We start from the raw sequence: 55,495 nt of genomic DNA, 5'->3' as shown, positions 1-55,495 counted from the left end.
AACCCGCCAAGAAACACCACCGCCGGCCCCATGCCATCCGTCAGATGATAGGCAATCTTGCGCCCCGCGGGCGTGATCAGATAATCGGGCATGGCGGGGCCTTTCAGGTCATGGCACCGCGACTGGCGGGCTGTTAGCCGCCGACATAGACCGCTTTGCGCGGACGGTAAAAGATTTTCTGATCATGCAACCGGCCCAGCAATTCCTCGCCCATGCGCTGGTCTTGTTCGATCACGCGGATCGATTCCAGATGGGCGGGGTTTTCCTCGGTCAGGGCAAGGCGCATCCGTGACAATTCCCGTCCGCGCGCGCGCAGAGCCTCTTCGATCAGATCGACATCGGCGATGCTCAGATCGAATGTGCGGTTGTAGCTTGGCATGATCCACCCCTTTGCGCGTGTTTCGTATCGGAAACTGATGTCGGTTTTACTGCGCAAGGCGTCGCAGTCAACGTATATCTGTGCATACAAATCATGCAGCGGATTCAATCGGCTTGACGATCCGGCGATGCGGCGGCATCTAGGCCGCATACATAACCCGCAACCGGGCGTTCCGTGGGCGCCAAACCGACGAGGAGCTTGCCGATGGCACAGATTTCCCTGACATTTCCCGATGGCAACAGCCGCCAGTATGACGCAGGCGTAACCGCCGGTGACGTTGCCAGCGACATTTCCCCATCGCTGCGCAAAAAGGCGATTTCCGCCACCGTGAACGGCGCGCATTGGGACCTGCAATGGCCCATTCAAGCAGACGCGCAGATCGCCATCAACACGATGAAGGACGAAGCGCCAGCATTGGAACTCGTCCGCCACGATCTGGCCCATATCATGGCCCGCGCGGTACAGGACATCTGGCCCGACACGCAGGTGACAATCGGCCCCGTGATCAAGGACGGCTGGTATTACGATTTCGACCGCAAGGAACCTTTCACCCCCGAAGACCTTGGCTTGATCGAGAAAAAGATGAAGGAGATCATCAACAAACGCGATGATGTCCGCACCGAGATCTGGGACCGCGCCCGCGCCGTGCAATATTACACCGACCGGGGCGAGCCTTATAAGGTCGAACTGATCGACAGCATCCCCGGCAATGAACCTTTGCGCATGTATTGGCATGGCGACTGGCAGGATCTGTGCCGTGGCCCGCATTTGCAGAACACCGGCCAGGTACCCGCCGATGCGTTCAAACTGATGAGCATCGCCGGTGCCTATTGGCGCGGCGACAGCACCCGTCCGATGCTGCAACGCATCTACGGGACGGCCTTTACCAATAAAGACGCGCTGAAAGACCACCTGCACCGTCTGGAAGAAGCCGCCAAGCGCGACCACCGCAAGCTGGGCCGCGAAATGAACCTGTTTCACATGCAGGAAGAAGCCCCCGGTCAGGTGTTCTGGCACCCCGATGGTTGGACGATCTATACCGAATTGCAGGATTACATGCGCCGCCGCCAGCGCGCGGGCGGCTATGTCGAGGTGAACACACCCCAGGTCGTGGACCGCAAGCTGTGGGAAAAATCCGGCCATTGGGACAAGTATCAGGAAAACATGTTCATCGTCGAAGTGGACGAGGAACATGCCCGCGAAAAAGCGGTCAACGCCCTGAAACCGATGAACTGCCCCTGCCATGTGCAGATTTTCAACCAAGGTCTGAAATCCTACCGCGACCTGCCGTTGCGGATGGCCGAATTCGGGTCTTGTGCGCGCTATGAACCATCTGGTGCGCTGCATGGCATCATGCGGGTGCGCGGCTTTACGCAGGATGACGGGCATATTTTCTGCCGCGAAGACCAGATCGAACCGGAAACAGCGCGTTTCATCGCGTTTTTGTCGCGGGTCTATGCCGATCTGGGATTCAACGACTGGACCATCAAACTGTCCACCCGCCCCGAACAACGGATCGGGTCCGATGCGACATGGGATATGATGGAAAAGGCCTTGGGCGATGCCTGCCGCGCGGCCGGTTACGATTTCGAATTGTTGGAAGGGGAAGGCGCGTTTTACGGGCCAAAGCTGGAATTCACGCTGACAGATGCGATTGGCCGGAACTGGCAATGCGGCACCTTGCAGGTGGATGCCAACCTGCCCGAACGGCTGGATGCGGAATATATCGGGACGGATGGCGAAAAGCACCGGCCCGTCATGCTGCACCGCGCGACCTTGGGCAGTTTCGAGCGTTTCATCGGTATCCTGATCGAAGAACATGCCGGCAAGCTGCCGTTCTGGCTGGCCCCGCGTCAGGTGGTGGTGGCGACCATCGTGTCGGACGCCGATGTTTACGCGCGCGACCTGGTGGCGGCACTGACCGCTGCCGGTGTCCGGGCCGAGGCTGACACCCGCAACGAAAAGATCAATTACAAGGTGCGCGAACATTCGGTCGGCAAGGTGCCTGTAATCCTCGCCGTCGGTGCGCGCGAGGTCGAGGAACGCACCGCAACAGCACGTCAGCTGGGCGAAAACCAGACCCGCGTGGTGACGATGGACGAGATCGTGGCGGAACTGAGACTGCGCGCCACGCCGCCTGATCTGGTCTAATCAGGCGCGCAAGTACTTCGCCTGCACGTCCGGTTTCCAGCCGATGGTCCAGCCGCCGTCGGTGGCGATCACAGGGCGTTTCATCAGCGTCGGATAGGCGGCCAGCAGGGCGGCTGTGTCTTGCGCGCGGGCGTCCTCGGACAAGCCGCGCCATGTGGTCGAGGCGCGGTTGATCGCAGTATCGCCAAAGGCCGCAACGATGGCCTGAATGTCATCGGCATCCAGCCCGTCCGCGCGCACATCGATCACCTGCGGCGTGATGCCTTGCGCATGCAGCGCGGCCAGCGCCTTGCGGCAGGTATCGCAGGATTTCAGTCCGAAGAACCGCATTGTCAACTCCTGTTTGGCTGCGACGTCGTGTCAATTGCGTTTTTTATAAAACACCGGAGTCTTGGGATTACAAGGCAAAGGGAAGACCGCTTGTCGCGGAGCCCGGGTGCTGGCGACAAAAGGAGAGGACGACATGCCAAGCGGCACAGTGAAATGGTTCAACACGACCAAGGGGTTCGGCTTTATCGCCCCCGATGATGGCGGCAACGACATCTTTGTTCATATCTCGGCGGTGGAACAATCGGGGATGACGGGGTTGGCGGACAACCAGAAAATCACCTTTGATCTGGTCGAAGGGCGCGACGGGCGCAAGATGGCCGGCAATCTGGCCAAGGCCGATTAACCCAGCCAGACCGCCTGTGCGGTGGCGTCCCAACCTAGCGTCCAGCGGGTGCCATCCGTGATGATGGGGCGGGCCATCAGGGCGGGCTGGGCGTCCAGCTGCGCATCTGTTTCTGATTCCCGCAGCCAAGCGTTAAGGTTGCGGTAAGCCTGCGATTTGCGGTCGATCAGATTGTCACCGAATTCCGCGATCAGCGGCGCCCAGTCAGCGGCGCTCAACGGGTCGGCGCGGATGTCGCGCAAGGTCACGCCCTGATCGTCAAGCGCCCGGAGCGCTGCCTTGCAATCCGAACATGTGGGCAGGCCGTAAAGGATCATCGCGCTTCCAGTTTGTTAACCATGCCGCGCGATATTGCGCCGCATGTCCTGTTATCGCCGCCCCCGCCTGCCCGGTGCAACATTGTTCTTCACCGTCGCTCTGGCGGACCGCACGAGCGACCTGCTGGTGCGCGAGGTCGCTGCGCTGCGGTGGGCAGTGATGCGCACGCGGGCGGAACGGCCGTTTCGTGTGGACGCTTGGGTCGTGCTGCCGGATCACATGCATTGCATCTGGACCCTGCCCGCAGGGGATGCGGATTATTCCACCCGGATGGGCGCGATCAAGGGGCGGTTTTCGCAGGCGGTCCGTAGGTCGGGGTTCACCCCGACACCCCACCCCTTCAATCCTCACGGCGTCATTGCGGGCCGTGTACGGGTCGGGGAGAACCCCGACCTACGGGCCGAAGCCCCCATTTGGCAAAAACGGTTCTGGGAACACCACATCCGCGACGATGCCGACTTCGCGGCGCATATGGAATATTGCCGGATCAACCCCGTCAAACACGGGCTGGTCGATAACCCGCAGGATTGGCCCCTCTCCTCCTTCACCCGTAGGGCGGGGTTCACCCCGCCAGCGCCGGATGGGGAGTGAGAGCGCGGGTGGGTCGGTATAAAGTACGAACTACGGTGACTAGGGTCAGGACCCATTAAATGCCTTGATGCTGGTTTGTCGTCATGATTCACGACCACCAATGATTTGGGGGTACGATGAGCAATCTTTACTGGCTGACAGAAGATCAGATGGTGCGGCTACGGTCGTATTTCCCAAAGAGCCGAGGTAAGCCGCGCGTCGATGACAGGCATGTTTTGAGCGGCATTATCTTCATCAATCGCAATGGGTTACGCTGGTGTGATGCGCCCGTTGCGTATGGGCCACCCAAGACGCTTTATAATCGCTGGAAACGTTGGAGCGATGCAGGTGTATTCGCTCGGATAATGACAGGCTTGGCAGCGGAGGCACCCGACAATAAGACCATCTCGATCGACGCGACTTACCTCAAAGCACACCGCACGGCCTCAAGCCTGCGGCTTAAAAAGGGGGGCGTGGACGCCTAATCGGTGAGACAAAGGGCGGCATGAACACAAAATTGCATGCTGTCACTGACACCAGCGGCCGCCCAATCCGTTTCTTCATCACGGCTGGTCAGGTCAGCGATTATACCGGTGCCATGGCTTTGCTCAGCAGTCTACCGGATGCTGAATGGCTATTGGCGGATCGGGGTTATGATGCAGATTGGTTCCGGGAAGCCTTAGCAGACAGAGGGACTCGTCCCTGCATCCCAGGTCGAAAGTCACGCAACAAGGTCGTCAGATACGACAAGCGTCGCTACAAACGCCGGAACCGCATCGAGCGCATGTTCGGCAGGCTCAAAGATTGGAGACGCGTCTCAAACCGCTATGATCGTTGCCCCAAGGTCTTCCTATCGGCAATCGCTCTCGCCGCAACCGTCATATTCTGGTTATGAGTCCTGACCCTAACTCACCCAATCACTCCCATAAACTCCCGCCATTCGCCCTTGCTCATGCCGGAGGTATCCTGCGTCACCTCTTCCCCTTTCAGCATACGTTTCACGCAGTCAATCGCCTTGCCGGAGAGTGTGGCCCCGCCCATCCGGTAATCCTCGAAGGCGCCATAGGCGGCGGGCACCCAATCGGCGACGACCTTGCAGATTTCTTCGGCATAGACGCGGATCTCGTATTGCGCGTGGCTGTCGGCGCGCAGGCGCAGGAAGTGGAACAGGTTGTGCAGATCAACCTTCCAGTACCATTGGGTATAGATATTGGCGGGCAGGTTCATCCGCGCCAGTTCGCGCGCCAGCCCCTGCTGGCCCTCGTCGCTGATCATCTCGGCGTAATGGTCGTAACAGCGCGCGGCGTCGTCTTTCAGATAGGCCAGCACGCGCGCGGCCTCATCCCCTGACAAGGCCTCACCGCGGCCCTGGTTGTTGATCACCGATTGCGCAGCCAGATGTTCCGGCGCGGGGATATAAAATTCGCGGTCAAGGATCGAATAGCGCGCGGAATATTCGTTCACGTTGGCTGTCCGGTGCCGGATCCATTGCCGCGCGACAAAGACGGGCAGTTTGACATGTAGCTTGATCTCGCACATCTCGAACGGGGTCGAATGCCAGTGCCGCATCAGATAGCGGATCAGACCTTCGTCGTTCTGCACCGATTTGGTGCCGCGGCCATAGCTGACCCGCGCCGCCTGACAGATCGCGGCGTCATCGCCCATATAATCGATCACGCGGATGAACCCGTGGTCCAGCACGTCATAGGCATTGTAAAGATGCGCCTCCATCCCCGGGGCTGTCGCGCGCAGGGTCGGTTGCGGTTGGGCGCGCAAAGTATCGATTTCGGCCTGCTGGTCGGGGGTGATGGGCATTGCGGTCTCCGGTCTGGGGGATGAGTCTGCCCGCAGTATAGGCAAAGCCATGTGGTGGCAAAACCTCTTGCGGCGTGAAAACGACGCAGACGGCACTGGAGGCGTGTTGACAGACCCGAAGCGGGGCAAGATATCCTATCCAAGGATAGAGTTTTTTAGACGTTAGATAGTATGAGTATAATGTTTTACGCGGCGGCCCTTGCGGTCGCACCTGCCGGTGTCCGGAACGGTTGCGAAAGATGATGCATCTGTGGTTGCGCCACGGGCAGGCGTTATCCGAGCCAGTGGTGACTTTCATCACACGGAAACTGACGGGCCTTGTGCTGGCGGTTTGCGTGACCGGATCGGCGATCAGCGCGCAAACTTCGATCGATCTATCCCTGCAGGAGGCCCGCGATCTTGCCAGACAGGCGCTTTTTGCGGGCGACAGCGCCTTGGCGCTCGATCTTGCGCGTGCGGTGCTGGCGCAGGAGCCCGATGACCGCGCGGCATGGATCCTTGTTGCCGCCGCCGCCCCGCAGCAAGGCGACACCGCCACTGGCCGCAGGGCGGGTGCGCGGGCCTTTGCCCTGTCACAGACCGATGAACACCGCTATGAGGCCGCGCGCCTGACAGCATTGGCCGCCGCCGAAGAAGACAGGTTCATCCTTGCGACCTATTGGCTGCGCCGTGCGCTGATCGTGGCCCCCAATGACGCAGAACGCGCCCAGACCAGGGCCGATGGCAGCGTTATCCGCCGCCTGAACCCGTGGTCCTTTGATCTATCGGCATCGCTGGTGCCGTCTTCTAACGTGAACGGCGGGGCTGCGGGCGGTGTCGCCGCTGCACCGGGCACGCCGACAGGCTCGCTGTCAGATGATGCACAGGCGCTGGCGGGGTGGCGGGGTGCGCTGGGTCTTGGGGCGACTTACCGGCTGCAGGAAAGCCCGACCAGCCGCATCCTGATCGGGACCCAATATCAAGGCGCGCGCATCCGGATCACCGAGGCTGTCAACGTGCCGGACGAGGCGCTGGCAACCGATAAAATCACCTTCAACCTGCGCCATGACCGCGCCTTGGGCATCGGCAGCATCGGGGCGCAGCTGTCCTATGCGGTGGTCGATTACCGCGATCTGGACAATGTGACATTGCAAACCGAGGTGCAGAAATTCGATGTCTGGCAGTTCGATATCGACCGGCGGCTGCCGCTTGGCGACAGGTCCGACATCAGCGTCATGGCAGGGCGCAGCTGGACATCCTATGATCAGGCCCTGATCAGCGATGTGGTGCGTACGACCTTTGGTGCCGCCTATGGTTATGGGTTGCAAAACCGCGACCAGATCAATGCCAGCATCAGCTATGCCGATGCCGCAGGCGGCAATGCGAATTACACATCCACCGAATGGACGGCGCAGATCAGCTATACCCGGGCAGACCCGATTGGCCCACTGTCGCTCAGCATCAGCGGCGGGGCGTCAAAGGCCGATTTTCCCGACTACAGCATCGGCCCTTTCGCTGTCGCGGGTGGTCGCCAAGACACCACTTTGTTTTATGGCGCCACGATCGGTTTTCCCGCTGTCAGCTATGCCGGGTTCACCCCGGTTCTAAATATCACCGGCAGTAATACCGACAGCAATGTCACTCGTTTCACCCGCGACAGCCTGTCAGCGGGCATCACGATCCAGTCAGAGTTTTGATTTGCGGTTCCTGCCACAAGACACATCCTGGGCAGGATGATGCCGGTCGCAAGCAAGTTGAACCTATATCTGCCGACTTGGTGTCCAATGAAACGTCATCAGACTGCAAAGCGCAATATAGCGATATCAAACCATAAAGATGGTGCTGTGAGAGAGGATTGAACTCTCGACCTCACCCTTACCAAGGGTGTGCTCTGCCACTGAGCTACCACAGCATCCGTGAGGCGGGGATTACCGACATTCGCCTGCGCGTGCAAGCCCTCTCTGGACGGTTTTTGCGGGTCTTGCTAACAGGGTGCCATGGACAGCAAAGACAGCAAGCCACAGCCTGCCAAACCCGCCGCAACGCGCGAAGAAAGGTTGAAAGCCGCGCTTAAGGCCAATATGGCCAAGCGCAAGGCACAGGCGCGCGCCCGCGATGCGGGTGCAGACAAACAAAAGAAAGACTAGGCAGCATGGATTCCATTTTGGTCAAGGGCGGTGCGGCACTCAACGGCAAGATCCAGATCGCCGGTGCCAAGAACGCGGCGCTGGCGCTGATGCCCGCGACCCTGCTGTCAGAGGAGCCGCTGACCCTGACCAACGCGCCGCGCCTGTCGGATATCAAAACGATGACAGCACTGCTGCAATCCTTGGGCGTCGAGGTCACGTCGATGCAGAACGGCAAGGTGCAGGTGCTGTCGTCGCATGCCATGACCTCGACCCGCGCGGATTATGAAATCGTGCGCAAGATGCGCGCGTCCAACCTTGTGCTTGGTCCGCTGTTGGCCCGGCATCATCAAGCCATTGTCTCCTTGCCGGGCGGTTGCGCGATTGGCGCGCGGCCGATGGATATTCATGTCACAGCACTTGAAACCATGGGGGCCACGATCGAGTTGAAGGACGGCTATCTGCATGCGACCGCCAAGGGCGGGCTGAAAGGCGCGCGGGTCGCACTGCGGTTTGCCAGCGTGGGCGCCACCGAAAACGTGCTGATGGCCGCCACATTGGCCAAAGGCACGACGATCATCGAAAACGCTGCGCGCGAGCCGGAAATCGTCGATCTCGCCCAATGCCTGCGCCGCATGGGTGCGCAGATCGAGGGTGAAGGCACCAGCACGATCACTATTCAGGGCGTGGACCGGCTGGGCGCTGCGACCCATCCTGTCGTGACCGACCGGATCGAGCTTGGCACCTATATGCTGGCCCCTGTTTTTGCAGGCGGCGCGGTGGAATGTCTGGGTGGACGGATGGATCTGGTCGCGTCTTTCGCCGAAAAGCTGGCCGAGGCCGGTGTGGATGTCTCGGAAACGCCTGACGGGATCTTGGTGAAACGCAACGGCAGCCGCGCAAAGGCTGTCAATGTCACGACGGCCGTGTTCCCCGGCTTTCCGACGGATTTGCAGGCGCAGATGATGGCGATGCTTTGCACTGCGCAGGGGACATCGGTGCTGGAAGAAAAGATTTTCGAAAACCGTTTCATGCACGCCCCCGAACTGATCCGCATGGGGGCCAAGATCGACGTGCAGGGCGGGACCGCCACAGTGCAGGGTGTGGACCGCCTGAAAGGCGCGCCTGTCATGGCGACCGATCTGCGCGCCTCGGTGTCGCTGATCCTTGCGGGGCTGGCGGCAGAAGGTGAGACGCTGGTCAGTCGCGTCTATCACCTTGATCGCGGATACGAACATGTCGAGGAAAAGCTGCGCGCCGTCGGGGCCAATATCGAACGGGTCTCAGCATGACGCAGGACGCCAGTTTCCGCGACGGGGCGGACAAGCCTTTGCGCCTGCGCGCGATGGATGCCGATGATCTGGCAGTGATCGCCGCTATCACGCAGGATGCTGTGTTTCCGGTGTCGGAAATGCGCTGGGACCGCAAGGCGCGCCGCTTTGCCCTGTTGATCAACCGCTTTCGCTGGGAAAACGGGCGTCAGCAGCCCGAACGCGTGCAATCGGTGCTGGCGTTCGAGGATGTGATGGCCGTGCAAAGCCAGGGCATCGACAAGGCCGACAGCGATCTTGTCTGTTCGCTGTTGTCGATCAGTTTTGTGCCGACCGCCGATGGCGCGGGACGGGTCGAACTGATGCTTGCGGGTGATGGCGCGATTGCCTTGAATGTCGAGGCATTGGAAGCCGTGCTGCGCGATGTGACCCAACCCTATGCAGCACCGTCAGGCAAGGCACCCACGCATCCCGACTGATACCCTGACTGATACCATTGAAGCGGCGCACCGTCCCCGCTATGTCCCCTGTCACGAAGGAGACATCAATGCCGCAGTTCCTGTCCACGACCGACCCTGATTTCGAGGCCCGCTTTATCGCCCTTTTGGGAGCGAAACGCGAAGACAGCCCGGATGTGGATCATATCGTGGCCGAAATTATCGCCGATGTGCGCGCGCGCGGCGATCAGGCGGTCATTGACCTGACATCGCGCTTTGACCGGCTTGACCTGACGCCGGACACGTTGCGCTTTACCCCCGCAGAAATCGCCGCCGAATGCGCGCTGGTGTCTGACGAGGACCGTGCCGCGCTGGAACTCGCCGCCGCGCGCATCCGCGCCTATCACAGCCGCCAGATGCCTGACGATGCCAGCTGGACCGATGACACAGGCGCCACGCTCGGCTGGCGCTGGACGCCAGTGTCGGCGGCGGGGCTTTATGTGCCGGGCGGGCTGGCCAGCTATCCGTCTTCGGTGCTGATGAACGCTATTCCGGCCAAGGTCGCGGGGGTTGCGCGCTTGGCCATCGTGGTGCCGACGCCGGACGGTGTGACCAATCCTTTGGTCCTGATGGCGGCACAGATCGCGGGGGTGGACGAAATCTATCGCATCGGCGGCGCGCAGGCGATTGCAGCACTGGCCTATGGCACCCAGACCATCCCGCCCGTGGACAAGATCACAGGGCCGGGCAATGCCTTTGTCGCGGCGGCCAAACGGCGGGTGTTCGGCAAGGTGGGGATCGACATGATCGCAGGGCCGTCGGAGATACTTGTCATCGCGGATCGTGACAATGACCCCGACTGGATCGCGCTTGATCTGTTGTCACAGGCCGAACATGACGAAAGCGCGCAATCGCTGTTGATCACCGATGATGCCGATTTCGGGCGCGCGGTGGCTGCGGCGGTCGATGCCCGGCTGCAAACGCTGGAACGGCGCGCCATTGCGGGGGCCAGCTGGCGCGATTTTGGCGCAATCATCACGGTCGCGGATATGGACGAGGCGGTGGCGCTGTCCGACCGGATCGCACCCGAACATCTGGAACTTTGCACGGCGGATGCCGATGCTTTGGCAGGCCGGATCACCCATGCGGGGGCGATCTTTATTGGCAGTTGGACACCAGAGGCAATCGGCGATTACATAGGCGGGCCAAACCATGTTTTGCCGACCGCGCGGTCGGCCCGTTTTTCGAGTGGATTATCCGTGATGGACTTTATCAAACGCACCACCCTGTCGCGCATGACGCCCGACGCTTTGGCCGCCATCGGTCCCGCCGCCGAACGGCTGGCCAAATCCGAAAGCCTGCAAGCCCATGGGCTGAGCGTGCGCGCGCGGCTTGATCGGCTGAACCGGGGGAGCTGAGATGACGCGCATCGTCAATATCATCCTTGATGACAGCGGATTGCCCGCACCCACGCCCGAGATTGACCAGGAACGCAAGGTCGCGATGTTCGACCTGTTGGAAGACAACAGTTTCGCCATGCCCCCGCGCGACGACCGCGCCGTGCCGGAAGGGCCGTTCAAGCTCGGCCTGTCGATCCGTGAAAAGCGGCTGGTGTTCGATATCCAACTGGAGGACGGAACACCTGCGGGCGCGTTTCATCTATCGCTTGGGCCGTTCCGGCAGGTGGTGAAGGATTATTTCCAGATCTGCGCCAGCTATTTTGATGCGGTGAAAACACTCCCCCCCAGCCAGATCGAAACCATCGACATGGCCCGCCGTGGCATCCACAACGAAGGCGCGCGGGTATTGCAGGAACGGCTCGAAGGTAAGGCCGTGGTCGATAACGACACCGCCCGCCGCCTGTTCACGCTGATCTGTGTGCTGCATTTTGGGGGCTGATGTGGGCGATACCGGCACCTATGCCCCCCTGCCCCAATCGGTGTTGTTTTGCTGCGACCATAATTCCGTTCGGTCCCCGATGGCCGAAGGGATCATGAAGAAACTTTACGGCAAACGCTGTTATGTCCAATCCGTCGGCGTCAAGAACGATATGGAAATAGACGGTTTTGCCATCACGGTCTGTGCCGAAATCGGGGTCGAAGTATCGCGCCACCGGTCGCGGTCATTCGATGAGATGGAACAATGGGGCGATGACCTGTCGTCGTTCGATCTGGTGCTGGCGCTGTCGCCCGCCAGCCAGCGCCGCGCATTAGATCTGACGCAGTTCTTTCATCTTGATGTCGAATACTGGCCGATCATTGACCCCACAGGCATGGGTGACAGCCGCGAGGCGCTTCTGGCATTGTACCGGCAAGCTCGCGACCAGATTCATGACCGGTTGGTCGCCCGCTTTGGTCCTGCGACGGATGATCCGTCCGCGTGACACGCGATCCATTCGCAGCACATGCATATTTACCCTTGAAAAACGAACCGGACAGGCGCATTTAGCAGCGGTTCGCAAAGAGCGGACGAGATATACAGGAGATCACATGGCCAAGGAAGAACTGCTCGAATTCCCAGGTGTCGTGAAAGAACTTCTGCCGAACGCGACATTTCGGGTCGAGCTGGAAAACGGCCATGAGATCATCGCGCATACGGCAGGCAAGATGCGCAAGAACCGCATCCGCGTTCTGGCAGGCGACAAGGTGCAGGTCGAAATGACCCCCTATGACCTGACAAAGGGTCGGATCAATTATCGTTTCAAGTAAGGCGATACCGATGGTTCGCCCTTTGCGGACAGGCGTTTTGCGCCGCGCGACATGACCACCCTGCCCCCCGATACCGGATTGAAACTGATCCTCGGCTCTGGCTCGCCCCGGCGGCTGGAGCTTTTGGCGCAGCTTGGCGTCGTGCCGGACGCTGTGCGCCCGCCCGACATCGACGAAGACGTGCGCCGCGCCGAATTGCCGCGCGATTATGTCAAACGGATCGCCATGGAAAAGCTGGCCGCGATGGTGGCCGATGACGATACCGTTGTGCTATGCGCCGATACGACCGTCGCACTTGGGCGGCGGATCATGGGCAAACCACGTGATGCAGGCGAGGCGGCGGAGTTTCTTTATGCGCTGTCGGGCCGGCGGCACAAGGTCATCACTGCTGTGGCCGTCAAGCGCGGTACGCGGACATGGCTGCGCGATGTACAAAGCACGGTCGCGTTCAAACAATTATCCGATGCCGAAGTGAACGCCTACCTGGCCAGCGGTGACTGGCAGGGCAAGGCGGGCGGCTATGCGATCCAGGGGCCTGCAGGGGCGTTTATCCCGTGGATCAACGGGTCTTATACCGGCATCGTGGGCCTGCCGCTGACCGAAACCGCCGGACTGCTGACCGCCGCCGGCTATTCATTATACAAGGACGCGTTATGAAGGGTCGTAGCATCATCCTCGATCATGTGAACGGGCTTGAAGCCGCGGCATATCTTGTCGATGGCAAGCTTGACGATCTGCTGATCGACCAGACCGACGCCCCGCGCCCCGGTGCGATCTATCGCGCGATCTGCGACCGGCCGATCAAGGGGCAAGGCGGCATGATGCTGCGCCTGCCCGACGGCGACACCGCCTTTCTGCGCGCAGGCAAGGGGCTGCGGCAGGGTCAGGCGCTGCTGGTGCAGGTCACAGGCTATGCCGAAGGCAGCAAGGCCGTCCCTGTGACCGACCGCGTGCTATTCAAAAGCCGCTATGCGATCGTGACACCGGGCAAGCCGGGGCTGAACATCTCGCGCCAGATTGTCGACGAGGACATCCGCGATAATCTGCTGGCTATCGCGCATGCCGCGCATGAGGGAGAGCACGGGCTGATCCTGCGGTCATCTTGCGAAACAGCCGATCCGACCGAGATCGCCGAGGATATCACAGCGATGCTGGACCTTGCCGATGCGGTGCTGGCCGATGCAGACGGTGACAGCCCAGAGGCGCTGACCGAAGGCGACAGCCCGCATGTGCTGGCCTGGCGCGACTGGACCGGCGCAAGCGAGATCGTGACCGTACCGGGCAGCTTTGCCAGCCACGGGGTGCTGGAACAGATCGCGGCATTGGGTCAGGCGCTGGTGCCACTGGGCGAAGGGCAGATGTATGTCGAACCCACCCGCGCGCTGGTCGCCGTGGATGTGAACACAGGCAGCGACACGACCCCTGCAGCGGCGCTGAAGGCCAACCTCGCCGCTGCCCGCGCCTTACCGCGCGCGCTGCGGCTCCGGGGTTTAGGTGGACAGATCAGCGTGGATTTCGTGTCGATGTCCAAGACGCACCGCAAACAGGTTGAACAATCTTTGCGCGCCGCCTTTAAGAACGACCCTGTCGAGACATCGCTGGTCGGCTGGACGCCCATGGGCCTGTTCGAACTGCAGCGCAAACGCGAACGGCTGCCGTTGCCCGCGGACCTGCTGAGGCGGCTGTGATGGCCTGCCCGATCTGTAACCGGCCCACCGACAAGGCCTATCGCCCGTTTTGTTCGCGCCGCTGCGCCGATGTCGATCTGGGTAAATGGCTGACCGGCAGCTACGCAATACCCGCCGGCCGGGACGACGCCGAGGACGATGACCCCGACCTGGCCGAAGACGGTGACGGGAAACTGCATTAAGCCCGCCTTTCCCTCTGGACACCCGCGCAGGCCACGTCTAAAAGCGCGCTACCCGACGGATATTCCGTCCCGGTGCCCGGGTAGCTCAGGGGTAGAGCAGTGGATTGAAAATCCTCGTGTCGGTGGTTCGATTCCGCCCCTGGGCACCATTTAAACAAATAAAATCAATAGCTTAGCCATCGCACATTTTTACAATATGTGTTGCACACTCATCGCACAGTCTTGTCGCGCGTTTGCGGGCTGGAACACTGTGTTGAACACAGTGTTTATGAGTCGTTAGTTGGAACACAGTGTTGGCAACATAATATTTGAAACACAGTCTTTGCTACACAGTGTTTGGGCACGCAGATGAGAACACGATCAGCACACTTGCTGGTGCAGCACTAATCTCACATCATCTATCACTAACGCTAACGGCCCATAGCGGACAGTCGACACAGCAATTGCGTCCTGCGGCGACATTTTGAATAGCCGACATTCGCTGCCGCAGAGAATTGAATACATCTGCGGACTTCTGAAGCGCTAAAGTAACTTGGGCTGCTTACGCGTCTAACTGTGTGATATCTGCGCGAAATGCTTGAGGAGTCGTTCCGGTCCATTTCCGGAAGGCCCGCTGGAACGCGTTGGGATCACGGTAGCCCACGAGGTGCGCGATTTGCTGGTTGTTCATGTCGCTTTTTAGCAAATATCGGATCGCAAGATCTTTTCGCGTTTCGTCCAGCAGCATCTGAAAAGTCGCCCCCTCATCGGCCAGACGCCGCAAGAGGGTGCTCCGGCTCAACTTCAGGCGACCGCAAACGTGGGCGATGTTGGGTTCGGTGATCGAGAACGCCTCCAGCATCGTTGCGCGAACCCTTTCGGACAGGGGTAAGCCTTTGGACTGAATCATCGCCTGGGCTTGAAGGTCCGCCTCAGTGGCCTCCCAAAGCTCGGTGTTTGCAGATATGAATGTCATGCGCGCATCGGCGCGGGCATAGGTCAACATGGCGTCGCCATGCTCGGGGACCTGGCCGAAGACATCTGCCAGACGCTCACGCTCGTCCTGCGGCAGCGGCAGGACCACCCGCAGCGGGCGGATCGCATGACGCGCCAGCGCATTGGCCTGCGCATGCAGATAGATGATCTGGGGGCTAATGAATGTTCCAGGCAAGGGGGCTGTGGCCACGTCCGGTGTGACGCGCACGGTGAACTCGGACGCGCTGCGCGACAGGACGAATTGCATCGGCCCGAATAGGCTTTTGAATTTAGCCATCCGCATCACACCCGTTTCAAAATCCGGCGCGGTGGATAGCGCGAACAGGACCGGGATAGCAGGACCGCCCGCCATCCGTAGCCCAAGCAGCTTTGAGACGTCTTGCTGCCCTGACAAGTCCATGATCGCGGCCCATAGGCGCAGGTATTCTTCGGCAGAAACAAGAAAGGCCCGGTCGTTGCGTTCGGTCGCAATGATGCCCGCACGGGTCAGAACCTCTTCCCATCTGATACCCAGCATCCCGCAGATCGGGCCCGACAGGATGGCGGATGTATAGATCGGGGATCTCTCGTGGCTGCGCATCGGGTGGCCTTTCGCGCGGGGGTTCCGCTGGACGAAGTAGAAACGCTGGCGACATATCCGGCAATGTCCTTGAGCCGATCTGCAAGTCATTGACACGATCTGCAAGTCACAAGCGGTGGAAGTGGACTGTCCAACACGCCTAAGTAGATGATGACCTTGTCACAAGGAGACCCTGACTTGGACCTGACATCGAAGATCATCCTTATCACCGGCGGCGGTTCGGGCATTGGCCTTGAGCTGACTCGGCAGTTTGTGGCTCGCGGCAACACCGTCATCATCTGCGGGCGCGACGCGGGTAGGCTTTCCGAGGCCGCGCATCTGACCGGCGCGCAGGCGATCGCGGGGGATGTGACGGTTGCAGAGGATCAGGAGCGGATCCTATCAGATATTCAGGCGCAGCATGGACGGCTTGATCTGCTCATCAACAACGCGGGCATTTTCCTGGCCTATGATTTCAAGAACGATCCCGACACGCTGCAAAAGATCGAGAACGAGATCGCCATCAACGCGACGGCCCCGCTGACCCTGACGCGGCGCGCCTTGCCGCTGCTGGAGAAAAGCGCACAGCCCGCGGTTCTGTTCATCGGGTCGGGCATCGCCTTTGTCGCATCACCCGGAACGCCGGTCTATTCCGGCACCAAGGCGCTGATCCATCACTGTGCGCAGACCCTGCGCCACCAGTTGCAGCCCCATGGCATCACCGTTTTCGAAGCCCTGCCGCCCGTCGTGGATACCGACATGGCCAAGGCGCTGAAGTCCAACAACTTCAAGAAGATGAAGCCTGCGGACCTGGTGCGCGACATTCTTGAAGGGTTGCGCCGCAACCAGACCGAGATGCTGCTGGGACAATCAGGCCAGATCAAGTGGATGAGCCGGATCGCGCCCGCGTTCCTGTTTCGGCAATTCGCAAAGACCGAGTTTCACTGATCTCCGCGGCGAGTTTCCCTTTTCGACACATCCGAGGTTACGCGAATGTCCTTGTCCCCAAGCCGCAATCTTTTGGTGATGAATGTTCAGATATCGATCAGTCTGGTGACGACGATCATTCTGTGTCGCTGGCTTTTCCCCGGCATCGTGCAGGCGGAGTTTGCGGTGGCCGCCCTCCCGGTCGCTGTCTTGCACATGTTCCGGTTCATAGGTGCGACCGTTGTCATGCCTGGGCAGTTGGACGACGCGATCAGTCACAAGGCCAAGGTGCAGATCGCGATCGGCGATCTGGCGGTTGCGCTAACGGCGGTGCTGTTGACCTTCGCGATCCTCGAAGGGTTTTCAGCGACCGCAATCCGCATGCTGGCCTGGATCTTCGTGATCACCTGCCTGATCGACATGGCGGTCATCCAACGGTTCTTCATCAGGGAACAGTTCTGGGACAAGAAGATGGGCGTCGTCTGGCTGTTTCAGGTGCTTTTGTCGGTTCCCATGGTTCTCGGAGAGGTCTTCGTTCTCTACCGGCTGGTTGTGGGGTGACAATGCAGACCCGCGCCGCATCTCACCGTACCTCTGAAACTCATGGAGACTGAAAATGACACCCATCTACCGCGCCCGTGTCAACGCCCTTGCCATCATACCCTCTGCGGCCTTTTTCGGGGCCAATGCCTTTATCGGGCTGTCGATGGGGGTCTATTGGCTGACCCTCGCGCCCGCCGATTTTGTCGCGCAGTTCTTCCCGCAGTTCAGCACGTTCCTGTTCACGATCATGCCGCTGTTCCTGCTGATGCCCGTGGGCCTGATCCTGTCGGCCCGGTTGGACCGTGATCGGCCCGAGGCGCGGCGCAATTGGCGCATGGCGCTGTGGCTTTATCTGGTGCTGACGCTGATCACGGTTTTCTACCACATGCCGCTGAACGTGCGCCTAGCGGCGGCCATCGGATCGCCCGTGGGCGATGCGTTGTCCTTCTATACCGCCATCGCGCTTGTCGGTCCGGTTACCGAGGACACCGCCTCAACCATCCGCGCGGTCTGGCTGTTGGGCCATATCCCGCGCGTTCTGATCACGCTGGCGATCTCCGTCTATGCCTTGCGCGCTTGCCTCAACCGCTGACCTCCGGAGACCGCGCCCATGACCGACGCTAAGTATCGCAGGATCGTCAACATCATCGCAGTCGTAGCCTCCGCGGCCTTCGCGGGCGGCGGCCTGCTCATCCTGCTGTCCTACGGTATCCGCTGGCTGGGGACCGATCCGCTGGTCTGGCGGTCGGGGTTCTGGGACGAGTTCGTGAACTTCGGCCTCACGATCATTCCGCTCAACATGATCACGCTGGTCGGGCTGGTGCTGTCAGCGCGGCTCGATTGGCAGGACCGACCCATCCGGCGAACCTGGATGATCGCGATCTGGCTTTATGTCGCGAACACAGTGTTCACGCTGGGCTACTTCATTCCGCAGAACATCCTACTGATCTGGGACAGCTATACTGCCGAGCGGGCGTCGCAGGTCCGGGCGACATGGCTGGGGCTCCATGTCCTGCGCGTCGTGATCGCCACCGCCGTGCCAGTTTACGCCATTCTGGCGGCAATCCGTCGGGCGGAGGCCGGGTCAGCCACACGGCAGCAGATTGAGCAACGCGCGCCGTGAAGACTTGGGGCCTACTCCGTCTCTCCCGTCCGCGTCGTCGGGCGCGCCAATGCCTGGCGATAGCCAACCGGCGCCTGGCCAGTCCACCTGCGGAAGCTGCGCGAAAAGCTGTTGGCATCGCGGTAGGCTAAGACATTCGCAATCTCGTCGGCTCGCAAGGTGGTCTTAGTGAGATACCGGATCGCTAGATCGCGCCGCGTGGCGTCCAATACCTCCTGATAGGATGTGCCTTCTTCGCGCAATCGCCTCTGCAACGTGCTGCGGCTGATCCCAAGGGCTAGGCCCACATCCTCGGCCCCTGTGCGTCCTGCGGGCATCAGATCGACCAAGGCCCCACGCACACGATCGGCGACAGGAAGGCGGTCGTTCTGGGTGGCCAGCTTGAGCTTCAGGTCTGCTTCGACATCAGCCCAAAGGGCAGCGTTCTCAGAAATGAACCGGCGCTTGGCATCCTCGGGTGCAAAGGCAACATAGGTGGCCTGTGACCGCTCAGGCATGATGCCCAGATGCCCGGCGATCATGTGCCGTTCCTCTTCAGATCCATCGAAGCCCGCCGCAACCGGGCAGACCAGATGGGCCGTCGCCCCGCGAATATTCTCGACCGCGACCACAAGTTGCAGCGCGCCAAGGCTCGGTGGCATCGGCACGCGGGCATCGACGCTTTCGTATTCCAGCCGCAGCAAATCGCCATCCCGGAACACCCGCATGACGGTCGGACCCAGCAAGGACTTGAACTGCGCCAAACGCCTGAGGCCAGTTTCCATATCGGGCGCGCAGGAGAGTGTGAAAAACACAGGGATGACAGGCCCGCGTGAAATCGCAACGCCAAGATGGGGCACATAATCGGAGCGCGGCGACAACACCTCCATCGTGTTCCAGCAGTCGAAATACTGCTGCGCCGTCACCCGCACTTCGGCCCTGCCAGGCGTAAGGTCGCTAAGGCCAGCGGTCTTGAGCATCACCTGCGGATCGACGCCAAGGATGCGGCACGCCACTTCCGTGGCCATGAAGAGGGAATAGGTTTGTGAATGATCCATGCACACGAACTCTCAAAGTCCTTGCATCAATGCCATGGAGGATTGGGCGGGACCAGCCTATGAATACCGCCTGACCCGATCTGCATGTGCCTGACCATATATGCATATCGCTGAGTTGCGCCGACGGGCCTAGATTGGGGTCATCGCAACGCAAGCCTCATCCACCAGCCGACCGGAGAATGCCATGGACCTTACGATAAACGGCACCAGCCACACGGTCGACCTGCCAAACGACATGCCACTGCTCTGGGCGCTGCGGGACGGTCTGAACATCACCAGCGTGAAATACGGCTGTGGCATTGCCCAATGCGGCGCCTGCACTGTACATATCGGCGGCGAGGCGGTGCGGTCCTGCCAAGTGGCGCTGGCCGATGTCTGGGGCGAAATCACGACGATCGAGGGGCTGGGCACGAGTGATGCGCTGCACGCCATCCAGGCGGCATGGATCGAGCACCAGGTGGCGCAATGCGGCTATTGCCAGTCTGGCCAGATTCTGCAGGCCGCTGACCTACTGGCCCGCAACCCGCAGCCGACAGATGAGGACATAGACGCTGCGATGTCAGGCAATCTGTGCCGCTGCGGGACCTACCCCCGCATTCGCGCCGCCGTCCACGCTGCCGCCAGCGCAATGCGGGAGGTGTGAGCTATGGGACGCGCTAGAACCATTGCCCGCCGCAGTTTCCTAATCGGGTCCGCCTCTATTCTCGGTGGGGTGGCTTTTGGGGCCTATTTCGTCACGCGCCAAACGCCAAACCCTCTGCTTGAGGGGTTGGCTGAGGGAGAGGCCGCACTGACACCCTTCGTCAAGATCACGCCACAGGGCATCACACTCATCGTGCCTCGCGCAGATGTGGGCCAAGGCATTGCCTCGACCCAGGCCATGCTGATCGCCGAGGAGTTGGACATAGACCCGGCCACCGCCACACTCGACCCTGGCCAGCCGCATCAGGCTTATTTCAACGGGACCGTGGCCGCCGAGAGCCTGCCTTTCCCAGCATGGGAGAACGGTTTCGTAGCCAGCACGGTGCGCGAGTTGATGGGCAATGTCGCACGACTGACCAGTTCGCAGTTCACCGGCGGTTCGTCCTCGGTTGCGGATTTGCACGAGACACTGCGTATGGCGGGTGCTACCGCCCGCGAGACCCTAAAAGCCGCCGCTGCGTTCCGCACCGGTGTGCCGCGTGCCGACCTGAGGACTGAAAACGGACAAGTCATTCTGCCCGACGGCACGGGCATTCCCTACACCGATCTTGCGGCACAGGCAGCAGCTATTAAGCCAGTTACTGACGTGACACTTCGCCCTGCCTCCGAGTGGACGCGCTTGGGCAAGCCCTATCAGCGGCTCGATATTGTCGCGAAATCCACTGGAACACAGGACTTCGGCATCGATGTAGTGCTGCCCGGGATGCTGCACGCGACCGTGCGCGCCAACCCTGGGCGCGGCGGTGGCATGGCAGGCTACAACGCCGATGCCGCTCTTACGATGCAAGGCGTGCGGTCGGTGGTCGAGGTGAACGAGGGGCTCGCAGTGATTGCCGACAACACCTGGTTCGCGTTTCAGGCGGCACAGGCGCTGGAGGTCGACTGGTTGCCCCCTGAATATCCCGCCAGTTCCGCCGAAATGTGGCAAGCGCTGATTAATGCTCGTACGGACGCGTTCCGCAACAGCCGTTTGCGCGACGATGGTGATGTTGAAGCAGCGCTTGCGGACGCCACGGTGATCGAGGCCGAATACCGTTCGCCGTTTCTGGCCCATGCTGCATTGGAACCCCTTAGCGCCACCGTGCTGGTCGAGGCGGAGCGGGTGCAGATCTGGACTGCGACGCAGATCCCCGCTGTGGTGCGTGACGCGGCGGTGGAGCTGACTGGTGTCGATCCATCCCGGGTCACTGTTCACGCTCTGCCCGCTGGCGGAAGTTTTGGGCGCAGGCTCGACCATGACTACGTAGTGCATGCGATCCAGATCGCCGCCACAATGCCCGGCACACCCATCAAGACGACATGGAGCCGGGAAGAGGACATGACCCACGACTTCCCTCGCCCCCTGCACTTGGCCGTTGGCCGGGGTGCCGTTGGGAATGGTCGCGTGTTGGCCTATGACCTTGACAGCATCAGCCCTTCACTTGTCTCCTCATGGTTCGGACGCATCTTCATCGTGCCACCGGGGCCTGACACTTTGCTGGTCTGGGGTGCCTTCGACCAGCCCTACGCCATCCCCAACTACCGCGTGACAGGCTATGCCGCGCCGCCGATGATGCCGATTGGCTCATGGCGTTCGCCCGGGGCCTGCTCCAACAGCTTCTTTCACGAAAGCTTCTTGTCCGAACTCATCCACGCCGCCGGCGCTGACCCGCTGGAGGAACGGCTGCGTCTGATCGCCGACGCGGACAGTCGCCGCGTTCTGGAGGCTGTGGGCGAAATGTCGAACTGGAACGGTGCCGATATAGGGCCGGGACGCGGGCGGGGCATTGCCTTTGCCCATACCCATGGCGTGCCCGTGGCCGAGGTCATTGACGTGACCATGACAGACCGTGGCATCCGCATCGACGAGGTCTGGATCGCCGCCGATTGCGGTACCGTCTTTGACCCGGTCAACGCCGAGGCCCAGCTTACCGGCGCAGCCATCTTTGGTCTCGGCCACGCGATGAATTGTGAGCTGACCTACGAAAACCACGCTGTACAGCAGACCAATTTCCATGCGTTTGAAGGGATGCGCCTGCACCAGACGCCGCTGTTCCACACACGGCTTTTAGAGCGCTCCGAACAGGTCCGCGGATTGGGTGAACCCGCAACGGCCCCGGCGGCCCCGGCACTGGCTGATGCCATATTTGCCGCGACGGGCCAGCGCTTGCGCGAAATGCCGTTCAGCAGATCGGTAGAGTTCGCATGAGTGCCCATGTGCGCATGCCTTTGATCAGCCTAGCCAAATGAACCGTATAGCTGCCGTTTGAACCTTCACTTCACACGGTTGCGTCTACATCACCAATGTGACCAGCGACAGGCCGCTTTCCTCCCTGAGAGTTCGGCCGCATCGATGGCCTCGAAGACTGCTTTCCGCCGTCCTTCTCGGAATTTCTAGTTCCGTCATGACGCGCCCAGCCAAATACGCAAATAAGCCCACAATCTTTCTGGCTGACAACACCAACACAAAACCATAGTGTGCGATAACGCTGGAGGAACAGCAGCATGGTCGCACTCAAACCTGATACGCACGTGCTGCTGGACGGCGCTGTTAAGGTCTACAAGCGCGGCAACAGCAGGCTGTGGCAGGCAACGTTCAAGATCGACCAGCACTGGGTGCGCATCAGCACTGGCAAGCAGGATCTTGAAGAGGCCAAGACAGCGGCGCGTGATCAGTACCTTGAGTACAGGTTTCGCGCCAAACACGATCTGCCCGTTGTGACCAAACGCTTTGAGGACGTGGCGCGGCTGGCCATTGTGGACATGCAGCGGCAGCTGGATGCGGGCGCAGGGCGTAAGGTTTTCAAGGATTACATCACAGCGCTGCACCGCTACTTCATCCCGTTCTTTGGTAAGACCTTTATCACCAGCATCGACCACGACAGGATTCAGGCGTTCAATGCGTGGCGGGTCACTGTAATTGGCCATGAACCAAAGGCAAGTACGCTAAACACGCACAACTCGGCCATGAACAGGGTCTATGCCGAAGCAGTGTCGCGCGGCTTTGTCATGCAGGCCAAGGTGCCGATCTTAGCCAACAATGGTGAGGGCGCACAGCGCAGGCCAGACTTCAGTTTGGCCGATTATCGCACCATGATCCGCAAACTGCCCTATTGGATTGAGCAGGGCAAAGGCGGCAAGTCACGCGATATGCGCGAGCTGCTGCGCGACTATGTGCTGATCGTTGCCAACACCGGCATGCGCCCCGGAACAGAGGATCAAAACCTGCGCTGGAAGCACGTTACAGTGTTCACAGAAAACGGTCTGGACTATGTGGAATTCTACCTTGCTGGCAAAACCAAGCCTCGTGAAGCCATCGGTCGGTCGGGCACCATCGACTATCTGCGGCGCATTCATTCACGCACAGACGCCATCAAGCACATACCCTTTGAAGTAATGCTCAAGCAAAAGCTGGACCTGCCAGTGTTCTGTCTACCGGACGGGTCAGTCACTGAGCATCTGCGCCAGACCTTCAAAGCATTTCTGACTGCATCTGACTTGTTGAAGTGTCCCAAGACCGGCGAGAACCGCGTGCTGTACAGTCTGCGGCACACCTATGCCACGTTCGCGCTAGTAAACGATGGTATGGAAATCCACGCTCTGGCCAAACAGATGGGCACGTCTATCGGCATGATCGAGCTGCACTACAGCCACCTGACCCCGCGTATGAAGAAGGACATGTTCACAGGGCGGCGGTTTGTGCCAGAAAGCGAATATCGTGCGCTGGGTCAGGTGGACGGCAACGAGGATTGATGTAAAGGGCGGTCTCCGGACGTTCGCTGCATGTGCATGCTAAATATGGCACTAAGGTAGTAGCTGACATTCAAATGATGCTGCGGCTACATGTTACAGCCGCTATCGGAATCGATGAACGGTGAACCTTGTCTTGGCCGCTTAGCGATTGTTTGATGGCAGATAAGGTGTCCCACGCAGGAGCACACCCAACGCTCCAATAATAGCGACTGGCCCCCAGACGTAAGGCGCCGGCGTGGTCCAAAGCGCGGCATTTGCGAAGGTGGCCAAACCGATACCGATGACTGCGAATGATGCGCTCATGGCCGATGCGATGATCGCGAGCGCGACATGCTCCCGGTGGCGCGACGCCAGGATAAACATGACGACAATCGCCAGGACTGCGACCGTATCGACGTGCCAAGAGAAATGGTGCATCCAGACGACATCAGGAGGCAGGCCGGATGCTTCAAGCGGCCCCAACATCTGTGGGCCCCCGAGCCATTCGTGTGCGACAACGCCCAGCATAGAAAGTGTTGCAGCGATCAAATAGATAATGCGGGATAACCGACACGTTTTATTTCCTTCAAGGATTGGTGGGTCGAGTGTTTAAGAATACGGGTTTGGTTAGGTGGTGGCTTCCACCTCCTTGATGAAGCCCAAGACCCTTTCGAGGTAGTCTGACGGGTTATCCTCCCACGCATAATGCGCCGCACCGGGAATGACAGCGAACCTGCTGTTTGGCAGTAGGTCCGCCAGCCTCCGCGAATTGGATACGGACACGAATGTATCGAACTCACCATGAAGGACCTGCACCGGGGCTTCGATCCGCGTTACATCACGCTCAAGCGCCGGTGTTTCGGTTGGATAGCTGCCAAGAAAGCCGACTTGCCCGCGCAGCTTGGCAAAGCGCGTGGACCCGGCAAGATAGTCTGCCTTTACCTCGCGTGACGGTTTGATGAGGCGATACCCGACGCTGTTAGCGGCGGCGCAGTAGATGCGCCCGCCGATGGGACCACCGCTAGAGAGTGTCGCCCACTGCACAAGGCGCGAAGACACGAGAGCCCGCAGGAGAAACGACCCTTCCACCTTTCCAACCACGCCCGCATCGCCCACGGTCGCTGATTTAATCCGGCCCGGGTTGTCCGCCATGAACCGCATCAGGGTTGGAGTGCCGATATCCGGCCCGACTGCATGCGGGTGCGACAGACCGAAGTGATCCAGAACCTTGCCCAGAAACACCGCGTGCTGACTGACGGTCGTGACATGACGCGCAGGGTCAGAACCGCCGTGATTGGGCAGATCCACCGCCACCACATCAAAGCTTTGGGATAGCTGATCCCACCAGTTGCGGTAGGTCAGTACGCTCATGGGTTGCGGCGAGGTCAGCAAGAGCTGCGGCTTGCCTTCATTCCGGCTGGCCGCAAAGCGGATCATGACGCCGTCTATTGTCGTGGTCTCAAACCTCATTTTTCTGATCCTGATTGGTTGCGCTGGAGGTCAGGCTAAGCCGGACCGCTTAGACCTGGAACATGCAGATGCGGTCAAACGCTTGCATTTCGTCCCAATCGACTTGCAGAACTTGCAACAGGGATGTTTTGACGCAATGAACTATGAACGGACCGCCAACTGATAGGGAGACTACGGTGCAGGAAACATATCCGCTCGCGCTCGGACTGAACGCCTGCCGTATGCTCGGGATCGACCCCACAGACATGCTCCGCCAGGCCGGTCTCGGCGATCTCGATCTCAAGCAGGCAGCTCTTGGAGTGACCGCAATGCAATACGTGGCCGCGTGGGACGCGATGGTCTGTCTGGCAGGGCGCGATGACTTGCCGAGCCAACTGGGCATCGCCATTGCGCGCGGGCCGATCGTTCCTGTCTTTCTGGCGCTGGAATGTGCGCCTGACCTTGAAAAGGGTTTGCGCCGGATCACCCGCTACAAGAGGCTTATCGGTCCTACCCGGATGCACGTGTTCGGCGATGATGCGGAACTGACAGTTGAATACGACAGCAGCATACCGGGGCTTGATTTGCCCGCCTCCATGCTGGCGCTCTATCTTGCGTTCGTCGTTGAAAAAGCGCGGCTGATGACTGCCCGCCCGATGGTCCCGGTGGCGGCCACGCTCAGGGCTGACGAAGATGCGCGACACACACTCGCCCGGCATCTCGGCGTGATGCCGAGATATGGCGAAAAGGCCACCCTGAGCTTCTCCCACGCCGATGCAACGGCACCATTTCTATCCGAGGCCCAAGAGTTGTGGGGGGCGATGGAACAGGATCTCGAACGACAACTTGCCGCGCGATCCCGCACCAGCAACATGTCCGCCAAGGTCTCAAGTGCGCTGCTGACACAACTGCCGTTGGGCAAAGCTGACGTGGTAACGGTATGCCAGGAACTCAGCGTCAGCCGCAGCACCTTGCAACGGAGATTGCGCGACGAGGACACGACGTTCCAGCAAATCCTCGATACAACGCGCAAAGACCTTGCGCTGCGATACCTGACCAAGAGCGCGTTGGCGAATGAGGAAATCTCCTTCCTGCTGGCTTATAGCGATCCGAACAGTTTCTTCCGAAGCTTCCGACGTTGGACCGGTTTATCGCCGAGCGAAGTCCGAGAAACCGCAGATGGGGTCGGCAAATAAGGAGGATGGTGATCCGCTGCTCCTGCAAATGACGGTTTTTTCGCATTGCGATCGGCATGCCTGTGGAAATGCTGCGCCATGCATGAATGGCTGGTTTGGTAAAGCGGCGTTGCAGCGCAGACCTTGGCCTCGAATGACCAATTAGGGCCGATTGCGTCACAACAACTCTACCGCCTGACTGAGTTGATCAGAATTTACATCGATGTATCGCTGCGTTGTCGAAATATGCGCATGCCCCGCCAAAGCTGCCAGCAACCGCACCCCTACCCCTTTGTTGGCCAGGCGTGTGATATAAGTTCTCCGCCCCGAATGGCTTGAAGCGTCTTTAAGCCCACAAGCTTTGTAGATGTCTAAGAACAGCTGGCACATCGTGTTTGCGCTGAAATGCCCGCCCTTCTGGCTCGCAAACAGCGCCTGCTGCGGGTCCATCAGTTTGATCGTGTCCCCATAGTCCACGAGCGCGCGCCGCAAGCGCTGGTTCAGGTAGACTGTGCGCGTTTGTCCGCCCTTGCTTTGTGCTGCTGACAGGATGAACTGTTCGCGCACGGCGCCCGTTTCATCAAATACGTTGCCCACAGAGAGCGCAGCAATTTCCTTGGCGCGTAGACCTGCATAGAAGCTGACCATGATGATTGTCCTGTCGCGAACCGGATGACGCCTGCTGCCTGTATAGTGTAATACTCGGCGCAGCTGCGCTTCGTTTAATGTCTGTGCTTGCCGCATCCAAAATCCCCCAAAAACCTAATGCTTTGCTTGCTTTGACTATAAAGTCTGAGGATTCGGTTGGTCGACCGATTTCCGGCCAGTACCTTTCTCAATTCTTTTCAATTGGTTAAGCAATAATCTCATACAATACACATTACGTGAGATTTTCAGCTGTGTAGTACAGCGCAGGATAAACAGCGCAGTTATTGCTGCTTTGATGGCTGCAACTGTACGGATTACAAAAATATAAACTGCATCAGTAAACTGTGAGAAAGCCGATGAGCCCCTATCCTTTCGGACGGTTCTTTGTGTTTACAGATTGCGCAATGTGGATTCAGCACATACTAACCTGCCGATACTGACAATAAGAGGTTTTAAATGTCTGACTTTAATCTGGACAGCATGTCGCTTGCTGAACTCAAGCAACTGCACAAAGACATTGCTAAGGCAATTTTGACATTTGATGATCGGCACAAAGCTGAAGCCCGTGCCAAAGTGGAAGCATTGGCAAAAGAATTTGGCTTTTCTCTTGCTGAGCTGATCGGCACACCCAACAAAACACGCCGCACGTACGTGGCCCCTAAATATCAGCACCCTGAGAATTCAAGCGTCACGTGGTCTGGTCGGGGGCGCAAGCCGCAGTGGTTTAACCAAGCACTGGCATCCGGTAAGACACCCGAAGATTTAGCGATTCACGCTGGATAAAAGTCTTGCGGTTACTTGGCCTTGGCCCTCTCGATAATCATATTCCGTCATTGATGTCTTTTGGCTCGTTATTGCGCTGATGGTACTTTGTGAAACATAGTAGACTGGTGCGGAAGTCAGCAATGTCCGTGCCTGTTCTGTTAATCCATACCTTTCAACATAGTCCAATAACGCAGCTTCCAATCGAATCATTAACTGTTCTTGCTGATCCAGGCTCATGACCTACCCCCCAATAACTGACGCCACATTGGGCCCAACTTGTTAAGGTAGTGTTAACGGCACAGGGACACTCAAGGAGTTATGGATGAAACAGGATTTTAAAATAAATATTGAATTACTGTGATCAGGACATGCTGTGTTGGGACAACTAGTGGGATGACGATGATAAACCGCCGTGTCGCCACTGTCCTATTCACTGCAGCACTTCTGGGTGCAATACTAGCGCCCGCTATGGCAGAGCAGCCCATTAATGGTCGTGCGATGGTCGAGGATTTCACAATGCAGCCGGAAACGCGGTGGCGCTTTTTTACCGATCAAGTGATGGGCGGCGTCTCAACTGGCAGCGTCGCTTTTGCGCGAGAAAATGGACAGACCTTTGCCCGCATGACTGGCCGCGTCAGCACAGCCAACAACGGCGGTTTCATTCAGATGCGACTGGACCTCACCACCCCGCTCCCTGACAGTGCAACAGGCGTTCGTATCGTGGTACGCGGCAACAGCCAGGACTATTTTGTCCATCTGCGCACCAGCGGAACCTTGCTGCCGTGGCAGTATTACCAGGCAAAATTTAGCGTCACAGAAAACTGGAGCGAGGTACGACTGCCAATGGCTGCCTTCACACCGTCTGGTGCGTTTTTGCGCGGTGTGCCACGCGTAAGCGGCCTCACATCACTGGCTGTTGTTGCATACGGTCGTGACCATGATGCCTTGATCGACGTTCAGAAAATCGAGTTTTACTGACCCGTGCTTGACCAAGAGCGGTGACGGCTGAGGGTGTTGGATTCGGACTGTGACAACGCCCAATTGCGTTTAACGTCAGTTCCGCGTTACCGCCAACTTTTGAATTACTTCAAAGAAAACTCCCCCTGCCGATGGTAACAGAGGGAGTTAACATTCACCCATCTGGATGATCCGGGGCAATAAACATCCTCGGGCGGTTTCAGATTAGTTGCAACATTGTCATGCTCAAAATGAGGATAAGATACAGATCATTTTCTTTCGACGCATTCGCAGCGATGTAAGCAAGCAGTGCTCAGTTCTCCTCTGCCAGCATGATGGTGAGCACACGCGCGGTGACAGTCAGTTCCAACGGATTGCTTGTGCCGTTTTTGTACCAAATAACCATAATAAGATACTTCTCACTGTCTTTGGACGCATGCGCCACTGTGCAGGCAACTTGAGCCCTCAGTATTTCTCAGCCAGGAAGTTCGTGAGCACCAGCCGCTGATTGTAAGTGTCATCGCGGGTAACACCACCGCGATCCACGCCCAAACCGGGCGAAAGTGGATCATATTTCGTCAATTGACGCGGCTTTTTGATAGCTTAGGGTCGCCACGTCATATCAGGATTGTCAGCATGCAAAGCGCCGCACCTGCGAAACCCACCTCGATTTTCACGCCTGTGCTAATCGTGGGGTGTATCATCATCATGATTTCTTTCGCTGTGCGCGCCAGTTTTGGGGTGTTTCAAATCCCGATTGCTGAGGAATTCGGCTGGCTCAGGGCCGAGTTCAGTCTGGCGATTGCAATCCAAAATCTGGCCTGGGGGATCGGACAACCGATCTTTGGCGCAATGGCGGATAAGTTGGGCAGCCGGAGAGCGATCATCCTTGGCGCGCTAGTCTATGCGGCGGGGTTGGTGCTGTCGTCTATTGCCGTGACGCCGACCGAACACCAATTTTATGAGATTCTTGTGGGCTTTGGTGTCGCGGGCACCGGCTTTGGCGTGATCCTCGCTGTCGTGGGGCGCGCTTCCAGCGATGAAAACCGGTCGATGAGCCTGGCCATTGCCACGGCTGCGGGATCGGCAGGGCAGGTGTTCGGCGCGCCGCTGGCTGAGTGGCTTTTGACGATGATGCCTTGGCAAAGCGTGTTTCTGGTGTTTGCCGCCGCCATTCTTGTGATGCTGGTATTCTTGCCGCTGATGCGCGCGCCTGTGCCGCCTGCCAGCCGGACCGAGCTTGCGGAAAGCATGGGGGCGATTTTGACCAAGGCGTTTCGCGATCCGTCCTATACGCTAATCTTCCTTGGTTTCTTCAGTTGCGGCTATCAACTGGGCTTCCTCACTGCGCATTTTCCGGCCTTTGTGACCGAGATATGCGGGCCGATCATGCCAGGCGATATCCTGCACAGTATGGGGATCACCACCACCTCGGCGCTGGGGGCGGTGGCGATTTCGCTGATCGGTCTGACCAATATCGCGGGCACTCTGGCGGCGGGTTGGGCGGGCAAGCGCTATACCAAAAAATACCTGCTGGCGGGGATCTATGCCGGGCGCACCCTGGTGGCGGCGGCCTTTATCCTGACACCGATCACGCCCGCGACCGTGCTGCTGTTTTCGGTGGCGATGGGCGCGCTGTGGCTAGCGACAGTGCCGCTGACCTCGGGGTTGATCGCGCATATCTACGGCTTGCGCTACATGGGCACGCTCTATGGGATCGTGTTTTTCAGCCATCAATTGGGCAGTTTTATGGGCGTCTGGCTGGGCGGCAAGATGTATGATTTGACCGGGGATTACACGCTGGTCTGGTGGATCGGTGTGGGCGTGGGCGCGTTGAGCGCTATCCTACATCTCCCAGTGCGAGAGAAGCCGATGCCTTTCGCTGTCAGGCCGGCCTGAGCCGCGGCGTTCAGTCCCGCACAGCTTTGTGCGTTTCCTTTACTAAGCTGATCAGCACAAACAAAAAGACACGCCGCACGTACGTTGCACCTAAATATCAGCACCCTGAGAATTCAAGCCTCACGTGGTCTGGTCGGGGGCGAAAGCCACAGTGGTTTCATGAAGCACTGGCATCAGGCAAGACACCCGAAGATTTGGCTGTTGCTGGAGCAGCAAACTAAAATCGTTGCGGCCACCTGCCGATAGACATCACCGATATTCATATCAAATCGGTCGTCTCTACTAGGTTGGTCGATGCGCTCATTGTACCTTTGGAGGCATGATAGACTGGCGCGGAAGTCAGCAATATCCGCGCCTGTTCTGTCAATCCATACCTTTCAACATATTCCAATAAAGCAGCTTCCATTCGAATGATTAGCTGTTCTTCCTGGCCCACGCTCATTGCTTACCCCCCAATACTGACTCCACATTAGGCCCAAGTTGTTAAGGTAGTGTTAACGGCACGGGAACACTGAAGGGGTTATGGATGAAACAGGCATTTGATCGCGATATCGAACGCACGGAGTTGCTCAGCAGGCTTTCAAATATACCGTCAGAAAAGCGAAAAGACCTCATCGATGAGTATCGAAGACGATCAGAAGCAGCGTTTGCCCCGGAGACCTTGAGAAACTACCGATTGATAGTGCGCACATTCAGCGAATGGTGCTGCAACAACGGTCATAACGCGATACCCCCGATTGAACCGGCAACAGTTGCCGCGTGGGTTGACGACATGGGCGGTAAGCTTGCTGCAAATACGATTGAAACCAGGCTATGGGGGATCGCTGAGCTGCATCGCTCGCAGTTTTTGCCGTCACCAACGCATCACCGTCTTGTTGAACTTGCTTTGAAAGGCGTGAAGAGGCGCTATGGCAGTGCGCAAAGGCAAGCCCCGCCACTTGGTAAGCGCGAAGTACTCGAAGTCATTGGTAGGCTAGGTGATGAACGGCGCGACATTCGGGACAAAGCACTGTTGTGGCTGGCTACGGATACGTGGTGCCGAGCATCGGAGCTGGTCGCGTTCAAGGTCCGTGATTTGCAACGTCAAGATGATGGCAGCAGCCTGATGTTTGTAGCCCGGTCCAAGACTGATCAAAATGGAGAAGGATCATATGCATTTTTGTCAGCAAAAGGCTCTCAGGCAGTCGTGAAATGGATCGAGTTGGCTGGCAGAAAAGCGGACGATCCAATCCTAACAAAGTCGCAGCGTGGGGGTAAAATCGTGCCCATGGATCCTGCGACAGTCTCTCGCATCATGAAGCGCTGCGTTGGTCGACCAGAGGTCTCAGCGCACAGTACGAGAGTGGGTGGCGTACATGATGCGTTTCGTCTTGGCTGTGACCTGTCATCGATCATGGTCGCAGGCCGGTGGAGCTCGCCAGAAATGCCTGCACGGTATGGGCGACGTATCCTCGCCTCTCAGTCAGCGGCAGCAAAGGTGTCCGAGGCTTTTGACAAGAACGGCGGCCTGTCAATACCAGAATAGCTACTGTGATCTATGTGCATTAACTAGAACGGGGTCATCTCTGCAAATAGGCGGTCCAATTACTACACCAGGGCCAAACCACGCTTTGTTATACGAAACTGGTCTTTGTATTGCCGCCCTAGCCTGAGCCGCACCAGCAGATAGTGCAGCAATTCCAGCGGCAGGAAATCCTGTTCGTTCACCAGTTTTTGATTGCACAGCAACTGGTCGATGCCCTGTTCTGGCCATGCAAAATGTTCAGCGGCCCAACGAACGAACACGCGCTGCAACACACGAGACTTGGTCAAAGGAATTGGCCCATGTTCACGCGCATAGTTCAAAGTCAGCAGCGCAGCCCGCAGTAACGGAGAATGCTGCAGGTCTGGGCAATCATCAGGCAATGTGCGGAACTCAATCATGCATGATTTATGCCGCGATCAAATTCAGTTGACCAGTGCTCAGTATTCCTCTGCCAGCATGATGGTGAGCACACGCGCGGTGACCGTTGTATCGGTTGGATCGGGCGAATGCATGGTGAAGTCCAAGTCGTAGTAGCTAAACTGCCAGAACACATCATAACCCGCATGTGTGATCTTGCCGAAGTCATGCTCGCCATATGGGTCGTTGTCCGCTGTGAATGTGTCAAATGACTGCACAGCAGACAAGATTTCCGCAGTGGTAGCGTCGCCAAGCATCTGAATGCCCTGCGTGATCACAACACGACAATCCATGAAGGTTTGCCGTGCTAGATCATTAAGTGCTGCTATTTTCGCCGAGTCATCCATCGGCGTTGGCTCGCGCTGCGCCGGGCTTGATGCGTGGTTGCCGTAGCGTGGCATTGGCCAATACAGTATCAAGTTCACCTGCAGTGGCTGCCGCAACAAAAGCCTCAAGAACTGGCCCCACGTCCTTGAGCGCAGTCACGAACACAGCATTGTTTTTCCCATCCACAGAGATCACACGTGCCCCATAACGGCACTGCACATACCAACCGCCATCTTGAGCAAAGAACCACGGCTTCACGCGCCGCTGTGTTCGGACCAAGACACGTTCGCCCTGATCGTTGATCATCCACTTGCTGCGCAGCTTGATGTGGTCTTGCCCCTCTAAAGCCGCTGCTAAGACCAAAGCCTGCTCCTCAAGTGCAGCGATAACCTTGTCACGACGCGCAATCACTGGATCACGTGGTATGCTTTTTGACACTGTCTTGAATGTCAGTTTTGCCAGATGCGTCATAGTATAAGTACTCCCTTGCTATACACCTATAACGCGAACATAAAGTCAGCGATTGAAGTGGACGACCGGAAACACGGGATCATCTGGCAGAAAGATTTGATCAGCCAAAGGCACGGTGTAAACCGAAGCAACGCCCATAAAAAAAGCGTCTAACGGTATAACCCGCTGACGCTGTGTTGTGGCGCATCGCCCCTGCATAAATACTTAGCCATTATGATAACTCTAATCTCACTTGATGCTGTATCTTGCATTCAACGTTGTTTAACGACTTGAGCACCTCTTCACTTAATATACTGTTTTTATGTATTTTTCGTGTTTCAATTGATGTTTTTCATCTGTTGTCTTTGACTTTATGTTGTTTGAACATTTGCTCGTGAACAAGGATGTGCCAAGAAATTCATCTACGACACCATCCTGTTTGAGTTGTCTGATATGTTGCAGTGCGCAGGGGCCTAGCCACGCTACGCTACGAGGTTTCCGTCGTCTGCCGCATACGCTGCCTGTTGTGCCTGTAATGCCTGTTGTGCTTGCCTTAGCCAGAATGGGTTGGCTGCCCTTTCAATGCGCTGTCGCTGAGCGTCATGTTCGTATTTAGCCATTTCCACCGAATTGGTGCTGTGCCAGCTGATCTCATCCAACCATGTGGCGCTGCCCATGCGCCAGTATTCGCGGGTGCAATAATCCACCGCGTCGTATCTGCTGATCACGGGCATGATCCAGTTTTTAGCAAGCGGCGCTGTTTGCGCGTGATGCTGTGCCCAGATGGCGTTGAGCGCCGTGCAGGCCTGCTCCATATCTGCGATAGGCGATTGCAACAAAAAGTGGATGTGGAAATTTTCTGTATCGCTGCCTTCATGCGCAAAGCACCAGCGCGGAACACGCATGTTCTGCCGCTCAGCCGCATGGCCAAAAAACACACGGTCCACTTTGTTCCAGTATGAGCGCAGCAATTTATGCGCTGTGGTTCTGCCGATGCTCCTGCCGTTCACAAACTTGAGCGTGCCAAATATGTCCCACTGTTGCTCCAACAGATTGGCTATCAAAGCTGTGCGTTCCTGTCTGCGCTGCGCGAATGTCATGCACGATCCTCCTCGTGTATTTATCAACGAGGGTGAAGATGCTTGGTATTTTTGAATAATCGTTCAGAGTGTTCAACTCACACTTTTGGAATTCTGACTGCAAACAAAGTCATAATAACGCATCAGCCTAATCCGATCTATTGAACACATGTCTAAGTATTTCTGCGCACAGGTGGTTTTGGCTTTGACAGTTTTCACAGTAGAATTATCCGCAAGCATACCTTGAAACTGTGTGCGTTCGGCTGTTTTGATGCTTTTTAATAGCTTGTGCAGAACTTGAGCTGAGCCATATTTTGCGACCAAACTCTCGTGAAGTGTCAAACGGATTGTTACTTCGGTCGTTAATAAGCCGAAGTTGGTTGGAAACCCCTCAATCATCATTAGCGTTGTAATCTTGTTAAACTGCTTATGGTCCTCTTCAAATCTCACATGACTGTCATCATATTCGGCGCTAATCGCCTCACTCTGTCGCTCCGAGTCCAAGGACTTAATCAAAGCTTTCTTGAGATCAAACCCATCTGCAAAACGCAGAAACCAAAACAGGAGCACATCTTGCGATGTCATGTTCCAAAACGGTTCAGATCGTTTTAATTGCCGCAAAAAGAAATTGAGTACTTTTACGCCTAAGGCTTTTTGCATGTGTTCATCTTCAGGACGGTGCCTTAGATAGTTCTCGATCAACATCATTTCTGGGTTAACCCAAAGACGATGCACGCCGCATTCCGTTAAGATGCCGTGCAAGGCATCGATTTCTGAGGGCGCGCTTGGGCAACCAGCTTTTTCTAATGGTGCAATTATGTGATCCTTCATGTCGCGGCCCCAATATAATCATCCAAATAACGGAGCTGCTCATGTGGAGGCATTTTGCGCCAATCAGCTAGAAAAGCTGAGCGCTCCTCTACTGAAAGGTTTTCGAAAATTTTTCGTTGGACGGCTTCAGAGAGAGTGTCCTCAACATCATCAAGCAGGCTAAAAAATGGATTTTGGGGTTCGTAGCTATCGGAAAGCTCTGCAATGACCCTGCGTTTAGTTATCAAGTGGCGCACATCGGCGTCTATGACCCGTGACAGACCTTTCAGTTCTAGCATCAGTGTTCTCTTATCCATGATCTTTCTCCAACATGGTGCAGACTTGGGTTTGTTCGGCTTGGGTGAGCGCAGGCCAGCGTGCGGCAAAGGCGCGGGCTTGACCCTCTGAGAGCACTGTTTCAGCCAGCGCAACAAAGTCACTCTGAGCCACTTTTCTCGACTGTGCTGCAGCTATGACCTCGCGCAGCCCGTAAAGTTCAAACAGCTTGAATTCGATGTGCATGTCTTTGATGTAACCAGTCATGGCGTACCTCCTACTGCATGAGGCGCGCTTGACGCAGAGCGACGCACTTGGCTGCCCCCTGCCCCATTAAAGTGGCGGGCCGTGTCGACTTGCTCTTCAAGGTAATCGATGAAGTCACGCGCATCGCCCGTAAAGTTCTGCATCAATTGCTGAACGTCGTTGTGGCTGACAGTTGCACCCTCAGCAGTCAGGATCGCATGGGCACGCGGCACCCAGTCAGCGTTGCTAGGCTTCTTTACCTCCACACAGCGCATACGGCTCTGCAGGGCTGGCTTGATTTTCTTGATGTAGTTGGTGCTGGCCAACAACTGCACACTTTTATGCTGTTCAACAAAGGTGCGGGTCTTGCCAGGCAACTTGTCTTCAAACTCGTCAATTTCATCGATCACGATGATGGCGGGCGTGCCACGGGGCCACATTTGTATTTGAGCCATATTGAGAATTTTGTTGAAGATGGCTTTGTCATATTCAGCCCCGTTTAGCGTAAAATCTTCAATCTCTAAGCCAGCCTGCGCAAACTGGGTTTGTGCGATGAGCCTCAGGGCTTCGGATTTGCCAGTGCCAGGTGCCCCATAAAGCAACAACGGCTTTGTTGGGCGACGATAGGCATAGCGGTCGATGATGGCAGCCACAGTGGGATCGGCAAACACCAGATCCTGCACAGACCGCGGCCTGTGACGTTCAACGAATGTCATGGGATGTCCTTTCGGAATGCGTGATGAGAAACTGCGAGGCTGGTCACGCCCCGCAGTTATAGTTGCGTCACTCAGCTGGTACAGCGAGGCCGTTGATGTGCAGTTTTGGCGACATGGATGCAAAGAGCTTGGGTGCGAAGCTTCGGACATCCTCAGTACGACGCTTAGCCACATCAGCGACTTGCAGGCCTTTCTGGTCATCCTGCGCTTTTTGGTCGAGGTACTTGCCGGATGCGACCAGCACTGTGTCGATCACCTTGGCGTCGTTGTTGCCAAACAGCAGATCACCCGTACCATCAGGATTGCAGCGGATCAGTCCCACCACGTAATCCTCGTCATATTCGCTGTTGGGTTGGATGAACTCTGGCAGGTTGAAGGTGGCCACAGGGATACGCGCCATGTTGAGGCCCATGACTGCGATTTGCTTATAATCATCCGCAGTCATCGTCTTGCCGTCTTTGACCTTGGATGTACGACGCACTTCTTCCACGCCGCCGCATTGCTCAATATAGCTGGCCAAACTTTGCTCTACAGGCTTGAGGTCATAGGCAATAGTAAGCACTCGTGCAAAAGCCTGTTCGCGATTGCCCTCTTTGCCAAACACGTAACGGATCACTTTTATACCCAAGCTCGTACTCGTCCGGGGTTTCATATTACGATCCGTAAGCAATGAATTCAGAGAACGGCGCTTGGCCGTGTCTTCCTTCATTTGTTTATAAATTTCAAAGCAACGCTCAAGAATTGCGTAAAGCTCATCATTGGATGATTTCAGTGTTCCTTCTTCCCAGACAGCACGCGCGGCTGAGATTTGATCAAGCGTCTGTTCTAATTGAACTTTGTAATTGGTGTCAGACATAGTCTGTCCTTTCTGTTGAGCAGAAATAGGCCATCAAGAAGAAGACCTCACACAGTCGAGAATCAACTATGCAATTTCAAGATTGTGCAAAAGCAAGCTCCATGTCTTAACTAACGAACATGTCGGAACTCGTTGAGTCAGGTGGCTTACGCCACAAAAGCAGGTCACGTTCCGCGCCGACCTTCAGACACGCTGCGCCTCAATTCCACTCCATCGCAAGGGCGCAAAAAGGACCAACCCCGCCATATCGCGGCGCACCGGCATGGAAATGTTCAGTCTATTACTATTGGTGGCTCTATCTGCGGCATAGCCAAGACTATCGTAAAACCTGTGCGAATAGTGGTGTTGGTTCCTGCGCAAAGCTATTTCGGGATTTCGGCAATATTTACGGTCAAACGTTTCGGTCGTGGTGGACAAACCATGATCATCTGTTCACCGAACCATCAGCAGTGGCATTTGCCAGTGATAACCATTGTTTTGGCGCTGGTGCCGAAATTGTGCAGGTACAGATTGACGTATCCTTGGGCGCAGAGGCCGTGGAACGTAGTTTGAAAGAACTGCACATGCAGTTGCTGTTTCCAGAGCGGGTGGCCCTTCACCGATCAGCAGCCGTCTATCCCGTCGCACGCCGCCCTGTGCTGGTAAATCTGCATCGCCACATTGCCGTGTACAAATGGCGTCGGCGTTATCCCGAAATGAAGGACGAAGAGATCGCTGATCGCGTCGGCCTTCATGCCGCCGAGCAAGCCAATGGCATCTCACGCAGCTACATGCAGCGGCTGGGTCATTCGACGGGGGACATTGATATCGAACTGAGGCGCGCCAAACGCAAGGCCGTGCAACATGACCTGCGCTGCGCGCGCGAACTGATCGACGGGGTCAGCAGGGGTGAGTTTCCAGTACGCACCAGTAGACGGACTGCATGTAAGGTTAATAATCCTTGAGCATATCAGAATTGCTATATTTTCTACCTTAAGTATATTAACCAAACAGTCAGAAATAAGTGTTTACTGCACGTATTTCAGCCGCTTGCGCATCGATCTTTAACTAACTGCCTAAAAAAGTTTACTGGTTTAAACACAGTAAACGCGTTTACTGTGTTTTTTTAAAGTAAACCACTTCGCTGTGCTAAACCTGTCAACGCATTTGCTGTGTTTAAACCCTATGACTGAACCACAGCTGGTCAAAGCAGGCATTGCCAGTATGTCGTGGTGATCGTGTCGTCCACCAACACATTCGCCACGCCTGCTTGCGCTTGCGGTGCTGACCTACACGCGTGTTGGGTTCGCAGTTCTCTGATCCATCCAGTGCTTGCACGTAGCGCACAGACGCATGTTGAGGCCGTGGCTGGGTATCGGCTTTCGCCTGTGCCTTAATGCTAACGCCGGTTAGTTGGGTTGAGCAACCAAATATCTGCTAAATAGTTATGAACATGAGATATTTAGGAGATACGATGAGCGTAAAACTACTTGAACACATACGAAGTGAACTAATTAGTTCAGGAGCTGCGTCCAACACACCAGAGTTCTGCCGATCTTGGCTGGGGCGCAGTGAGGGGTACATCCGCACGCTGCGCAATCATGGGACTGGACCCAGCATAGAGACGCTCACAATCTGTGCGCACAAGCTTGGACATTATGCGCAGCGACTGCGTGCCAGCGGTCTGTCTGAACATGCTGCCATGGCTGCGCAGTTTGATCGTCTCAAGACGCTTTGTGATGATGCGATTGCGCGTCACGCTGAGGCTGTATGGCGCGCGCCTGACCGGATGGCAGTATGAGCTACTTGTGCAAAACGGCGTGCAGCGCGATTTGCCCCGAAATCCCTTTTGCCGGTAAAAATCCTGCGCTGCGGAATTTTCAGGTGAAGTACTTACAGTTTCGAGGTGGTCTTTTCGCAACACTATCCAGCGCCACAGGAAGGCTATAATGCGCATTGCGGAAATCACTGTGGTACCACTGCGTTTGCCCTCTCGTGGGAATACACAGTCGATGTCAAAGCAGGAACAACACCTGCATCCCGACAATAAAGCCCGCAGGCGACGCAAGTCAAAGCCCCTGCCCTTCAACGAACCCAAGCCCGACAACCTCAGCTAAACGCAGTATGGGGTCACACATGCGCTGTGCGCCGGCTACAGCACGGAGTCGATGCAGGACGCGCTCAGTGTAGCAGTGCGCCCCCGTTGACGCTGTACATGGGAAAATACGCAGCAACTGCACGGTAATGCCCAAACCCTTTGCACCTGCTGTGATGGTTGACGGAGTGGATGACAAGCCTAGTGCAAATACCGTAAAGAATCTACGTGTACCTAGAGAAAAGGGAATGTGCGGGGATCAATCGTAGTCGGTCTCAAACTCAATCGCGGCGTTGCGCAGAGCAGGAGAGAGCGTCGTTAGTACATCAACAGTTTGGATTGCATCCTCAAGTTGCATACAAAAATAGCGAGCATCAACCTGTGCCGTTTTGATAAGCAAAACGAACCGTCTGCGCTGTAGACCGCAGTCATAAACAATCTCATAGCCACCTTCCCGTCCCGTACGAAGGCCTAAGAAGTGTTGACCATGTGGGGTCGGCAGCGATCATTGCGGCGCACATTTTTCTGCTGCTGTCATAGGGAACCATGGCAGCAATGCCTTGTTACCTTTGTAACCTTCATTATTTTTTCATTGTTACCCATTGGAAAATTTTGGAGCTCCAATGGAATATCACCGTCCAACTCGCAGGCAAAATCCTTCAAATCCCAAATATGCTTTACAAAAACAGAAAGTCATTAACGGGTCAGTCGTGATGGCTACAGCGTTGGGACTTGGCGCATGCCGCAACTCAGAAAGTTCTACGGAGGCTTCAACGACTACGGTAAGCGGCTTTGCTATCAAAGGGCCGCTTGATGATTTTCGCGTGTTCATCGATGGCAACTTGAATGGCATCTATGATGCTGGTGAGGCCGTTGCCATTTCAGGCACTGACGGTGCCTTCAGCCTGCAAGGGCCTGCAGGTCAAACGCTGCATGGCGAGGTTACCTCGACAACTATAGATGCAGCATCAGGGCGTGTTATTGCGGGTCACTTTGCGGCAGCACCGGCTGCGCGACAGTCATGTCGCCGATGACCACGGTTCTTACTCAGACTGCGTTGTCCGAGAGCGATCTACGTCAGGCCTTAGGGCTGTCAGTCGACCTATTAAGCTACAATCCGTTTGGTGCAGCTAATATCAGCACTACAGCTGCCCGGGATGCCGAACATGTGGCCCAGCAACTTGCCAATATCACCCGCGCATTAACCGGCCTTGGTCAGGGGGCAGGACTTGACGCACGTCCAGCCTTTGATATCGCGTCTAGCGCCTTGAACACGGTCCTTGTGCAGCACGTCGCCCAAAACCCCAACACCCAGATGGATCTGTGGGGGGATGCGACCATTGGGGCGGTTTTGACCGCATACCGGGCGGGTCTTAAAGCGGCAGGCCATTCCACTTCTGTTTTTGATGCCATGCGAGAAGAGATGGCCAGCGCCATCGACATTGTGAATCAACGGATCCTTGCAGTCGGCAACCTGACGTCGACAGAAGCGCGGGCGGTCTTCGGACTACCCTCCGATTTATATGCGCAGGTCAAGGCTGCCGCCATCGCAATTGAGAATGGGCAAGCCAACCCAGGCCTGTCGCTTGACACATGGGCTGGTGTTACGCAGCAGTTAACACATAATGGATACACGGCTCCAACCCCCACACCGGAAACGCCTGCGGGTCCTGCACCCGTATTAACTATAATTGCCACCTCAGAAATTACAGTCCAATCAGACATTGATGCAACCTTAGAGGTGACGGGCGGTGGTGTATTAGGTAACCTTGTTGGAGGCATTGCGACGACTTTAACCCAACAGGCTGCTATCACCACTGGCACTCTCATTGCCCGCGCCAACGGTCAGACTAGCGCTGCAACATCCCAAACGTTCACGATTGGCACGAATGGTAATGATCCCCTCGACAGTACCGGCGAGGGGATCCGCGTTGACTTTGTGATCGGAGGGCAAGGAAACGATACGATCTCCACGGGCGGTGGCAACGACCATATACTCGGCGGTGACGGCAATGACATAATTGATGGTGGTGCTGGGTCTGATTACATCAGGGCCGGAGCTGGCGATGATATTGTCATTGCAGATGATAACGACGCAGTCGTCGTGATGGGAGGAACCGGCACTGATACGCTGCGCATAGCGCAAAATTTTGCGCCAAATGTTATTGGTAGCCACGACGAATTTGAAGCAGCGGAAATCACCGTTGCAGGGCTCATAGTTGACCTGACCTCTGTGAACCTTGTCAGCAATTTGGCCGGCCTAAACATCGATGCAAGTGGTGTTACGACAAGCACCATTACCGGTACTACGTTCGCCGATACAATAACAGGTGGTGCAGGTGCGGATACGCTGACTGGTGGACTGGGTGCGGATACGTTTACCCTTGTCAACGTTGCCAACGTTAAAGCTACCGCCGATAACATTTTGGACTTCACCTCAACTGACAACATTGCCATTCAGGCAACTGCTGCCGGTGAGTTTGGTACACTGCATGACTCGGACGGTGATGCGTTTGCCGGTGCGGCTACAGGTGTCGTATCAACGGTTAACATCGCAGGCGGCAAGGCGGAATTGGCTACGACAGATGCAAATGTCATTGCTATCAATGCTGACGTAACAAACTTGGCAACTGGCTATGCAAACATCGGTGCGCTGCAAACTGCAGTGGCTGGTGCAGCAATTACTGAAGTTGGTAATGCTGCGTTTGCTGATGGTGACGAGCTGGTTATTGCTTGGCTCAACACGACTGATAACGCTTACGAAGTGGGTATCATCACTATCGTAGGCGGTGACGGCTTCGATGGTGCAGATGAAACTTATGAGAAGCTGCTTGAAGTTGACGTAGTTGGCACCCTCACTCTTTCTGAGGTTGCAGCATCGATTGACTTCATCGCCTATCCAAACAGCCTCAACACCAAAACTAACACCGCCAGACAGCGGTTAAGTTTTTGAATAATATAGAAAAAAGGTTTCGAAATGAAAAACCTCAAGTCGACTACAGCGCTCGTGTCGGTACTCCTAACATCTCAAGCAATGGCTGACCCCGCTGTTATGTTTGGACTTTCGTTCAACTTTGGTGGTGATGCTCCTGTATCTACCGGTGTGTCGCTTAAGTTGCTTTCGAACGATAAAGCGGAGTCAGTCGTGGGTGCCGCAGGCGTATCATACTTCTTCGATAACGGTGGATATTTCGGCCTAGATGCAGGAGTGGGTTATCTTTTCAACGCCGATATAGCTACGACGCTGACTTATGATTTTATTAATGACCGCCCGCAGTTCAGCCTTGGTTACGCAGAAGTCTGCTAAACCCTGCGTAAACTTACAGAACATGGTTAAACCTTCGTATGCTGGATGGAAGGTACATGTTCATGACGTATAAGGACTACCCCGCAAAAGCTCTTCCGAAGAGCGTAATTTACAATTTTTGAGGTGTTTAATTAGGCTGCTCGCGTCTAGTGCATTGTCCGTAAAATCCGCAACTATCCTATCGTAATTATCCCAGAGTGTCCTGTCCTTCGGATTTAGCCTCGTCAGCATAGCGAGCCCGCTCGGAGGGCAATCGAGAAAGGTCCACCCTCCTTCACCCGTTTGCATAGATTCCCCAGGCATCAAGGACCGGCCTAAGATCATCGCGAAGATCATCCAGTGCAGGGGTTCGTACGCTGGCCATTTCTAGGCAAAGGTAGTTCAAAGCGGAATAACGAGCATAAAGGCTTTTCCGCCCGGCAAGTGACAACGCTGCCCGGCGCGTCCAAGAATGGCTCGCGCCGCGTTCGTGGAACACGACGCAATCCGTGACCACGAAAAGGTCGTGCCCAGCCCCCCGCATACGGATCGACAAATCCTGAAACTCGCCATACCCTTCAGGAAACAGCTCTTGGTCTAACCCACCCTGCGCATCATACGCCTTGCGATCGACAAGAACACAGAACCCGTGCAACATATGCATAGGTACGAAAGATTTCACCTTCAGCCCAGATATCTCCGCTTCAAGATCTGCACGGCATTGCGAAGACGGTATTTGTGACCCTGCAAAGCTGCCCGACTGGCCAAGGACCGGCCCATAGTTCTGCCACCCCGCATTGTTGGACAGCGGTCCAACCATGGCCACCTGCGGTTCCGAACGAAGCGCCGCATGAAGTGTTTCTAGCCATCCCTCTGTCACGATCGTATCACTGTTGAGGGCAACAAAAGCTGGCGCCCTGCTCTCTGCGACACCAACGGCAAGCGCGCGTGAGAAACCGCTACGCTTTGCGGTCTCTGCAAGAACAATTCGTTCATTATCCGTAGCCAGCGCAACGAGCTTGTCGCGAACCTTCTTGTCGCTCGCGTCGTTGACCAGAATTACCCGCCCCAACCGAGGACCACTCGTCGCCTTTAGCGACGCGATACAGGCCTCGACCGCGTGCATAGCATTATGCACCGGCACGATGACATCGACCGTTTCGTCTACATCGCTTGCCACTGGATCGTGAGGTTTGGACAGTGGCGCAAAATGGTCGAGCCCCCCAAGAAAGTCTACGAGATCCTCGCGCCGATCACCCTTGTCAAATGCTACATAGGCCCGGCGAAACGCATTGAGGCATTCCCGCGACTCTGGGTACTTCTCACAGAGCTGCCCCGCCAAGAACATCGCAGATTCGAACTCCTCGTCATTTATGAGAAGATCCACCTCGAGGAGCCGCACCTCATGCTCCTTGTAGCCACGCGCCCGAACAAGCCCGACATCCCTCGCCGCACTGTGATGATTGCCAAGCGCAATCTCGGCACGCGCCCGGCACAACCTGCTTTCAAGCCGCTCACTGTCCTGCTGAAGGGCAAGGTCAGCATAGCGCCGCGCCGCGAGCGGCTCCCCTAGGTAGAGATGGGCTGCACTGAGAGACTCCAGCGCCCCGAGGTTCCTCGCCTCAAGGGAAAGCGCCTTCTGAAACGCCGCGATCGCCGCGTTCGTCTCTCCCTGCTGAAAATTCAGCGCACCGATACCTGTATAGGCCTGAGCGGTCTCCTTGAAGCGCAACGCTTGGGTCCAAGACCGCCTGGCCCGTGCATTCAACCCAAGGATCATCTCGCAACGCGCAACGCGGGCGTAGGTCTGGTATCCAGCCCCGGCAAACTCTAGTTCCGCCATGGCCTCGCCCAGCGCCGCAAAGAACCTGCGCTCATTTAGATGCTGCGCGATCAACGCGTCAATCGCCTCTCCTGTCCGGTAAACTTTCGCCCGGTTGCGAGCAAGCAGATCGACAACGGCGTCGCTATTTTCCGAGCCCTGAAATGTGCCTTTCGAAACTGTCACTTCCTTATCTCCTCATCGCATAAGCTTTCGGCCGGCCGCGCAACCGAACGCGCCTCCTGCTCCACGTCGAAGTGGACGTATCGCGTTTTTGTGCCGCTGCAGTGCTCGTTTGAGCCACGTTGCGTTCCAAAGCGATAGCGCTTTTCTAGCCCAGTACTGAGTGCTGGCGGCTTGGCTTGTCGAAGCCGAGTGGGGCATCCACCCCGTCATTGATGTATCGAAGATCGCCACCTTGGTCTGCCTCTGAGCCGCCCCCCGCCATGAGCCTCAGCCCGCCACTTGCGCAACATCGACTCGGAAATCCGTTCTGCCTGCGCCAACACGGTACCCAGTAGATAATGCTGCTTCATGGATTGTCGCAGCATATCGCTCGAGCATGTCATCGTACTGGATCAAACCTTCGAAGAGTGTTTTCGAGTTTTCACCGAACCTTTTGCGAAGGGCATCGTCCTCAATGATCCGCTCAAGTACTTCCATTAATTCGAAGCTGTTGTCAGGACTGAAGAACAAGCCATTAACCTCCGGACGCACCTGCTCGACGATCCCGAATACTGGCGTCGTAACCAGCGGTAGACCCAGCGCCATCGCCTCTAGGATGACCCGCGGGTAGCTCTCGCGGAGGGAGGAGCAGACGTATATATCACCAGCTATGAAGTACACATATGGCTCGTTGGTCTCTGGGACAATCTCGACCCGGTCGCGGATCTCCGCAGCAAGCTCTGACCACGCATGATGCAGACGCTGACTGTAGGGGCTTTGGCGGTCTCCAACAATGAATACCCGAATGCGCTGCGCAACAGATCTCTCCATCTGGGCGATGGCCTCCAGCAAAATGTGCTGATTTTTGCGTTCACATACTGTTCCGATTACTACAAGAGCCACCTCATCGTCGGCGATGCCAAGCTGCTCTCGAGCAATCAGGCGGTTAGTCCCAGCCAAGCGTTTCTCTAGCCGGGCGATGTCTAGGCCGTGATGCATAACAGAAAAGTTGTGCCGTCCAGCAAGGGGCGACCATAAATCACGGGTCCTGAGGGCCACAAAAGCGACCCGATAGGCGGAATAGAATGCGTCGTAAGCGTGGGCCTGCACATAATCAGGCAGGTCCTTGAAGTAATCGTACCAAGGCTCGCTTTCATGTATATTCCAGATAGTCGGCAGCGCAGCCTTGCTAGCAACATCGAGAGCCCAGTATGTTTCTGCCGTATTGGCAAATAGAACCTCCGTCTGAAATTGAAGCAATTCCTCGGCGAAGTCGTCACGCCCAACGACATACGAAGCTGGGTCCAAACCACCAGCCAAGGGGTGTTTGACAATCCGCACAGGTATACCGGCGGCTTCATAGTCGGCACGCAGTGGCCCGTCTATCGGAGAGGCAACGAGCGGATCTACATGCATTTTGTCTTTTAGTCCGGTTATCAACTCAAATAGGACGTTCGGTGCCCCCTCATGGTTCAGATTGTGGCTGACGAACATGGTGCGTGGAGGTTGCTTAGCCAAGGCTGGAGCAACATATCGTTTGGGCCGTATGCGGAAAGATTCGTCGTCAAGCGAAAGATTAGGATTATACCATTTGTCGCGAAAGCGTCTATATTTCTTGCGAAAGCTGGCTTCTTCGAAGGGACTGTCCTTAAAACCTCGGCTTTTACCCTCGAAATGGGTCAGCTCGGCATCGGGGCAGTAGATGCAAGTGTAACCTGCACTAACGAGCCGGTAACAATAATCAACGTCATTATAGGCTACTGCGAAATTCTCCTCATCCATGCCGCCGTTGGACAGATAGACTTCGCGCGTGGATAACAAACAAGCAGCTGTGACGGCGGAATATTCGCGGGCGACTTTAGTATAATCTAAGTATCCGTGCAGGTCCCCTTGTTCATTTCGGAACGCATGCCCGGCCAAATCACTATGAAGACCGTGAACAATCCCAGCATGTTGCAACGTTTCATCTGGAAAATAAAGCTTAGCCCCAACCGCACCAACTCCCGACATCTGGCCATATCCAACCATTTGACTGAGCCAAATGTTATTTCGAACAATGGTGTCATTGTTGAGTAGCAAAATGAATTCCCCGGTCGCTGCCTCCACGGCGCGATTCATGAGGTAGGAATAATTGAACTTTGTGGTGACGCTTGCCACCCCGATCACCTTGTGACCACAGGACGCTAAATATGCCAATGTCGCTGGGTCATCACTTTGGTTATCAACAATTAAAATATCGTAATTCTTGTACAGAGTTAAACGCTTGATAGAATCAATACACGGTTTCAACAAATCCAGTCGGTTTCGCGTCGGGATCACTATGGTGACCTGGGGTCCTGTGTGTGGGAAGCTCAGCCCAAAGACACCGAGTTTGCCCTGAACTGCCCAATCCGGTTGATATGCTTTTGCAGAGATGCCGCGGCGGCCGCAAGCTTCCTGGACAGAGCGCAGGCCAGCCAAAAAACTGTTCGGTTTGGCATCTCCTGAAGTTGCAGTGGAGCCGGGGGTGGCTCGCCAGTGGTACAGGATTTGGGGAATATGAATAACTTTGCGGGCATTCTCGGTTGCGCGCAGAGCAAAATCGTAGTCCTGGGAGCCTTCGAAGCCGAGGCGGAAGCCGCCCAGTTCCTTAAACAAGCTCCGCCTTACGACCAAGATGTGGCTCATGTACATATAAGAAAGCAACAAAACGGGAGCCCATTCTGGCTTAAATTGTGGCGCATAGCGGCCGTCAGCAACGTCAATTTTATCGTCGTCAGAATACAGAATGTCGGCTTCAGGGTTGTCTAAAGCGGCCAAGGCAATGTGGGCCAAGGCGGTCTTCGTCAGAAGGTCATCTTGATCGAAAAATGCAAGCAACTCACCCGTTGCAAGTTCAGCGGCGGCGTTCGTTCCGATGCTAATGCCACTATTCACCGTTGAGATGGACAACTTCACTCGAGGCTCACACCTCGCGAGTTCCCGCAGCCACTTATCAAGAAGTGGATCATCATCACCATCAACATGAATACACAACTCCCAATTGTCGTAGATTTGGGACAAGACGCTTTCAACGGCCTTTTCCAAAAGGTCCAAAAGGGGACAAAAAACTGGCATTATTAGCGAGATTAAAGGCGCACGATCTGCCGCTGCTGTCAGCGAATCTCGAAGGCGGCGCTCTTCTGCCTCCGACGGCTGGTTCACGCCAAGCCAGGCCTCGTAGAGATTTGTCGGTGACCGAACATGCATATGCCCGATCCCTCGTTGTGGAACGGTCGTTTGCACATCCTCATCGGCTTTCGGATTTGCCGAGACATCACAACCAACCTCCTCCGTGCCTCGTGAATAAATGTTGAAGAAATCAGTATGGCCGCGGAAATCGCGGGCCTCCGCCACCTCCGCGAAGCCGTCCCAGAGCATGATTTTTTTATTCCGGACGGCGGCGAGACAGCCGAAGGCGCGCTCCACCACATGCTCGGGTTGCCCGTCAGTATCCGCATGTGCCACGAAACAAGTCTGCGGATAAAGATCGGCCAGCTCTGCAAATGCACTCGGCCTGCACCAAAACATAGTCCCAGCGAAAAACCCATAACTGTCCGGCAGCGGCCCGTGCTGTAGCGTCAAAGCCTTCTTGCAGGAAAGTTCGTAAGCAGTACCATCTAAGTAATAGTCCCGTGGCCCCGCAATGACGAGATCCGGATCCCCAGCAAAGGCTGTGCGATAGGCCTGCACCGCCTCACGGCTACCCAGTAGCCCGTGAACCAAAGAACTACGCCACACTGTGTGCTGCCCCTCACTCCGCTTTGTGTGCAGCTTGCAGACAAGTTCGAACTCAGCCAGCCGGGGCAATAGGTTTAAGAAGGGTGCAACGTCTCTGCCAAGATTTGGCACAGCAAGTACTAACGCCTCAGGAAAACTTTTACGGATTTCGTCGCCGAATGTGCTTTCAGGCATGACAGTTACGAAAAGCGCAAATGGATCCTCGATGTGACGCAGTGTCGTTTCGAACTCGGGCCACTGATCCTCGTAATAAAGATGTATGACTACAGCAAAGCTTTGGCGCGGCGCGGCTCGTTTGTCTTCATCATATACCGCATCTGACACGCCGGGGGTATTACTGATCACTGTTTTTCCTCAAACGTTTCATTTGTGTTTGATAAAGTTCTATGCGGCACCAGAGCATTTCATCCTCAACCCAGACCGCCTTATTTATTTCTCTTGATTCTGTTGTACAAATCGGCTAGTCGTCAGAGGCTGGCTTTCCTCGGACGGACTTAGTTAAAGGCGGCCAGCTCGTGGTCTTGTAAGTCGGGGGCATTTGTCTGCTTATGCATCTCGGCTACCATGCCGGAATCGCCAGATGAATCCATCACTCGATTTATGCAACAAAGCCATCAAACGCATTCGTAGTATGCTTTGACGGTATTTAGCTGCAAAAGGCCGCGCGTTTCGGCTTTGAATACGGCGTTCTTGCCAAATTCGGCGCATTGACTAACCGCGAGATCACGAACCGACGCAGGTGTTCCTGAACCAAATCCCATTTCAATATACCGAATGTTGAAGCTTTCGTCAGTCAAGTCTTCAATACGAGGCTTCATTAGTATTGCAGCGCCCGAGATTGGTTGGCCTTCTGCTACAAGGCCATCGCCAGCAATTTTTGAGCCCGCTATGCGAGTCCCAAGGTCGGCTCCGCCACAGCCAACCAAGCCAACGAACGCGGCACAAACGAAAATCATATAAATTTTTATTTCCATTATTTTTCCTTTAATTATTTCTAAGGTAGTATTGCTTCAGACATCGCAACTAATTGGTAAATTCTATCGGCAAGTTTAACCGATAGCCGTAGCCTCGCATTGTTCCCAAGGTACTTTTGGCACAGCCGAGTGCCGCGAGCTTTTTGCGAAGCCGGACAATCCGCACATCAATGGCCTTCCGTGAGCCGTGGTCTAGATCAAGATTTAGAACTTCAGCCATTTCAAACCGCTCTAAGCCACGCGCGCCAGCGATGGATAGACGATGCAAGATAGCCAACTCGCTGGCCGAGATCGAACAGCTTGCTTGGTCAAATCGCATAACCTGAGTAAGCCGATCTACGCACAAACCCACTCGTTGTGCATTTAGTCCTAAATGGCGGTGCGCAACCCGCCGCACAGTCGACAACAGTATAGCTGGGTTTGTTGGCTTCGTGAGATAAATATCAGCACCAAGTTCGTATCCCTTCACGATATCATCATCGCAATCACGCGCAGAAAGAATAATGATCGCGGCTTCAGGATCGCTCTCTCGAATTGATTGCACTAATGAAAAGCCGTCCATTTCAGGTAGGTTTAGGTCAATGATAAAAATGCTCACTGGCATGCTTGTTTCAAAGAAGCTTTCTGCATCCTCGCACTGTAAAACAGTATAGCCATGTTGCTCTAAGAATAGAGCTGTAAACTCTCTTAGATCATCATTATCTTCTACCAAAGCGATCGCAGTCATGGGCACCTCATGTAATCAAGATAGCGCACAACTTGTTGCAAATGCTACACATGCTACATAGCGTTTGTGAGTGATAGGCTCACTACAAACTGGTTATCGCTTTCCTTGACAATGAGATTTGCCCCAAAAGCCTCTGCTAAGGATTTTGCCAGGTATAATCCAAGACCTGTGCCTGGCCGCTTGACGCTGCTTGCATCTCGGTAGTACTTCTCAAAGAGGCGGTTTGGCTCCCGAATTGGACGGCTCAAAAAATTAGTTATGAAAACTTCAATGCGACTATCTAACCTCTCCACTGAAATCATTACCTGTGTTTTGGGCATTTTGTATTTTTCAGCATTTCCAATTAAATTGTTTAAAACAATATATAATGCATTCCAATCAGCATAAACTTTTAAATCTGTGCAATCAACACTCGCAGAACTGTCAAGCGTCTTAACCACTTTGTAAATTAATCCACATAAATCTACTTCTTTTGCCTCCAATGCAAGTGCGCCGCGCTCTATATGCTCCACACGACTAATTTGGCTTAAGGCTGTACTGATACTGTCTGTGGTTTTCTGTAGTAGCTTTTGATCGATACGTCCAACCGCTTTTGCCATCTGTAACGTTGCCAACGGAGTTTTAATTTCATGGGCTAATGTTTCCAACAAGCGCTTCATTTCAGATCTCTTGCTTCCCTCAAGCATCGAAAGCGTTGTTAAATGCTGCGCGTGTAACTCTAGTTTAGTTTTTTCGCGAAAAAGTCGTTGTTGGTACTTCAACATTGCGTAGGCAACGAACCCGCCGGGAACTAGTGCGTAGTTTATAAACATTAGCTCAAAAACGCGTAAATAGTTACTGTTATCAAAATATGTAAGAAAAAGTAAAATAATTAGCGGAAGCGCTTGCAGAGCAAAATACGCGCCTACGGCTGGGCGCGATAGGTAGATCTTCGACGTATCCAGCTCTTGCTGGCGAGGCAGAAGTATCATGATCGCGCCTAAAACCAGAGTTAGTAGCGCGGATGTGTTGTTAACCGCAAGTGCAAGCGAGACCTCTCCCAAGGCAAATAAGCTGAATTTTGCCAAGGTGCTTAATATAATTATACCTAAAAAGCCCTTAACGGCTTTTCTGCAGTAAAGCGTTCGTAGTAATGCAAAATCAAATAATTGAGCGACTGTAATGTAGGCGAGTCCTGAAGCGTTATGCAGTAAGTCCTGTGGTGGAAGGACTTCACCATTAACTAAAAATCGCCACATTCCCGAGTGGACTGAAAGAGTACATACAAACAACGCCAATCGGAGTATAAATGTAAAAAGCAACAGTTGTGGACTGCTTACGGCTGCGCTTGCAGCCCATGCAAAATACAGCAATGTTATTGCGAAAGATAAAGAGAACCAAAACACAGAAGTTGTTGCCATGTTACGTGCTTCACTGGCACGAACGAGCTTAAAAAAAGGGTAAACTACGTTTTGGGATGCAACTCTGATATAGATAGGTGTGTCTAGCTGATGACTGGTAATTTTGACTGAATACCCTTCAGGTATCATACTAATCGGCGATGTATCCCGATCTCCTGCGTTTAGAATTTGTCTATAGCGATCTACTCTGTTTGCAAACACCTGTATATTGTCGATATGGACAGGGGTGATGATCAAATATTGATCGTCAGCCACATCATCTGATTCTACATCGATCCGAAACCAAACTGGCTGATCTTGAAAGCCAAGATTTTTGCCAAGATCGAATTTTGAGAACGTAGCGGCTTCCTGACTTGCAATTTCTTCAATGCCGAAATCACCGATAACGTAGTTGATTTTAATTTGAGCTGTATCGGCCACAGCCACAACTACAGAGAATGACACAAGTAGAAACGTAGCAAAGCTTATGAGTAAGTGCTTTCGAATAACAGCTAGTAGCATCAGAGTTTGCTTTCTCAAGGGGTGAGTAATATTTGTGTTACCCTGCTACGGCCGTATTTGCAAAGTTGCCAAACACTGTGTTTGCGACTATGTTTGAAACACTGTGTTGAACACAGCGTTTGTGGGTATGGTCAAATTGAACCGCATCGCACATTATATAGCACACCGTGATTTTTCGTCTATTAACCATTTAATATCAATGACTTAAAATTAAAACAAGTCTTGAAAATCCTCGTGTCGGTGGTTCGATTCCGCCCCTGGGCACCATTTTTACAAATATATAAAATGGCTGAGCTTTCTTAGAGTTTCACGAAACGTGCTGCACACTCATCGCATAGTTTTGTTGCGCATTTGTGGGCCGAATTACTGCGTTGAACACAATGTTTGTGAGTCGCGGGTTTTGACGCAATGCTTTGGATACAGATAACAAACACCCTGTTTGTGACACGGGTCTTTAAAACAGTTTGCGGAATGGCGTCAGACGTCCAGTCGGGCAGATTACATATGCACTGCCGGCGCCCGAAAGCTCGTCGTTATCGGGCAAGCCTTGTACAAATCTCCGCAAAATTTTGCCAGCCCCGCCGCGCGGACAATACAATTGCTAGATTTATGACGTTAACGCAGCGCATTCAGTCTGCACTTATATCCCAAGCGAAGATTTCTTCCCTGACGCCCAATCAGTTTTTCACAATATCTCGCAAAAGAAAAATACCCCACCACGTCTCTAATGTGGTGGGGTATTCACGTTTTTGAACAAGATTGGGTAACCCCAATGGATAAGAAAGGATTTATCGCAAACCGCGACGGGTCACTAAATCTAAAGATATATGCAGTGCAAGTAAAATAAATAAAAGGATCAAATACGTCAGTTCTGTTGTAGGGATACAGAACATGTCAGGTAAAAATTGCCGTGTTTATTAGGAAGCGTGCTTTCTGATACGGAGCACACTGAGCGTGCCGCGATCAAAACTGTTTGATCTCGAATTCAATGATGCCCTAGTGATATCTCGTATCACAGCGGTGTTGTATTTGATCGACTCATATTCATCGCCTAAAACAACATCAGTTCATTAGGGTCAGGACCCATTAAATGCCTTGATGCTGGTTTGTCGTCATGATTCACGACCACCAATGATTTGGGGGTACGATGAGCAATCTTTACTGGCTGACAGAAGATCAGATGGTGCGGCTACGGTCGTATTTCCCAAAGAGCCGAGGTAAGCCGCGCGTCGATGACAGGCGTGTTTTGAGCGGCATTATCTTCATCAATCGCAATGGGTTACGCTGGTGTGATGCGCCCGTTGCGTATGGGCCACCCAAGACGCTTTATAATCGCTGGAAACGTTGGAGCGATGCAGGTGTATTCGCTCGGATAATGACAGGCTTGGCAGCGGAGGCACCCGACAATAAGACCATCTCGATCGACGCGACTTACCTCAAAGCACACCGCACGGCCTCAAGCCTGCGGCTTAAAAAGGGGGGCGTGGACGCCTAATCGGTGAGACAAAGGGCGGCATGAACACAAAATTGCATGCTGTCACTGACACCAGCGGCCGCCCAATCCGTTTCTTCATCACGGCTGGTCAGGTCAGCGATTATACCGGTGCCATGGCTTTGCTCAGCAGTCTACCGGATGCTGAATGGCTATTGGCGGATCGGGGTTATGATGCAGATTGGTTCCGGGAAGCCTTAGCAGACAGAGGGACTCGTCCCTGCATCCCAGGTCGAAAGTCACGCAACAAGGTCGTCAGATACGACAAGCGTCGCTACAAACGCCGGAACCGCATCGAGCGCATGTTTGGCAGGCTCAAAGACTGGAGACGCGTCTCAACCCGCTATGATCGTTGCCCCAAGGTCTTCCTATCGGCAATCGCTCTCGCCGCAACCGTCATATTCTGGTTATGAGTCCTGACCCTAAGGCCATCGAAACTGAAACTGTTTTCACCAAATTCTCCCGCTTGCATCAATAGAGATCACTTTTCGTTCTATTCTATACAACAGGATACTCAGCTTAAATCGCCAGGTATTGCGCCCGTAGATCACTGTTTTCGAGAACTTCAGCGGCAGATCCATCAAAAACGACTGATCCTGTATCAAGAATTACTGCACGATCAGCCAGCTTGAGAGCGGCGACGGCATTTTGTTCGACGATCACGGTTGTAATGCCTTGATCGCGGATTACGCCTAAAGTCTTTGCGATCTCCTGAACAATGACCGGTGCCAGTCCTTCATAAGGCTCATCCAGCAAAAGAACCTTGATATCGCGCGCGAGTGCCCGCGCGATTGCCAGCATCTGCTGCTCGCCCCCAGACAGCGTTACACCTTCCTGCTTGCGACGTTCACCAAGGCGCGGGAATAGGTCATAAATACGGTCCAGCGACCACCCTTTTGGCGGAGCGATCTGAGCGAGCTGCAAGTTCTCTTCCACGGTCAAGCCCGCGATAATACGACGATCTTCTGGAACAAGTGCAATCCCTGCTGCGGCAGCTTGGTGGCTTTTCATTTCATGCAGGGGTTTGTGATCAAGCCAAATCTCTCCATGTCGCAATTCGGGATTACCAAGCCGCGCTATTGTTCGAAGCGTGGATGTTTTACCTGCGCCATTCCGGCCAAGAAGAGCAAGAATTTCGCCTTCATGGATACTGAAACTTATGTTTTGGACGATATAACTTTCGCCGTAATACGCCTCGACCTCCCACAAACTTAGAAAGGCTGGGCTTGTCGCGGCATTGTTAGCGTGCTTGTTGAAAGGTGCGTTCATGTAATCCTCCGGAAAGGGGTTCGTCTTGTGACGTATCCCTTATACTTGTGCCTCACCAAGATAGGCTTCACGCACCTTCGGGTGCCCTTTGATATTGTCTGGCGTGTCCTCAACGAGGGGCGTGCCTTGTGCAAGCACTGTAATCCGCTCTGCGAGGGAGAATACGACGTTCATATCATGTTCAATAATTGCCATCGTAATACTGCGTTTTTCACGAATCTCTTTCAGCAACGCGATTGTGTTTTGAGTGTCAGCACGCGCCATTCCGGCGGTTGGTTCATCCAAGAGCAGCAAGCGGGGGTTTTGTACCAAGCACATCGCCATTTCGAGGCGTCGCTTGTCGCCGCGGGACAGGCTCGATGCAATCATGTGTCGCTTTTCTAACATGTTTACATCTGCAAGTATTTCTTCGGCCTGTTGTTGAATTGCTTTCTCGGCAAAAATACTTTCGTAGGCGTGCATCCTGAAGGCGCCATCGCGCTTCGCAAAGCAAGGGATCATCACGTTTTCAAACACGCTCAGATCGCCAAAAATCTCGGGCGTCTGAAACACGCGAC

At 55.5% G+C, this 55,495-nt stretch carries 60 protein-coding genes, 2 tRNA genes and 1 pseudogene (2 of these 63 only partly in view); 35 read left to right on the top strand and 28 right to left on the bottom strand.

Annotation, left to right across the window (positions count from 1 at the left end; genetic code table 11):
- Positions 1-92: the 5' portion of an alpha/beta hydrolase gene (locus ACPF9B_RS02950; protein WP_424179135.1), read on the bottom strand. It extends 655 nt beyond the left edge of the window; the window shows 92 of its 747 coding nt (coding positions 1-92); its start codon is at positions 90-92; the stop codon falls past the left edge of the window.
- A gap of 41 nt (positions 93-133) precedes the next feature.
- On the bottom strand, positions 134-379 hold the full coding sequence (locus tag ACPF9B_RS02945; RefSeq protein ID WP_424179133.1) for a hypothetical protein: 246 nt from the start codon (positions 377-379) through the stop codon (positions 134-136).
- A gap of 204 nt (positions 380-583) precedes the next feature.
- On the opposite strand from ACPF9B_RS02945, the gene thrS reads away from it, so the two are divergent.
- Complete coding sequence (gene thrS, locus ACPF9B_RS02940) at positions 584-2,530, top strand: threonine--tRNA ligase (protein ID WP_424179131.1); 1,947 nt, start codon at positions 584-586, stop codon at positions 2,528-2,530.
- Here thrS and ACPF9B_RS02935 read toward each other — a convergent pair whose 3' ends face one another.
- A complete protein-coding gene (locus ACPF9B_RS02935; RefSeq protein ID WP_213394262.1) occupies positions 2,531-2,860 on the bottom strand; it encodes an arsenate reductase family protein in 330 nt (109 codons plus the stop codon). It abuts the gene before it with no gap.
- A gap of 133 nt (positions 2,861-2,993) precedes the next feature.
- On the opposite strand from ACPF9B_RS02935, the gene ACPF9B_RS02930 reads away from it, so the two are divergent.
- Positions 2,994-3,203 (top strand): cold-shock protein, encoded by a 210-nt coding sequence (locus ACPF9B_RS02930; protein ID WP_007205475.1) that lies wholly within the window; start codon positions 2,994-2,996, stop codon positions 3,201-3,203.
- Here ACPF9B_RS02930 and ACPF9B_RS02925 read toward each other — a convergent pair.
- Positions 3,200-3,520 (bottom strand): arsenate reductase family protein, encoded by a 321-nt coding sequence (locus ACPF9B_RS02925; protein ID WP_424179128.1) that lies wholly within the window; start codon positions 3,518-3,520, stop codon positions 3,200-3,202. The two genes, ACPF9B_RS02930 and ACPF9B_RS02925, sit on opposite strands and share 4 nt — an antisense overlap.
- Before the next feature lie 43 nt (positions 3,521-3,563).
- Here ACPF9B_RS02925 and ACPF9B_RS02920 point away from each other — a divergent pair, with 43 nt between their 5' ends.
- Complete coding sequence (locus ACPF9B_RS02920; protein ID WP_424179126.1) at positions 3,564-4,112, top strand: REP-associated tyrosine transposase; 549 nt, start codon at positions 3,564-3,566, stop codon at positions 4,110-4,112.
- Positions 4,113-4,228: 116 nt separating this feature from the next.
- A protein-coding gene (locus tag ACPF9B_RS02915) for an IS5 family transposase (protein WP_424178364.1) occupies positions 4,229-4,986 on the top strand; the annotation gives its coding sequence in 2 pieces (ribosomal slippage) (positions 4,229-4,553 and positions 4,553-4,986; 759 coding nt in all).
- A gap of 14 nt (positions 4,987-5,000) precedes the next feature.
- On the opposite strand, the gene thyX is transcribed toward ACPF9B_RS02915, so the two are convergent.
- Entirely contained in the window at positions 5,001-5,906 is a 906-nt protein-coding gene (gene thyX / locus ACPF9B_RS02910) for an FAD-dependent thymidylate synthase (RefSeq protein ID WP_424179124.1), read from the bottom strand.
- 239 nt (positions 5,907-6,145) lie between these two features.
- On the opposite strand from thyX, the gene ACPF9B_RS02905 reads away from it, so the two are divergent.
- Positions 6,146-7,582 (top strand): hypothetical protein, encoded by a 1,437-nt coding sequence (locus tag ACPF9B_RS02905; RefSeq protein WP_424179122.1) that lies wholly within the window; start codon positions 6,146-6,148, stop codon positions 7,580-7,582.
- Positions 7,583-7,722: 140 nt separating this feature from the next.
- Here the strand turns inward: ACPF9B_RS02905 and ACPF9B_RS02900 are convergent.
- Positions 7,723-7,797: transfer RNA gene (locus tag ACPF9B_RS02900), tRNA-Thr, on the bottom strand.
- An 85-nt stretch (positions 7,798-7,882) separates the two neighbouring features.
- Here ACPF9B_RS02900 and ACPF9B_RS02895 point away from each other — a divergent pair.
- The 11 genes from ACPF9B_RS02895 (at position 7,883) to ACPF9B_RS02845 (ending at position 14,446) form a co-directional block, all read left to right on the top strand.
- Complete coding sequence (locus ACPF9B_RS02895; protein WP_007205480.1) at positions 7,883-8,032, top strand: hypothetical protein; 150 nt, start codon at positions 7,883-7,885, stop codon at positions 8,030-8,032.
- Positions 8,033-8,037: 5 nt separating this feature from the next.
- Entirely contained in the window at positions 8,038-9,303 is a 1,266-nt protein-coding gene (gene murA, locus ACPF9B_RS02890) for a UDP-N-acetylglucosamine 1-carboxyvinyltransferase (RefSeq protein WP_007205481.1), read from the top strand.
- Positions 9,300-9,761 (top strand): DUF2948 family protein, encoded by a 462-nt coding sequence (locus ACPF9B_RS02885; RefSeq protein ID WP_007205482.1) that lies wholly within the window; start codon positions 9,300-9,302, stop codon positions 9,759-9,761. Before murA ends, ACPF9B_RS02885 begins: the two co-directional genes overlap by 4 nt.
- Before the next feature lie 68 nt (positions 9,762-9,829).
- Positions 9,830-11,137, top strand: coding sequence for a histidinol dehydrogenase (hisD, locus tag ACPF9B_RS02880; RefSeq protein WP_424179120.1), 1,308 nt, complete (start codon positions 9,830-9,832; stop codon positions 11,135-11,137).
- A gap of 1 nt (position 11,138) precedes the next feature.
- Positions 11,139-11,618 (top strand): UPF0262 family protein, encoded by a 480-nt coding sequence (locus ACPF9B_RS02875; protein WP_007205484.1) that lies wholly within the window; start codon positions 11,139-11,141, stop codon positions 11,616-11,618.
- A 79-nt stretch (positions 11,619-11,697) separates the two neighbouring features.
- On the top strand, positions 11,698-12,102 hold the full coding sequence (locus ACPF9B_RS02870) for a low molecular weight phosphatase family protein (RefSeq protein ID WP_424179118.1): 405 nt from the start codon (positions 11,698-11,700) through the stop codon (positions 12,100-12,102).
- Positions 12,103-12,208: 106 nt separating this feature from the next.
- The gene (infA, locus tag ACPF9B_RS02865; RefSeq protein ID WP_007205486.1) at positions 12,209-12,427 is read left to right on the top strand and encodes a translation initiation factor IF-1; all 219 of its coding nucleotides are present in this window, start codon (positions 12,209-12,211) and stop codon (positions 12,425-12,427) included.
- Between the two features lie 51 nt (positions 12,428-12,478).
- Positions 12,479-13,084 carry a Maf family protein gene (locus ACPF9B_RS02860; RefSeq protein WP_007205487.1) on the top strand — a complete coding sequence of 202 codons (606 nt, stop codon included), beginning with the start codon at positions 12,479-12,481 and terminating at the stop codon, positions 13,082-13,084.
- Positions 13,081-14,115, top strand: a complete 1,035-nt coding sequence (locus tag ACPF9B_RS02855; protein WP_007205488.1) for a ribonuclease E/G — start codon at positions 13,081-13,083, stop codon at positions 14,113-14,115. Before ACPF9B_RS02860 ends, ACPF9B_RS02855 begins: the two co-directional genes overlap by 4 nt.
- Positions 14,115-14,297 carry a DNA gyrase inhibitor YacG gene (locus ACPF9B_RS02850; RefSeq protein WP_007205489.1) on the top strand — a complete coding sequence of 61 codons (183 nt, stop codon included), beginning with the start codon at positions 14,115-14,117 and terminating at the stop codon, positions 14,295-14,297. Before ACPF9B_RS02855 ends, ACPF9B_RS02850 begins: the two co-directional genes overlap by 1 nt.
- A gap of 74 nt (positions 14,298-14,371) precedes the next feature.
- A tRNA-Phe gene (locus ACPF9B_RS02845) sits at positions 14,372-14,446 on the top strand.
- 392 nt (positions 14,447-14,838) lie between these two features.
- On the opposite strand, the gene ACPF9B_RS02840 is transcribed toward ACPF9B_RS02845, so the two are convergent.
- Entirely contained in the window at positions 14,839-15,852 is a 1,014-nt protein-coding gene (locus tag ACPF9B_RS02840; protein ID WP_424179112.1) for a helix-turn-helix domain-containing protein, read from the bottom strand.
- A gap of 177 nt (positions 15,853-16,029) precedes the next feature.
- Between ACPF9B_RS02840 and ACPF9B_RS02835 the strand changes: the two genes are divergently transcribed.
- Genes ACPF9B_RS02835 through ACPF9B_RS02820 form a run of 4 tightly spaced genes read left to right on the top strand, consistent with a single transcriptional unit; the run spans position 16,030 to position 18,424 of the window.
- A complete protein-coding gene (locus ACPF9B_RS02835) occupies positions 16,030-16,779 on the top strand; it encodes an SDR family oxidoreductase (RefSeq protein ID WP_424179109.1) in 750 nt (249 codons plus the stop codon).
- Between the two features lie 45 nt (positions 16,780-16,824).
- A complete protein-coding gene (locus tag ACPF9B_RS02830; RefSeq protein ID WP_424179107.1) occupies positions 16,825-17,319 on the top strand; it encodes a hypothetical protein in 495 nt (164 codons plus the stop codon).
- Positions 17,320-17,374: 55 nt separating this feature from the next.
- Positions 17,375-17,893, top strand: a complete 519-nt coding sequence (locus ACPF9B_RS02825; RefSeq protein ID WP_424179105.1) for a hypothetical protein — start codon at positions 17,375-17,377, stop codon at positions 17,891-17,893.
- A gap of 18 nt (positions 17,894-17,911) precedes the next feature.
- Complete coding sequence (locus tag ACPF9B_RS02820; RefSeq protein ID WP_424179103.1) at positions 17,912-18,424, top strand: hypothetical protein; 513 nt, start codon at positions 17,912-17,914, stop codon at positions 18,422-18,424.
- Positions 18,425-18,435: 11 nt separating this feature from the next.
- Here the strand turns inward: ACPF9B_RS02820 and ACPF9B_RS02815 are convergent, their stop codons facing one another.
- Positions 18,436-19,461 (bottom strand): helix-turn-helix domain-containing protein, encoded by a 1,026-nt coding sequence (locus ACPF9B_RS02815; protein ID WP_424179101.1) that lies wholly within the window; start codon positions 19,459-19,461, stop codon positions 18,436-18,438.
- Positions 19,462-19,645: 184 nt separating this feature from the next.
- Between ACPF9B_RS02815 and ACPF9B_RS02810 the strand changes: the two genes are divergently transcribed.
- From ACPF9B_RS02810 to ACPF9B_RS02800, 3 genes are all read left to right on the top strand, one after another.
- Complete coding sequence (locus tag ACPF9B_RS02810) at positions 19,646-20,104, top strand: (2Fe-2S)-binding protein (protein WP_424179099.1); 459 nt, start codon at positions 19,646-19,648, stop codon at positions 20,102-20,104.
- Positions 20,105-20,107: 3 nt separating this feature from the next.
- On the top strand, positions 20,108-22,351 hold the full coding sequence (locus ACPF9B_RS02805; RefSeq protein ID WP_424179097.1) for a xanthine dehydrogenase family protein molybdopterin-binding subunit: 2,244 nt from the start codon (positions 20,108-20,110) through the stop codon (positions 22,349-22,351).
- A gap of 296 nt (positions 22,352-22,647) precedes the next feature.
- Entirely contained in the window at positions 22,648-23,895 is a 1,248-nt protein-coding gene (locus ACPF9B_RS02800) for a site-specific integrase (protein WP_424179095.1), read from the top strand.
- 141 nt (positions 23,896-24,036) lie between these two features.
- Here the strand turns inward: ACPF9B_RS02800 and ACPF9B_RS02795 are convergent, their stop codons facing one another.
- The gene (locus ACPF9B_RS02795) at positions 24,037-24,360 is read right to left on the bottom strand and encodes a hypothetical protein (RefSeq protein WP_424179093.1); all 324 of its coding nucleotides are present in this window, start codon (positions 24,358-24,360) and stop codon (positions 24,037-24,039) included.
- Between the two features lie 141 nt (positions 24,361-24,501).
- A complete protein-coding gene (locus ACPF9B_RS02790; protein ID WP_424179091.1) occupies positions 24,502-25,311 on the bottom strand; it encodes an alpha/beta fold hydrolase in 810 nt (269 codons plus the stop codon).
- Positions 25,312-25,520: 209 nt separating this feature from the next.
- On the opposite strand from ACPF9B_RS02790, the gene ACPF9B_RS02785 reads away from it, so the two are divergent.
- Complete coding sequence (locus ACPF9B_RS02785) at positions 25,521-26,519, top strand: AraC family transcriptional regulator ligand-binding domain-containing protein (RefSeq protein ID WP_424179089.1); 999 nt, start codon at positions 25,521-25,523, stop codon at positions 26,517-26,519.
- A gap of 156 nt (positions 26,520-26,675) precedes the next feature.
- On the opposite strand, the gene ACPF9B_RS02780 is transcribed toward ACPF9B_RS02785, so the two are convergent.
- Positions 26,676-27,242 carry a tyrosine-type recombinase/integrase gene (locus tag ACPF9B_RS02780; protein WP_424179087.1) on the bottom strand — a complete coding sequence of 189 codons (567 nt, stop codon included), beginning with the start codon at positions 27,240-27,242 and terminating at the stop codon, positions 26,676-26,678.
- Between the two features lie 360 nt (positions 27,243-27,602).
- Here ACPF9B_RS02780 and ACPF9B_RS02775 point away from each other — a divergent pair, with 360 nt between their 5' ends.
- The 5 genes from ACPF9B_RS02775 to ACPF9B_RS02755 all read left to right on the top strand — a co-directional run bounded on the left by ACPF9B_RS02775 (position 27,603) and on the right by ACPF9B_RS02755 (position 32,292).
- Positions 27,603-27,929 carry an H-NS family nucleoid-associated regulatory protein gene (locus tag ACPF9B_RS02775; RefSeq protein ID WP_424179085.1) on the top strand — a complete coding sequence of 109 codons (327 nt, stop codon included), beginning with the start codon at positions 27,603-27,605 and terminating at the stop codon, positions 27,927-27,929.
- Between the two features lie 450 nt (positions 27,930-28,379).
- On the top strand, positions 28,380-28,889 hold the full coding sequence (locus ACPF9B_RS02770; protein ID WP_424179083.1) for a CIA30 family protein: 510 nt from the start codon (positions 28,380-28,382) through the stop codon (positions 28,887-28,889).
- Between the two features lie 615 nt (positions 28,890-29,504).
- Positions 29,505-30,767: an MFS transporter gene (locus ACPF9B_RS02765; RefSeq protein ID WP_424179081.1), complete on the top strand. Its 1,263-nt coding sequence runs from the start codon at positions 29,505-29,507 to the stop codon at positions 30,765-30,767.
- Positions 30,677-30,988 carry an H-NS family nucleoid-associated regulatory protein gene (locus ACPF9B_RS02760; protein ID WP_424179079.1) on the top strand — a complete coding sequence of 104 codons (312 nt, stop codon included), beginning with the start codon at positions 30,677-30,679 and terminating at the stop codon, positions 30,986-30,988. Before ACPF9B_RS02765 ends, ACPF9B_RS02760 begins: the two co-directional genes overlap by 91 nt.
- 305 nt (positions 30,989-31,293) lie before the next feature.
- The gene (locus tag ACPF9B_RS02755) at positions 31,294-32,292 is read left to right on the top strand and encodes a tyrosine-type recombinase/integrase (RefSeq protein ID WP_424179077.1); all 999 of its coding nucleotides are present in this window, start codon (positions 31,294-31,296) and stop codon (positions 32,290-32,292) included.
- Positions 32,293-32,354: 62 nt separating this feature from the next.
- Here ACPF9B_RS02755 and ACPF9B_RS02750 read toward each other — a convergent pair whose 3' ends face one another.
- The 9 genes from ACPF9B_RS02750 to ACPF9B_RS02710 form a co-directional block, all read right to left on the bottom strand.
- Complete coding sequence (locus ACPF9B_RS02750; protein ID WP_424179075.1) at positions 32,355-32,690, bottom strand: hypothetical protein; 336 nt, start codon at positions 32,688-32,690, stop codon at positions 32,355-32,357.
- Positions 32,691-32,729: 39 nt separating this feature from the next.
- Entirely contained in the window at positions 32,730-33,056 is a 327-nt protein-coding gene (locus ACPF9B_RS02745; RefSeq protein ID WP_424179073.1) for a DUF3768 domain-containing protein, read from the bottom strand.
- The gene (locus ACPF9B_RS02740; protein ID WP_424179071.1) at positions 33,049-33,507 is read right to left on the bottom strand and encodes a DUF6641 family protein; all 459 of its coding nucleotides are present in this window, start codon (positions 33,505-33,507) and stop codon (positions 33,049-33,051) included. The genes ACPF9B_RS02745 and ACPF9B_RS02740 overlap by 8 nt, the downstream gene beginning before the upstream one ends.
- Positions 33,508-33,968: 461 nt before the next feature.
- Positions 33,969-34,586, bottom strand: coding sequence for a hypothetical protein (locus tag ACPF9B_RS02735; protein WP_424179069.1), 618 nt, complete (start codon positions 34,584-34,586; stop codon positions 33,969-33,971).
- A 72-nt stretch (positions 34,587-34,658) separates the two neighbouring features.
- Entirely contained in the window at positions 34,659-35,396 is a 738-nt protein-coding gene (locus tag ACPF9B_RS02730; RefSeq protein WP_424179067.1) for a hypothetical protein, read from the bottom strand.
- On the bottom strand, positions 35,393-35,692 hold the full coding sequence (locus ACPF9B_RS02725; RefSeq protein ID WP_424179065.1) for a hypothetical protein: 300 nt from the start codon (positions 35,690-35,692) through the stop codon (positions 35,393-35,395). The genes ACPF9B_RS02730 and ACPF9B_RS02725 overlap by 4 nt, the downstream gene beginning before the upstream one ends.
- Positions 35,685-35,918, bottom strand: a complete 234-nt coding sequence (locus ACPF9B_RS02720; protein WP_424179063.1) for a hypothetical protein — start codon at positions 35,916-35,918, stop codon at positions 35,685-35,687. The genes ACPF9B_RS02725 and ACPF9B_RS02720 overlap by 8 nt, the downstream gene beginning before the upstream one ends.
- A complete protein-coding gene (locus tag ACPF9B_RS02715) occupies positions 35,915-36,613 on the bottom strand; it encodes an ATP-binding protein (protein ID WP_424179061.1) in 699 nt (232 codons plus the stop codon). The genes ACPF9B_RS02720 and ACPF9B_RS02715 overlap by 4 nt, the downstream gene beginning before the upstream one ends.
- A 67-nt stretch (positions 36,614-36,680) precedes the next feature.
- A complete protein-coding gene (locus tag ACPF9B_RS02710) occupies positions 36,681-37,469 on the bottom strand; it encodes a hypothetical protein (RefSeq protein ID WP_424179059.1) in 789 nt (262 codons plus the stop codon).
- Between the two features lie 119 nt (positions 37,470-37,588).
- Here ACPF9B_RS02710 and ACPF9B_RS02705 point away from each other — a divergent pair, with 119 nt between their 5' ends.
- The 5 genes from ACPF9B_RS02705 to ACPF9B_RS02685 all read left to right on the top strand — a co-directional run bounded on the left by ACPF9B_RS02705 (position 37,589) and on the right by ACPF9B_RS02685 (position 42,850).
- Complete coding sequence (locus tag ACPF9B_RS02705; RefSeq protein ID WP_424179057.1) at positions 37,589-38,413, top strand: hypothetical protein; 825 nt, start codon at positions 37,589-37,591, stop codon at positions 38,411-38,413.
- A 482-nt stretch (positions 38,414-38,895) separates the two neighbouring features.
- Positions 38,896-39,249 (top strand): DUF6626 family protein, encoded by a 354-nt coding sequence (locus ACPF9B_RS02700; RefSeq protein ID WP_424179055.1) that lies wholly within the window; start codon positions 38,896-38,898, stop codon positions 39,247-39,249.
- Between the two features lie 917 nt (positions 39,250-40,166).
- Positions 40,167-40,577 carry a hypothetical protein gene (locus ACPF9B_RS02695; RefSeq protein ID WP_424179053.1) on the top strand — a complete coding sequence of 137 codons (411 nt, stop codon included), beginning with the start codon at positions 40,167-40,169 and terminating at the stop codon, positions 40,575-40,577.
- Positions 40,574-42,496 carry a calcium-binding protein gene (locus tag ACPF9B_RS02690; RefSeq protein WP_424179051.1) on the top strand — a complete coding sequence of 641 codons (1,923 nt, stop codon included), beginning with the start codon at positions 40,574-40,576 and terminating at the stop codon, positions 42,494-42,496. Before ACPF9B_RS02695 ends, ACPF9B_RS02690 begins: the two co-directional genes overlap by 4 nt.
- A 24-nt stretch (positions 42,497-42,520) precedes the next feature.
- Positions 42,521-42,850 (top strand): hypothetical protein, encoded by a 330-nt coding sequence (locus ACPF9B_RS02685; RefSeq protein WP_424179049.1) that lies wholly within the window; start codon positions 42,521-42,523, stop codon positions 42,848-42,850.
- Between the two features lie 274 nt (positions 42,851-43,124).
- On the opposite strand, the gene ACPF9B_RS02680 is transcribed toward ACPF9B_RS02685, so the two are convergent.
- The 5 genes from ACPF9B_RS02680 to ACPF9B_RS02660 form a co-directional block, all read right to left on the bottom strand.
- Complete coding sequence (locus ACPF9B_RS02680) at positions 43,125-44,837, bottom strand: glycosyltransferase (RefSeq protein WP_424179047.1); 1,713 nt, start codon at positions 44,835-44,837, stop codon at positions 43,125-43,127.
- Positions 44,838-45,104: 267 nt separating this feature from the next.
- The gene (locus ACPF9B_RS02675; RefSeq protein WP_424179045.1) at positions 45,105-48,920 is read right to left on the bottom strand and encodes a glycosyltransferase; all 3,816 of its coding nucleotides are present in this window, start codon (positions 48,918-48,920) and stop codon (positions 45,105-45,107) included.
- Positions 48,921-49,189: 269 nt separating this feature from the next.
- Entirely contained in the window at positions 49,190-49,549 is a 360-nt protein-coding gene (locus ACPF9B_RS02670; RefSeq protein ID WP_424179043.1) for a hypothetical protein, read from the bottom strand.
- A 49-nt stretch (positions 49,550-49,598) separates the two neighbouring features.
- Positions 49,599-50,276 (bottom strand): response regulator, encoded by a 678-nt coding sequence (locus tag ACPF9B_RS02665; protein WP_424179041.1) that lies wholly within the window; start codon positions 50,274-50,276, stop codon positions 49,599-49,601.
- A 53-nt stretch (positions 50,277-50,329) separates the two neighbouring features.
- Positions 50,330-52,177, bottom strand: coding sequence for an ATP-binding protein (locus ACPF9B_RS02660; protein WP_424179039.1), 1,848 nt, complete (start codon positions 52,175-52,177; stop codon positions 50,330-50,332).
- 1,147 nt (positions 52,178-53,324) lie between these two features.
- Here ACPF9B_RS02660 and ACPF9B_RS02655 point away from each other — a divergent pair.
- A protein-coding gene (locus ACPF9B_RS02655) for an IS5 family transposase (RefSeq protein ID WP_424176587.1) occupies positions 53,325-54,082 on the top strand; the annotation gives its coding sequence in 2 pieces (ribosomal slippage) (positions 53,325-53,649 and positions 53,649-54,082; 759 coding nt in all).
- 106 nt (positions 54,083-54,188) lie between these two features.
- Here the strand turns inward: ACPF9B_RS02655 and ACPF9B_RS02650 are convergent.
- The 3 genes and pseudogenes from ACPF9B_RS02650 to ACPF9B_RS02640 form a co-directional block, all read right to left on the bottom strand.
- Complete coding sequence (locus tag ACPF9B_RS02650; RefSeq protein ID WP_040482848.1) at positions 54,189-54,938, bottom strand: ABC transporter ATP-binding protein; 750 nt, start codon at positions 54,936-54,938, stop codon at positions 54,189-54,191.
- A gap of 39 nt (positions 54,939-54,977) precedes the next feature.
- Entirely contained in the window at positions 54,978-55,112 is a 135-nt protein-coding gene (locus tag ACPF9B_RS02645; RefSeq protein WP_373412707.1) for a hypothetical protein, read from the bottom strand.
- A 153-nt stretch (positions 55,113-55,265) separates the two neighbouring features.
- Positions 55,266-55,495 (bottom strand): annotated as a pseudogene (locus ACPF9B_RS02640) (ATP-binding cassette domain-containing protein); its annotated part runs 139 nt beyond the window's last position; the annotation flags it as partial.

The sequence above is a fragment of the Yoonia sp. TsM2_T14_4 genome, assembly GCF_049602355.1.
Classification (GTDB): domain Bacteria; phylum Pseudomonadota; class Alphaproteobacteria; order Rhodobacterales; family Rhodobacteraceae; genus Yoonia; species Yoonia vestfoldensis_A.
Note: the sequence above shows the minus strand (reverse complement) of the source record. Positions and strands in the feature narration are given on the sequence as shown.

Excerpts from the sequence above, each read along its gene's own strand:
- ACPF9B_RS02645 (WP_373412707.1), bottom strand. The coding sequence starts at position 55,112 with ATGAACGTCGTATTCTCCCTCGCAGAGCGGATTACAGTGCTTGCACAA.
- ACPF9B_RS02695 (WP_424179053.1), top strand. The coding sequence starts at position 40,167 with ATGGAATATCACCGTCCAACTCGCAGGCAAAATCCTTCAAATCCCAAA.
- ACPF9B_RS02790 (WP_424179091.1), bottom strand. The coding sequence starts at position 25,311 with ATGATCCGCTTTGCGGCCAGCCGGAATGAAGGCAAGCCGCAGCTCTTG.
- ACPF9B_RS02715 (WP_424179061.1), bottom strand. The coding sequence starts at position 36,613 with ATGACATTCGTTGAACGTCACAGGCCGCGGTCTGTGCAGGATCTGGTG.
- ACPF9B_RS02930 (WP_007205475.1), top strand. The coding sequence starts at position 2,994 with ATGCCAAGCGGCACAGTGAAATGGTTCAACACGACCAAGGGGTTCGGC.
- ACPF9B_RS02745 (WP_424179073.1), bottom strand. The coding sequence starts at position 33,056 with ATGGATGACTCGGCGAAAATAGCAGCACTTAATGATCTAGCACGGCAA.
- ACPF9B_RS02810 (WP_424179099.1), top strand. The coding sequence starts at position 19,646 with ATGGACCTTACGATAAACGGCACCAGCCACACGGTCGACCTGCCAAAC.
- ACPF9B_RS02670 (WP_424179043.1), bottom strand. The coding sequence starts at position 49,549 with ATGGAAATAAAAATTTATATGATTTTCGTTTGTGCCGCGTTCGTTGGC.
- ACPF9B_RS02945 (WP_424179133.1), bottom strand. The coding sequence starts at position 379 with ATGCCAAGCTACAACCGCACATTCGATCTGAGCATCGCCGATGTCGAT.
- ACPF9B_RS02855 (WP_007205488.1), top strand. The coding sequence starts at position 13,081 with ATGAAGGGTCGTAGCATCATCCTCGATCATGTGAACGGGCTTGAAGCC.
- thrS (WP_424179131.1), top strand. The coding sequence starts at position 584 with ATGGCACAGATTTCCCTGACATTTCCCGATGGCAACAGCCGCCAGTAT.
- ACPF9B_RS02700 (WP_424179055.1), top strand. The coding sequence starts at position 38,896 with ATGAACATGAGATATTTAGGAGATACGATGAGCGTAAAACTACTTGAA.
- ACPF9B_RS02650 (WP_040482848.1), bottom strand. The coding sequence starts at position 54,938 with ATGAACGCACCTTTCAACAAGCACGCTAACAATGCCGCGACAAGCCCA.
- ACPF9B_RS02775 (WP_424179085.1), top strand. The coding sequence starts at position 27,603 with ATGTCTGACTTTAATCTGGACAGCATGTCGCTTGCTGAACTCAAGCAA.
- ACPF9B_RS02885 (WP_007205482.1), top strand. The coding sequence starts at position 9,300 with ATGACGCAGGACGCCAGTTTCCGCGACGGGGCGGACAAGCCTTTGCGC.
- ACPF9B_RS02685 (WP_424179049.1), top strand. The coding sequence starts at position 42,521 with ATGAAAAACCTCAAGTCGACTACAGCGCTCGTGTCGGTACTCCTAACA.
- ACPF9B_RS02750 (WP_424179075.1), bottom strand. The coding sequence starts at position 32,690 with ATGATTGAGTTCCGCACATTGCCTGATGATTGCCCAGACCTGCAGCAT.
- ACPF9B_RS02805 (WP_424179097.1), top strand. The coding sequence starts at position 20,108 with ATGGGACGCGCTAGAACCATTGCCCGCCGCAGTTTCCTAATCGGGTCC.
- ACPF9B_RS02725 (WP_424179065.1), bottom strand. The coding sequence starts at position 35,692 with ATGGATAAGAGAACACTGATGCTAGAACTGAAAGGTCTGTCACGGGTC.
- ACPF9B_RS02860 (WP_007205487.1), top strand. The coding sequence starts at position 12,479 with ATGACCACCCTGCCCCCCGATACCGGATTGAAACTGATCCTCGGCTCT.
- ACPF9B_RS02815 (WP_424179101.1), bottom strand. The coding sequence starts at position 19,461 with ATGGATCATTCACAAACCTATTCCCTCTTCATGGCCACGGAAGTGGCG.
- ACPF9B_RS02730 (WP_424179067.1), bottom strand. The coding sequence starts at position 35,396 with ATGAAGGATCACATAATTGCACCATTAGAAAAAGCTGGTTGCCCAAGC.
- ACPF9B_RS02920 (WP_424179126.1), top strand. The coding sequence starts at position 3,564 with ATGTCCTGTTATCGCCGCCCCCGCCTGCCCGGTGCAACATTGTTCTTC.
- ACPF9B_RS02925 (WP_424179128.1), bottom strand. The coding sequence starts at position 3,520 with ATGATCCTTTACGGCCTGCCCACATGTTCGGATTGCAAGGCAGCGCTC.
- ACPF9B_RS02905 (WP_424179122.1), top strand. The coding sequence starts at position 6,146 with ATGATGCATCTGTGGTTGCGCCACGGGCAGGCGTTATCCGAGCCAGTG.
- ACPF9B_RS02825 (WP_424179105.1), top strand. The coding sequence starts at position 17,375 with ATGACACCCATCTACCGCGCCCGTGTCAACGCCCTTGCCATCATACCC.
- ACPF9B_RS02710 (WP_424179059.1), bottom strand. The coding sequence starts at position 37,469 with ATGTCTGACACCAATTACAAAGTTCAATTAGAACAGACGCTTGATCAA.
- ACPF9B_RS02740 (WP_424179071.1), bottom strand. The coding sequence starts at position 33,507 with ATGACGCATCTGGCAAAACTGACATTCAAGACAGTGTCAAAAAGCATA.
- ACPF9B_RS02800 (WP_424179095.1), top strand. The coding sequence starts at position 22,648 with ATGGTCGCACTCAAACCTGATACGCACGTGCTGCTGGACGGCGCTGTT.
- ACPF9B_RS02830 (WP_424179107.1), top strand. The coding sequence starts at position 16,825 with ATGTCCTTGTCCCCAAGCCGCAATCTTTTGGTGATGAATGTTCAGATA.
- ACPF9B_RS02770 (WP_424179083.1), top strand. The coding sequence starts at position 28,380 with ATGGCAGAGCAGCCCATTAATGGTCGTGCGATGGTCGAGGATTTCACA.
- ACPF9B_RS02705 (WP_424179057.1), top strand. The coding sequence starts at position 37,589 with ATGTCGGAACTCGTTGAGTCAGGTGGCTTACGCCACAAAAGCAGGTCA.
- ACPF9B_RS02765 (WP_424179081.1), top strand. The coding sequence starts at position 29,505 with ATGCAAAGCGCCGCACCTGCGAAACCCACCTCGATTTTCACGCCTGTG.
- ACPF9B_RS02690 (WP_424179051.1), top strand. The coding sequence starts at position 40,574 with ATGACCACGGTTCTTACTCAGACTGCGTTGTCCGAGAGCGATCTACGT.
- hisD (WP_424179120.1), top strand. The coding sequence starts at position 9,830 with ATGCCGCAGTTCCTGTCCACGACCGACCCTGATTTCGAGGCCCGCTTT.
- ACPF9B_RS02660 (WP_424179039.1), bottom strand. The coding sequence starts at position 52,177 with ATGCTACTAGCTGTTATTCGAAAGCACTTACTCATAAGCTTTGCTACG.
- ACPF9B_RS02780 (WP_424179087.1), bottom strand. The coding sequence starts at position 27,242 with ATGCGGCAAGCACAGACATTAAACGAAGCGCAGCTGCGCCGAGTATTA.
- ACPF9B_RS02795 (WP_424179093.1), bottom strand. The coding sequence starts at position 24,360 with ATGTTGGGGCCGCTTGAAGCATCCGGCCTGCCTCCTGATGTCGTCTGG.
- ACPF9B_RS02895 (WP_007205480.1), top strand. The coding sequence starts at position 7,883 with ATGGACAGCAAAGACAGCAAGCCACAGCCTGCCAAACCCGCCGCAACG.
- ACPF9B_RS02720 (WP_424179063.1), bottom strand. The coding sequence starts at position 35,918 with ATGACTGGTTACATCAAAGACATGCACATCGAATTCAAGCTGTTTGAA.
- ACPF9B_RS02755 (WP_424179077.1), top strand. The coding sequence starts at position 31,294 with ATGAAACAGGCATTTGATCGCGATATCGAACGCACGGAGTTGCTCAGC.
- infA (WP_007205486.1), top strand. The coding sequence starts at position 12,209 with ATGGCCAAGGAAGAACTGCTCGAATTCCCAGGTGTCGTGAAAGAACTT.
- ACPF9B_RS02850 (WP_007205489.1), top strand. The coding sequence starts at position 14,115 with ATGGCCTGCCCGATCTGTAACCGGCCCACCGACAAGGCCTATCGCCCG.
- ACPF9B_RS02735 (WP_424179069.1), bottom strand. The coding sequence starts at position 34,586 with ATGACATTCGCGCAGCGCAGACAGGAACGCACAGCTTTGATAGCCAAT.
- ACPF9B_RS02870 (WP_424179118.1), top strand. The coding sequence starts at position 11,698 with ATGGCCGAAGGGATCATGAAGAAACTTTACGGCAAACGCTGTTATGTC.
- thyX (WP_424179124.1), bottom strand. The coding sequence starts at position 5,906 with ATGCCCATCACCCCCGACCAGCAGGCCGAAATCGATACTTTGCGCGCC.
- ACPF9B_RS02665 (WP_424179041.1), bottom strand. The coding sequence starts at position 50,276 with ATGACTGCGATCGCTTTGGTAGAAGATAATGATGATCTAAGAGAGTTT.
- murA (WP_007205481.1), top strand. The coding sequence starts at position 8,038 with ATGGATTCCATTTTGGTCAAGGGCGGTGCGGCACTCAACGGCAAGATC.
- ACPF9B_RS02840 (WP_424179112.1), bottom strand. The coding sequence starts at position 15,852 with ATGCGCAGCCACGAGAGATCCCCGATCTATACATCCGCCATCCTGTCG.
- ACPF9B_RS02820 (WP_424179103.1), top strand. The coding sequence starts at position 17,912 with ATGACCGACGCTAAGTATCGCAGGATCGTCAACATCATCGCAGTCGTA.
- ACPF9B_RS02935 (WP_213394262.1), bottom strand. The coding sequence starts at position 2,860 with ATGCGGTTCTTCGGACTGAAATCCTGCGATACCTGCCGCAAGGCGCTG.
- ACPF9B_RS02875 (WP_007205484.1), top strand. The coding sequence starts at position 11,139 with ATGACGCGCATCGTCAATATCATCCTTGATGACAGCGGATTGCCCGCA.